Annotated in this window: 58 protein-coding genes (2 of these 58 running past the window's edge); 37 read left to right on the forward strand and 21 right to left on the reverse strand. The window is 64.6% G+C overall.

Annotation, left to right across the window (positions count from 1 at the left end; genetic code table 11):
• Nucleotides 1–93, forward strand: partial view of a M48 family metalloprotease gene (locus EDD25_RS12550; protein WP_134173578.1) — the end only. Its footprint begins 786 nt before the window's first position; only the last 93 of its 879 coding nucleotides appear in the window; the start codon falls outside the window, past its left edge; the stop codon is at nt 91–93.
• A gap of 150 nt (nt 94–243) precedes the next feature.
• Nucleotides 244–1533 carry a DUF222 domain-containing protein gene (locus tag EDD25_RS12555; RefSeq protein WP_166671293.1) on the forward strand — a complete coding sequence of 430 codons (1290 nt, stop codon included), beginning with the start codon at nt 244–246 and terminating at the stop codon, nt 1531–1533.
• Nucleotides 1534–1720: 187 nt separating this feature from the next.
• Here EDD25_RS12555 and EDD25_RS12560 read toward each other — a convergent pair whose 3' ends face one another.
• Nucleotides 1721–2926: a winged helix-turn-helix domain-containing protein gene (locus EDD25_RS12560; protein WP_134173581.1), complete on the reverse strand. Its 1206-nt coding sequence runs from the start codon at nt 2924–2926 to the stop codon at nt 1721–1723.
• Between the two features lie 157 nt (nt 2927–3083).
• On the opposite strand from EDD25_RS12560, the gene EDD25_RS12565 reads away from it, so the two are divergent.
• The 6 genes from EDD25_RS12565 to ilvA are packed head-to-tail and all read left to right on the forward strand — an operon-like array spanning nt 3084 to nt 9496.
• Nucleotides 3084–4208 (forward strand): ABC transporter substrate-binding protein, encoded by a 1125-nt coding sequence (locus EDD25_RS12565; protein ID WP_134173583.1) that lies wholly within the window; start codon nt 3084–3086, stop codon nt 4206–4208.
• Entirely contained in the window at nt 4180–5058 is an 879-nt protein-coding gene (locus tag EDD25_RS12570; protein WP_241986555.1) for an ABC transporter permease, read from the forward strand. The genes EDD25_RS12565 and EDD25_RS12570 overlap by 29 nt, the downstream gene beginning before the upstream one ends.
• A complete protein-coding gene (locus EDD25_RS12575) occupies nt 5055–5903 on the forward strand; it encodes an ABC transporter permease (RefSeq protein ID WP_134173585.1) in 849 nt (282 codons plus the stop codon). The genes EDD25_RS12570 and EDD25_RS12575 overlap by 4 nt, the downstream gene beginning before the upstream one ends.
• Nucleotides 5900–6991, forward strand: a complete 1092-nt coding sequence (locus EDD25_RS12580; protein WP_134173587.1) for an ABC transporter ATP-binding protein — start codon at nt 5900–5902, stop codon at nt 6989–6991. Before EDD25_RS12575 ends, EDD25_RS12580 begins: the two co-directional genes overlap by 4 nt.
• A gap of 4 nt (nt 6992–6995) precedes the next feature.
• Nucleotides 6996–8258: an AI-2E family transporter gene (locus EDD25_RS12585; RefSeq protein ID WP_241986554.1), complete on the forward strand. Its 1263-nt coding sequence runs from the start codon at nt 6996–6998 to the stop codon at nt 8256–8258.
• 2 nt (nt 8259–8260) lie between these two features.
• On the forward strand, nt 8261–9496 hold the full coding sequence (ilvA, locus tag EDD25_RS12590) for a threonine ammonia-lyase (RefSeq protein WP_134173588.1): 1236 nt from the start codon (nt 8261–8263) through the stop codon (nt 9494–9496).
• A gap of 94 nt (nt 9497–9590) precedes the next feature.
• Here ilvA and greA read toward each other — a convergent pair whose 3' ends face one another.
• Together greA and EDD25_RS12600 are read right to left on the reverse strand one after the other, a co-directional pair.
• On the reverse strand, nt 9591–10079 hold the full coding sequence (gene greA / locus EDD25_RS12595; protein ID WP_134173590.1) for a transcription elongation factor GreA: 489 nt from the start codon (nt 10077–10079) through the stop codon (nt 9591–9593).
• A gap of 104 nt (nt 10080–10183) precedes the next feature.
• On the reverse strand, nt 10184–10618 hold the full coding sequence (locus EDD25_RS12600) for a DUF4307 domain-containing protein (protein WP_166671294.1): 435 nt from the start codon (nt 10616–10618) through the stop codon (nt 10184–10186).
• Nucleotides 10619–10686: 68 nt separating this feature from the next.
• Here EDD25_RS12600 and mca point away from each other — a divergent pair, with 68 nt between their 5' ends.
• Entirely contained in the window at nt 10687–11553 is an 867-nt protein-coding gene (gene mca, locus EDD25_RS12605; protein WP_175183020.1) for a mycothiol conjugate amidase Mca, read from the forward strand.
• Complete coding sequence (locus EDD25_RS12610; protein ID WP_134173594.1) at nt 11550–11789, forward strand: hypothetical protein; 240 nt, start codon at nt 11550–11552, stop codon at nt 11787–11789. Before mca ends, EDD25_RS12610 begins: the two co-directional genes overlap by 4 nt.
• A 10-nt stretch (nt 11790–11799) precedes the next feature.
• On the opposite strand, the gene trhA is transcribed toward EDD25_RS12610, so the two are convergent.
• Nucleotides 11800–12501 carry a PAQR family membrane homeostasis protein TrhA gene (trhA, locus tag EDD25_RS12615; protein WP_134173596.1) on the reverse strand — a complete coding sequence of 234 codons (702 nt, stop codon included), beginning with the start codon at nt 12499–12501 and terminating at the stop codon, nt 11800–11802.
• A 68-nt stretch (nt 12502–12569) separates the two neighbouring features.
• Here trhA and EDD25_RS12620 point away from each other — a divergent pair, with 68 nt between their 5' ends.
• The 3 genes from EDD25_RS12620 (at nt 12570) to EDD25_RS12630 (ending at nt 16088) form a co-directional block, all read left to right on the forward strand.
• Nucleotides 12570–13355, forward strand: coding sequence for an isoprenyl transferase (locus EDD25_RS12620; protein ID WP_134173598.1), 786 nt, complete (start codon nt 12570–12572; stop codon nt 13353–13355).
• Between the two features lie 57 nt (nt 13356–13412).
• Complete coding sequence (locus EDD25_RS12625; RefSeq protein ID WP_134173600.1) at nt 13413–14534, forward strand: aminotransferase class V-fold PLP-dependent enzyme; 1122 nt, start codon at nt 13413–13415, stop codon at nt 14532–14534.
• 204 nt (nt 14535–14738) lie between these two features.
• Nucleotides 14739–16088, forward strand: a complete 1350-nt coding sequence (locus tag EDD25_RS12630; RefSeq protein WP_134173602.1) for an RNA 5'-3' helicase PhoH2 — start codon at nt 14739–14741, stop codon at nt 16086–16088.
• A gap of 64 nt (nt 16089–16152) precedes the next feature.
• Here EDD25_RS12630 and EDD25_RS12635 read toward each other — a convergent pair whose 3' ends face one another.
• The 5 genes from EDD25_RS12635 to xseA form a co-directional block, all read right to left on the reverse strand.
• Nucleotides 16153–17577, reverse strand: coding sequence for a class II fumarate hydratase (locus EDD25_RS12635; protein ID WP_134173604.1), 1425 nt, complete (start codon nt 17575–17577; stop codon nt 16153–16155).
• Nucleotides 17578–17660: 83 nt separating this feature from the next.
• A complete protein-coding gene (locus EDD25_RS12640; protein ID WP_134173606.1) occupies nt 17661–18299 on the reverse strand; it encodes a carbonic anhydrase in 639 nt (212 codons plus the stop codon).
• A gap of 17 nt (nt 18300–18316) precedes the next feature.
• Nucleotides 18317–18958, reverse strand: a complete 642-nt coding sequence (locus EDD25_RS12645) for a DUF4245 domain-containing protein (RefSeq protein ID WP_134173608.1) — start codon at nt 18956–18958, stop codon at nt 18317–18319.
• Nucleotides 18955–19218, reverse strand: a complete 264-nt coding sequence (locus EDD25_RS12650) for an exodeoxyribonuclease VII small subunit (protein WP_134173610.1) — start codon at nt 19216–19218, stop codon at nt 18955–18957. The genes EDD25_RS12645 and EDD25_RS12650 overlap by 4 nt, the downstream gene beginning before the upstream one ends.
• A gap of 1 nt (nt 19219) precedes the next feature.
• Complete coding sequence (gene xseA, locus EDD25_RS12655) at nt 19220–20518, reverse strand: exodeoxyribonuclease VII large subunit (protein ID WP_424948547.1); 1299 nt, start codon at nt 20516–20518, stop codon at nt 19220–19222.
• 88 nt (nt 20519–20606) lie between these two features.
• Between xseA and EDD25_RS12660 the strand changes: the two genes are divergently transcribed.
• Nucleotides 20607–21647 (forward strand): 4-hydroxy-3-methylbut-2-enyl diphosphate reductase, encoded by a 1041-nt coding sequence (locus EDD25_RS12660; protein WP_134175472.1) that lies wholly within the window; start codon nt 20607–20609, stop codon nt 21645–21647.
• 111 nt (nt 21648–21758) lie between these two features.
• Here EDD25_RS12660 and glpX read toward each other — a convergent pair whose 3' ends face one another.
• Entirely contained in the window at nt 21759–22691 is a 933-nt protein-coding gene (gene glpX / locus EDD25_RS12665; RefSeq protein WP_134175474.1) for a class II fructose-bisphosphatase, read from the reverse strand.
• Between the two features lie 194 nt (nt 22692–22885).
• On the opposite strand from glpX, the gene fbaA reads away from it, so the two are divergent.
• Entirely contained in the window at nt 22886–23911 is a 1026-nt protein-coding gene (gene fbaA, locus EDD25_RS12670; protein ID WP_134173614.1) for a class II fructose-bisphosphate aldolase, read from the forward strand.
• A 58-nt stretch (nt 23912–23969) separates the two neighbouring features.
• Nucleotides 23970–24551: a DUF6264 family protein gene (locus EDD25_RS12675; protein ID WP_134173616.1), complete on the forward strand. Its 582-nt coding sequence runs from the start codon at nt 23970–23972 to the stop codon at nt 24549–24551.
• Between the two features lie 41 nt (nt 24552–24592).
• On the opposite strand, the gene EDD25_RS12680 is transcribed toward EDD25_RS12675, so the two are convergent.
• A complete protein-coding gene (locus tag EDD25_RS12680) occupies nt 24593–25951 on the reverse strand; it encodes a DNA recombination protein RmuC (RefSeq protein WP_134173618.1) in 1359 nt (452 codons plus the stop codon).
• A gap of 74 nt (nt 25952–26025) precedes the next feature.
• Nucleotides 26026–26640, reverse strand: coding sequence for an exonuclease domain-containing protein (locus EDD25_RS12685; RefSeq protein WP_134173620.1), 615 nt, complete (start codon nt 26638–26640; stop codon nt 26026–26028).
• A gap of 64 nt (nt 26641–26704) precedes the next feature.
• On the opposite strand from EDD25_RS12685, the gene ychF reads away from it, so the two are divergent.
• Both ychF and EDD25_RS12695 read left to right on the forward strand, forming a co-directional pair.
• The gene (gene ychF, locus EDD25_RS12690) at nt 26705–27778 is read left to right on the forward strand and encodes a redox-regulated ATPase YchF (protein WP_134173622.1); all 1074 of its coding nucleotides are present in this window, start codon (nt 26705–26707) and stop codon (nt 27776–27778) included.
• Nucleotides 27779–27991: 213 nt separating this feature from the next.
• On the forward strand, nt 27992–28666 hold the full coding sequence (locus tag EDD25_RS12695) for an SDR family NAD(P)-dependent oxidoreductase (protein ID WP_134173624.1): 675 nt from the start codon (nt 27992–27994) through the stop codon (nt 28664–28666).
• A 318-nt stretch (nt 28667–28984) separates the two neighbouring features.
• On the opposite strand, the gene EDD25_RS12700 is transcribed toward EDD25_RS12695, so the two are convergent.
• Together EDD25_RS12700 and EDD25_RS12705 are read right to left on the reverse strand one after the other, a co-directional pair.
• A complete protein-coding gene (locus EDD25_RS12700; RefSeq protein WP_134173626.1) occupies nt 28985–29614 on the reverse strand; it encodes a hypothetical protein in 630 nt (209 codons plus the stop codon).
• 20 nt (nt 29615–29634) lie between these two features.
• Nucleotides 29635–30267, reverse strand: coding sequence for a PadR family transcriptional regulator (locus EDD25_RS12705; protein ID WP_134173628.1), 633 nt, complete (start codon nt 30265–30267; stop codon nt 29635–29637).
• Between the two features lie 110 nt (nt 30268–30377).
• Between EDD25_RS12705 and EDD25_RS12710 the strand changes: the two genes are divergently transcribed.
• The 4 genes from EDD25_RS12710 (at nt 30378) to EDD25_RS12725 (ending at nt 32817) form a co-directional block, all read left to right on the forward strand.
• Complete coding sequence (locus EDD25_RS12710; protein WP_134173630.1) at nt 30378–31145, forward strand: maleylpyruvate isomerase family mycothiol-dependent enzyme; 768 nt, start codon at nt 30378–30380, stop codon at nt 31143–31145.
• Nucleotides 31146–31265: 120 nt separating this feature from the next.
• Nucleotides 31266–31625, forward strand: a complete 360-nt coding sequence (locus EDD25_RS12715) for a cupin domain-containing protein (protein ID WP_134173632.1) — start codon at nt 31266–31268, stop codon at nt 31623–31625.
• 665 nt (nt 31626–32290) lie between these two features.
• Nucleotides 32291–32494 carry an antitoxin MazE family protein gene (locus EDD25_RS12720; RefSeq protein ID WP_134173634.1) on the forward strand — a complete coding sequence of 68 codons (204 nt, stop codon included), beginning with the start codon at nt 32291–32293 and terminating at the stop codon, nt 32492–32494.
• Complete coding sequence (locus tag EDD25_RS12725; protein WP_134173636.1) at nt 32491–32817, forward strand: type II toxin-antitoxin system PemK/MazF family toxin; 327 nt, start codon at nt 32491–32493, stop codon at nt 32815–32817. The genes EDD25_RS12720 and EDD25_RS12725 overlap by 4 nt, the downstream gene beginning before the upstream one ends.
• Before the next feature lie 20 nt (nt 32818–32837).
• Here EDD25_RS12725 and EDD25_RS12730 read toward each other — a convergent pair whose 3' ends face one another.
• Together EDD25_RS12730 and EDD25_RS12735 are read right to left on the reverse strand one after the other, a co-directional pair.
• Nucleotides 32838–33452, reverse strand: a complete 615-nt coding sequence (locus EDD25_RS12730) for a hypothetical protein (protein ID WP_134173638.1) — start codon at nt 33450–33452, stop codon at nt 32838–32840.
• A 742-nt stretch (nt 33453–34194) separates the two neighbouring features.
• Nucleotides 34195–34464 (reverse strand): carbonic anhydrase, encoded by a 270-nt coding sequence (locus tag EDD25_RS12735; RefSeq protein WP_208325246.1) that lies wholly within the window; start codon nt 34462–34464, stop codon nt 34195–34197.
• A gap of 258 nt (nt 34465–34722) precedes the next feature.
• Here EDD25_RS12735 and fadE16 point away from each other — a divergent pair, with 258 nt between their 5' ends.
• The 6 genes from fadE16 (at nt 34723) to EDD25_RS12765 (ending at nt 39307) form a co-directional block, all read left to right on the forward strand.
• Nucleotides 34723–35859: an Rv1679 family acyl-CoA dehydrogenase gene (gene fadE16, locus EDD25_RS12740; RefSeq protein WP_134173640.1), complete on the forward strand. Its 1137-nt coding sequence runs from the start codon at nt 34723–34725 to the stop codon at nt 35857–35859.
• A 7-nt stretch (nt 35860–35866) separates the two neighbouring features.
• The gene (locus tag EDD25_RS12745; RefSeq protein WP_134173641.1) at nt 35867–36691 is read left to right on the forward strand and encodes an Rv1680 family SBP-like protein; all 825 of its coding nucleotides are present in this window, start codon (nt 35867–35869) and stop codon (nt 36689–36691) included.
• Nucleotides 36692–36702: 11 nt separating this feature from the next.
• The gene (locus EDD25_RS12750) at nt 36703–37683 is read left to right on the forward strand and encodes an Rv1681 family radical SAM protein (RefSeq protein WP_208325247.1); all 981 of its coding nucleotides are present in this window, start codon (nt 36703–36705) and stop codon (nt 37681–37683) included.
• A gap of 43 nt (nt 37684–37726) precedes the next feature.
• On the forward strand, nt 37727–38260 hold the full coding sequence (locus EDD25_RS12755; RefSeq protein WP_198418900.1) for a DoxX family protein: 534 nt from the start codon (nt 37727–37729) through the stop codon (nt 38258–38260).
• Nucleotides 38257–38652, forward strand: coding sequence for an Rv1678 family membrane protein (locus EDD25_RS12760; protein ID WP_134173647.1), 396 nt, complete (start codon nt 38257–38259; stop codon nt 38650–38652). Before EDD25_RS12755 ends, EDD25_RS12760 begins: the two co-directional genes overlap by 4 nt.
• Before the next feature lie 85 nt (nt 38653–38737).
• Nucleotides 38738–39307, forward strand: a complete 570-nt coding sequence (locus tag EDD25_RS12765; RefSeq protein ID WP_134173649.1) for an HhH-GPD-type base excision DNA repair protein — start codon at nt 38738–38740, stop codon at nt 39305–39307.
• 108 nt (nt 39308–39415) lie between these two features.
• Here the strand turns inward: EDD25_RS12765 and EDD25_RS12770 are convergent, their stop codons facing one another.
• The 5 genes from EDD25_RS12770 to EDD25_RS12790 form a co-directional block, all read right to left on the reverse strand.
• Entirely contained in the window at nt 39416–40225 is an 810-nt protein-coding gene (locus EDD25_RS12770; protein WP_134173651.1) for a hypothetical protein, read from the reverse strand.
• A 97-nt stretch (nt 40226–40322) separates the two neighbouring features.
• Complete coding sequence (locus EDD25_RS12775; protein WP_134173653.1) at nt 40323–42668, reverse strand: hydantoinase B/oxoprolinase family protein; 2346 nt, start codon at nt 42666–42668, stop codon at nt 40323–40325.
• 64 nt (nt 42669–42732) lie between these two features.
• Complete coding sequence (locus tag EDD25_RS12780; protein WP_134173655.1) at nt 42733–44859, reverse strand: hydantoinase/oxoprolinase family protein; 2127 nt, start codon at nt 44857–44859, stop codon at nt 42733–42735.
• Nucleotides 44860–44861: 2 nt separating this feature from the next.
• On the reverse strand, nt 44862–45329 hold the full coding sequence (locus tag EDD25_RS12785; protein WP_134173657.1) for an acetone carboxylase subunit gamma: 468 nt from the start codon (nt 45327–45329) through the stop codon (nt 44862–44864).
• Nucleotides 45330–45373: 44 nt separating this feature from the next.
• Nucleotides 45374–47236, reverse strand: a complete 1863-nt coding sequence (locus EDD25_RS12790) for a hydantoinase/oxoprolinase family protein (protein WP_134173659.1) — start codon at nt 47234–47236, stop codon at nt 45374–45376.
• A 166-nt stretch (nt 47237–47402) separates the two neighbouring features.
• Here EDD25_RS12790 and EDD25_RS12795 point away from each other — a divergent pair, with 166 nt between their 5' ends.
• The 9 genes from EDD25_RS12795 to EDD25_RS12835 all read left to right on the forward strand — a co-directional run.
• Entirely contained in the window at nt 47403–49229 is a 1827-nt protein-coding gene (locus EDD25_RS12795) for a sigma-54-dependent Fis family transcriptional regulator (protein ID WP_134173661.1), read from the forward strand.
• A 138-nt stretch (nt 49230–49367) separates the two neighbouring features.
• The gene (locus tag EDD25_RS12800) at nt 49368–50051 is read left to right on the forward strand and encodes a GntR family transcriptional regulator (RefSeq protein ID WP_198418899.1); all 684 of its coding nucleotides are present in this window, start codon (nt 49368–49370) and stop codon (nt 50049–50051) included.
• Nucleotides 50052–50243: 192 nt separating this feature from the next.
• The gene (locus tag EDD25_RS12805) at nt 50244–50984 is read left to right on the forward strand and encodes an amino acid ABC transporter ATP-binding protein (protein ID WP_134175476.1); all 741 of its coding nucleotides are present in this window, start codon (nt 50244–50246) and stop codon (nt 50982–50984) included.
• A gap of 2 nt (nt 50985–50986) precedes the next feature.
• Complete coding sequence (locus EDD25_RS12810; protein WP_134173665.1) at nt 50987–51625, forward strand: amino acid ABC transporter permease; 639 nt, start codon at nt 50987–50989, stop codon at nt 51623–51625.
• Entirely contained in the window at nt 51622–52287 is a 666-nt protein-coding gene (locus EDD25_RS12815) for an amino acid ABC transporter permease (protein ID WP_134173667.1), read from the forward strand. Before EDD25_RS12810 ends, EDD25_RS12815 begins: the two co-directional genes overlap by 4 nt.
• A gap of 51 nt (nt 52288–52338) precedes the next feature.
• Nucleotides 52339–53184 (forward strand): substrate-binding periplasmic protein, encoded by an 846-nt coding sequence (locus EDD25_RS12820; RefSeq protein ID WP_134173669.1) that lies wholly within the window; start codon nt 52339–52341, stop codon nt 53182–53184.
• 121 nt (nt 53185–53305) lie between these two features.
• Complete coding sequence (locus tag EDD25_RS12825) at nt 53306–54205, forward strand: ornithine cyclodeaminase family protein (RefSeq protein WP_277871701.1); 900 nt, start codon at nt 53306–53308, stop codon at nt 54203–54205.
• On the forward strand, nt 54205–55260 hold the full coding sequence (locus tag EDD25_RS12830; RefSeq protein WP_198418898.1) for an NAD(P)/FAD-dependent oxidoreductase: 1056 nt from the start codon (nt 54205–54207) through the stop codon (nt 55258–55260). Before EDD25_RS12825 ends, EDD25_RS12830 begins: the two co-directional genes overlap by 1 nt.
• Nucleotides 55261–55338: 78 nt before the next feature.
• Nucleotides 55339–55763, forward strand: the 5' portion of a protein-coding gene (locus EDD25_RS12835; protein ID WP_134173673.1) for a DUF2461 domain-containing protein. Its footprint extends 289 nt past the window's final position; only the first 425 of its 714 coding nucleotides appear in the window; the start codon lies at nt 55339–55341; its stop codon lies off the right edge, out of view.

Genomic DNA, 55763 nt, shown 5'->3' on the forward strand with positions numbered 1-55763 from the left:
CTCAAACCCGGCATGATGAGCAAGCTCTTCGCAACGCACCCTCCGATTGCCGACCGCATCGAGCGTCTCTCGGCCATGGGTCGCAAGTTCTAGATCTACCAGGCATGGCGTTGGTGCCCTAAGCACTGACCCGGGTGCTGGCCGATGCGGTCCGGGGGTCCGTGTGATGCCGAGGCGATAGCGCAAGCGAGGGCGCTCATCGGCCGCCGTCTCAGTGTCGGTGGGTGGTGTCACACTTGTTTCATGACAACCACCATTGACGGTGTTTTCGTTGATCTGACCGGGTCATTGGCTCGGTCGGGTATATCCGCGGCGTCGTTCGCGGAGTTGTCCGACGACGAGTCGGAGAACACCCACCGGGCCATTGCCCAGCTCTCGCGCGAGGTCGCCAAGTACGTCGCACTGTCGGCCGCGAACGTCGCCTGCCGCTCCGACTGGGCGCTCGGCCGGGAGGGTCTCGCGCGCAAGAAGGGCTACGGCACCGCAGAGGACTACGTCCAGGCCCTGGGTGGCGGTGGCGGGAGCACCAAAGCGGACACCCGCCGCCTGATCGAGGCCGGCACGATGGCCGCCGAGGCCGAAACCGCCCGGGCCAGGCAGGAGCAGGCCGATACTCACGCCGTGGCACACCCGGAGTCGCCGCCGGTGGCCGTGTACACGCCGTGGTTCGCGCCGCTTGGCTCCGCCGTCACCGACGGAACCCTCAGCACCGACGCCGCCACGGCCATCCGCCGGGGCCTCGGCGAACCGGCGATCGGGGTGACGGAAGAGATGCTCGCCGACGCGGTCGTCGCCCTGATCGCCGAGTGCCGCACCGTGAACGCGGACCAGGCGGCGAAGGTGGCGCGGCAGTGCCGGGACTCCATTGATGCCGCCGGTGTCGCTTCCCGCGCCGACGCCATGCGAGCCCGTCAATACCTCCGGGTCTGGGACAAGCCCGACGGGATGCTGCACGGGAGCTTCGAACTGGATCCGGAGAACGGGTCGTATTTCAAGGACTTTCTGTTGCAGATCACCGGCCCGCGCCAAGGTGGGCCGCGGTTTGTGGAGAAGGGTGAGAAGGAGCGGGCCCAGCGCATCATCGCCGACCCGCGGTCAAACTCGTCGTCATTGAGGCCCCGGCACCGACACCGGCACCCGGGCAGAGCGCCTCGGGCCAACTGCTCCTGGCGAACGGGTTCGTCGAAGGCACTACCGATGCGGTACCGCCCGCCACGATCGATCGAATGGTGTGCAACTCCGGTTTCACACCGGTGTTATTCAGTCGAGACGGCACCGTGCTCGACGTCGGACGCGAGCAACGTCTCTTCACCCAGGCGCAACGCGCGGCACTCGCGCTCCGGGACGGCGGGTGCATGTGGCCGGACTGCCACCGACCACCCAGCTTTTCCGAAGCCCACCACCTGCACCGCTGGAACGCCGACGGGGGCCTCACCAATCTCGATGACGGCATCCTGCTCTGCGTTCGAGATCACCTCCGCCTCCACAATGACCGGTGGGAGATCACCCGCACCGGCACCGAGTTTTGGCTGATCCCACCGCCGACCGCCGACACCACCCGCACCCCCATCCGCCTGGTCAGCACATCAGCACTGAATCCACGGTCGCCACTCCGTCAACACGCCTGAACACGAGCGCAACGTCGCGGTAGTCGGTCGTGTCACCAACGGGACGGACGAGTACACCGAGCGCATCGCCTCGGCTCAGTTACCCGCAGCGGTTAGGAGCGCAGAGCGCGCGCCAGCGCGGGCGCGAGGGTCCCGCGGGGCACGACCACAATGTCGGACAGGTTCTGCCAGGCCGCGGCCTCCCGCAGAACCGGTGCCAGCCGTTCTGCGGTGTCGGCGGGGGCACCTGCTTCGCTCCAGGCCGCCTGCACGCGCAGCACACCGGCCTGTCGGTCGTTCTTGAGGTCGACCCGGCCGACGATGGCCTCGTCGAGCAGGATCGGCAGCGAGTAGTAGCCGAACACCCGCTTCGGCTCCGGGGTGTAGATCTCGATCCGGTAGTGAAAGTTGAACATGCGCAGGGCGCGCGCTCGTTCCCAGACCACAGGGTCGAACGGCGAGAGCACGGTCGCCGCCTGGATCCGGCGGGGGAGCCGTGCGTCCCGGTGCATCCACGCCGCGGCTGACTTCGTGCCCCACTCCGGTACGGTCACGGCCGTGAGGTCACCCGAATCCTCCAGCTCGCGGATGGCGTGCAGGGTCGGGGCTGCCTTGAGTCGAAAGTAGTCGGCGAGGTCTTTGGCGGTGCCGATGCCGTGCGCCCGGGCGGCCAGGCCGATGAGCTCTCGGTGCGCATCCGGTTTCGTCACCGTTCGGCCCAGCAGTTCGGGAGAGTACACCTGCTCCGGGAGCCCGTACACCCGCTCGAACCGGACACGACCCGCCGCAGCGACATCACCCCACCGAAAGAGGGTCTCGAGGCCGAGCTTCACGTCTGACCAGCCCCACCACGGGCCACTGCGCTTGTTGGCGTCGTGTTCCACCTCGCTCGCCCGCATCGGGCCGTTCGCGGCGAGGGCGGCGAGCAACCAGTTCAGCAGGGGCCGGTTGGCGGCCGCCCAGGAATCCGACGTTCGCGCGGCGAGCGAACGGTACTGCTCCATGCGCCAGCGAAACAGCGGCCAGGTGTCGAGCGGCAGATAGGACGCTTCGTGCGCCCAATACTCGGTGAGACGTGCACCCGGGCCCGTCGTGAGCCGGTCAAGCTGCGCCTTGTCGTAGTGACCGAGCCGACTGAACGCGGGCAGGTAGTGGCTGCGCTCGAACACGTTGACCGAGTCGATTTGCAGCAGGCCGAGGCGGTTCACGAGCGCGTGAAGCTGACGGATGCCCGGAGTCGTCGCCGTGGACCGCGCCCCGAACCCCTGCGCCGCGACGGCAACTCGTCGGGCGAGAGCCGCCGAAACCGTCTGCACCATCTTTCTCACACTAGCCGCAAGCGGCGTGTTACCCTGTGCTCGTCATTCATGCGGCGTTCACCGATCGTCCCCCCGAAAGAAATCTTGCCTTCGTACCCTCTGGGAGGTCGTTCGTGCACATCGCTGCGACCAGGCCCCTACCGGAGGAACATTGTCCATGAAACGCACGTTGACCGTCACGCTGGCCGCTGCGGCCGCTCTTACTCTTGTTCTCTCCGCCTGCTCGAACTCCCCGGCCCCCACTGCCAACGGTGTGGATGCAGCGACGGCCACGAGCCTGACCGCATTCGGAGATCTTGCGGGCCTCGAAGCCGCAGCCAACGCCGAGGGAACCCTCAACGTGATTGCGCTGCCGCGCGACTGGGCCAACTACGGAGCCATCCTCGATCGCTTCGCCGAGAAGTACCCGGACATCACCATCACCGAGGCCTCACCCGACGGTTCCAGCGCCGAAGAGATTCAGGCCGCCAAGAACCTCAAGGGCCAGGATACCGCCCCCGATGTCTTCGACCTCGGTCTCGCCGTCGCGGTCTCCAGCACGGACTTCTTCGCGCCCTACCAGGTGGCCACGTGGTCGGATATTCCCGACGCGCTCAAGGAAGCCAGCGGACTCTACACGGGTGACTATGGCGGATACATGGCCGTCGGATACGACCCCGATGCCGTGCCCGCTCCCGAGACGCTCTCCGATCTGCTCGGCAGCGACTACAAGGGCAAGGTCGCTATGAACGGCGACCCGACACAGGCGGGCGCTGCCTTCGCCGCCGTGGGCCTCGCCAGCGTGCAGAGTGGTGGGTCGGTCGACGACTTCCAGTCCGGAATCGATTTCTTCTCGGAGCTGAACCAGGCGGGCAACTTTCTGAAGGTTGACCCAACCCCGGCCACGATCGCGTCGGGGGAAACCCCGGTCGTCTTCGACTGGGACTACCTCAACGTGAGCTACGGCACGCAGCTTGAGGGGCAGCGCAACTGGAAGGTTGTCGTGTTCCCCGGAACCGGGTACGCCGGCTACTACAACCAGGCCATCAACAAGGATGCCCCGCACCCCGCCGCGGCGCGTCTGTGGCAGGAATTCCTGTACAGCGATGAGGGCCAGAACCTGTGGCTCGCTGGAGGAGCTCGCCCGGCCCGTGCCGACGCCATGCAGGCCGCCGGAACCATCGACACGGCTTTGTTCGATGCCCTTCCCCAGACGCCGGACACCACGGTCGTGCCGACCGAGGCGCAGTCTGCTGCGGCTGCGACCCTGCTCGGTGAAAAGTGGGCGGCAGCTGTCCAGTAAGTTCCGTGGAACGGCAGCAGCCCTCGGGCTGCTGCCGTTCGCGGTTTATGTGCTGCTCTTCCTCGCCGTTCCCACACTGATCGCCGTCGGTACGGGGTTCTTTGACAGTGATGGGGCGTTCACGCTTTCCACGATCGCCGCGCTTGGTGACCCCGTGGTGCTTTCCACGTTCGCCAGTTCCTTCTGGCTCTCGGCTCTCACCGCCATCGTTGGGGCAGTCGTGGGCGCTATCGCGTGTTATGCCCTGCTTGGCCTGAGACCCGATGGACCGGTGCGCGTCATGGTCGACTCGCTCAGCGGAGTGCTGGCCCAGTTCGGCGGCGTCATGCTCGCCTTTGCCTTCGTCGCCACCATCGGTATCCAGGGAATGATCACCGTGTACCTTCAGGACACGTTTGGGATCGACCTGTTCGCGAACGGGGTATGGCTGTACGAAACGCCCGGCCTGATTCTGCCCTACATCTACTTTCAGGTTCCGCTCATGATCATCACCTTCATGCCGGCCCTCCAGTCCCTCAAACCCCAGTGGGCCGAAGCGAATGCCACGCTCGGCGGGGGAACGCGAAGCTACTGGCTGAACATCGCTTTTCCGGTACTGGCACCGTCTTTTCTGGGCAGCCTGCTGCTGCTCTTCGCCAACGCCTTCTCGTCCTACGCGACCGCCGCGGCGCTCGTGAGCCAGGGGTCACAAATCGTACCGCTGCAGATTCGGGCAGCGCTGACGAGCGAGACCCTGCTCGGCCGGACGAATCTGGCCGGCGCCCTCGCGCTCGGCATGATCGTGGTCATGGCCATTGTCATGAGCGGCTATTCGATGTTGCAGTCCCGAGCGGCGAGGTGGCAGCGATGAACGGCGGCCTGCGCATGACGGGCGGGGTCGCGCACGCGCCGTCGAGGGCCACCCGCATGGTGATTCTCGGAGTCATCGGTTTGGTCTTTGCCGTGCCGATTGTGGCCATGGTCGAGTTCACCCTGCGCAAGGGCCTCGAAGGCGGCTATGACGCGGCGCGGTGGATCGCCCTGTTCCAGAATGGGTTCACGGGCGTCTACAAAACCGTTTTCGTTGGACTGAGCAACTCGGTCACCCTCGCCGTCGGCACGGTCGCCCTCGTTCTTCTTCTTCTGGTTCCCACCATGCTGCTGGTCCACATTCGGTTTCCCCAATTTCGTCGCGTGCTGGAGCTGGTGTGCATTCTGCCGATCAGCATCCCGGCGATCGTGCTCGTTGTGGGCCTCGCCCCCGTGTACGCGGTCATCGCCCGCATGTTCGGCAGCGGGGTGTGGACGCTCGCATTTGCCTACGGAATCACCGTGCTGCCCTTCGCCTACCGGGCCATCCAATCGAATCTGGATGGAGTTGACGTGAAGACTCTCAGTGAGGCGGCCCGCACGCTCGGGGCCGGCTGGGGCACCGTGCTCCTGAGAGTGCTCGTACCCAACCTGCGGCGGGGTATCCTTGCCGGTGCCTTCATCGCTGTCGCGGTGGTTCTCGGCGAATTCACGATCGCATCACTCCTGAACCGCATCAACCTTCAGACCGCGCTCGTCGTCGTCAGTAAGACTGATCCCTATACGGCCGTGATCCTGTCCCTGCTCGCGCTCAGCTTCGCGTTCCTGCTCCTTCTGCTGATTGGCCGCCTTGGGGCCTCACCCCGCCGGTCACGAAGTCCCCGTTCCTCGAAAGGCACCTTATGACCACCGCACCCTCCGCCTCCCGCGCGAACCAGGCGACGGTGCCCGGCACGGTCGTGGACTTCGTTGGCGTGGTGAAAAACTATGCCGGCAACCGGGCGCTTGCCGGCTTCGATCTCACGCTGCACGCCGGTGAATTTGTGGCTTTGCTCGGCCCGAGTGGCTGCGGCAAGACCACGGCGCTACGCGTGCTGGCCGGCCTCGAATCCGTCGATGACGGCAGCATCACGATCAATGGTGAGAACGTGTCACTGCTGCCGACGAGTCGGCGGGACATGGGAATGGTCTTTCAGTCCTATTCGCTCTTCCCTCACCTGAACGCCGGCCAGAACGTGGAATTCGGTCTGCGTATGCGCGGCATCAAACCCGCCGAACGACGGGCCCGGGCGCAGGCGGCCCTTGAGCTCGTGGGGCTGCACGAGCACGCCGGGCGCTTCGCCCACGAGCTCTCGGGTGGCCAGCAGCAGCGGGTGGCGCTGGCGAGGGCGCTCGTGACGGAGCCCCGCGTTCTGCTGCTCGATGAGCCGCTGTCGGCCCTCGACGCGAAGGTGCGAGTGCAGCTGCGTGAGGAGATCCGGCGGATCCAGTTGACTCTGGGCATCACAACCCTGTTCGTGACGCACGACCAGGACGAGGCCCTCGCGGTGGCCGACCGGGTTGCGGTCATGCGTTCCGGAACGATCGAGCAGGTGGGCACCCCTGAGGAGCTGTACAGCCGACCGGCGAGCCCGTTCATTGCTGACTTCGTGGGCCTGAGCAATAAAGTGGCCGGCACGGTTCACCGCGGCTTTGCCGAGGTCTTCGGCATTCGGCTCCCGCTCCTCGACCCCGCGCACCCCGACGGACCCGTGACCGTCTCCCTGCGCCCTGAAGACGTGGAATTTGCAGAGGCTGGCCTGGCCGGCCGCGTCGTGAGTTCGAGTTTTCTCGGAGCGCTCCGGCGCACGAGTGTGCGTCTTGATGAGGGAACGACCGTGTTCCTGCAGCATGCCGCCCGCATACGGCCTGTTGCAGGGGAGCGGGTTCTCCTCAGGTTGACCGGGGCTCCCGTGTCGGTCGAGGCTCAGGCGCCGCAGGCGGTCCTAGAATAATTGGGTGACGGAATCTTTGGGCAAATCGGGCACGGGTAGGCGCCTGGTCACGCGCGTGCGCGCAGAGCAGGATGCTCCGCCCCAGCCGGTGCAGGGGGCGCCCCACAACGGTGTCGACGAAAACATCCCGCCGGGGGTGCGGCTGGCCGGGGCCTGGTCGTGGCGCCTGCTCGTGATAGCTGCCGCGATCGCGGTGCTGATCTTCCTGATCATTCAGCTTCGGCTCATCGTCATCCCGCTCCTCGTGGCGGTCCTCGTCTCGGCTCTTCTCGTGCCCGTCGTCGCCTTCCTGGTACGGCACCGCTGGCCGAAGGGTCTCGCCGTCGCCGTGGCAATGACCGGCACGCTCGTGATCGTCGCCGGGTTGATAACCCTGGCCACCACCCAGATCGCCGAGGGGACAAGCGGCCTCAGTGCCCGGCTCAGCGAGTCGTACAACAATCTCAAAGGCTTCCTGTCGGCGGCGCCGTTCAATCTCAGCGAGACCGACATCAATAGTTACGTGCAGCAGGGATGGACGGCCCTGCAGAACGATAGCCAGGTCTTCATCAGCGGTGCGCTCTCGGTGGGAACCACCGTCGGACATCTGCTCACCGGCCTGCTGCTCGCACTTTTCAGCCTCCTGTTCATTCTGATCGATGGCAAGACGATTTGGGCGTGGATCGTTCGCCTCTTCCCCAAGCGCGCGCAGGTGGCCGTGAACGGTGCGGGTATCGCCGGCTGGACCACCCTCGGCAACTTCGCGAAGGTGCAGATTCTGGTGGCGTCCATCGACGCCGTTGGCATCGGGCTCGGCGCTGCTCTTCTGGGCGTTCCCCTGGCCGTGCCGATCGGCATTCTGGTCTTCCTCGGATCATTCATCCCGATCATCGGCGCGGTCGCGACCGGGTTCGTGGCCGTGTTCATCGCCTTGATTTTTAACAGCTGGGTGACCGCTCTGCTCATGCTCGGCGTCGTGCTTCTCGTGCAACAGGTCGAGGGGCACGTCTTGCAGCCGCTCATCATGGGAACAGCGGTCAAGGTTCATCCACTCGGCGTCGTGCTTGTCGTTGCAGCGGGGGCACTTCTTGCCGGCATTCCGGGGGCTCTCTTCGCCGTGCCGATCGCCGCCGTGCTCAACGTCATGACGTCATACCTGTCCGGCGGAACGTGGCGCGGCGGTACGGAAGCATCCGCGACCACCGCGAGTTCCATGCTCTGGCGCACCGTACCCCGGCGGCCCGGATACCGCCAGCGTTCGATTCAGATCAACCACGGAAAGCACTGAAAATGACAGAACTGACCATTGCCGGACCGAGTCTGGCCGAGTTTGAGGCCGCACGACTGGTTGTGTCCCGAGTGGCCGATGTGACCCCGATGGAGAGCTCACGCTACCTCGCGGACCTGCTCGGCGCGCCCGTATACCTCAAGTGTGAAAACCTGCAACGCACCGGGTCGTACAAGATCCGTGGCGCCTACAACAGGCTCTCCAAGCTCACGGCGGAAGAGCGATCGCACGGTGTCGTCGCTGCCTCGGCCGGCAACCACGCCCAGGGCGTTGCCTTCGCGGCGCGACAGCTCGGCATCAAGGCGACAATCTTCATGCCTGTCGGGGTGGCCCTGCCCAAGCTGCAGGCGACGCGGGCGTACGGCGCCGACGTTGTCCTGCGCGGCCACACCGTGACGGAGCCGCTCCTCGCCGCGGCTGAATTCGCGCGCGAGACGGGTGCCATTCTGATTCCGCCGTTTGACCACTCGGATGTCGTTGCCGGGCAGGGCACACTGGGACTCGAAATTCTTGATCAGGTTCCCGACCTGGAGACCGTGGTGATTCCCATCGGTGGTGGCGGTCTCATCTCCGGTGTTGCAAGCGCCCTGAAACTGACTGCTGCCCGCGACGGCCGTCGCATTCGGGTCATCGGTGTCCAGGCGGAGAACGCGGCCGCTTACCCGCCGTCTCTTGCGGCGGGCGAGCCCGTCGTGATCACCATCCTGCCGACGATCGCCGATGGTATCGCCGTGGCCAAGCCGGGCATTCTCAACTTCGAGATCATTCGCGATGTCGTCGACGAGGTCGTGACCGTGAGCGAGGACGACACCGCTCGGGCGCTGCTCGTGCTGCTGGAGCGCGCCAAACTTGTGGTTGAGCCCGCTGGAGCCGTCGCCGTGGCGGCCATTCTGGCCGGCAAGGTCACGTCCACCGGCCCGACCGTCGCCATTTTGTCCGGCGGCAACATCGACCCGCTCCTCATGCAGCGGGTCATCAGTCACGGGCTCGCGGCATCCGGGCGATACCTTACGCTTCGCATCATGCTCCCCGATCGCCCCGGTCAACTTGCGCGGGTTTCGGAATTGCTGGCGCAGGTGCACGCGAACGTCATCGAGGTGCTCCACACGCGCCACGGGGTGGGTCTGCAGCTCAGTGAGGTCGAGCTCGACGTGAGCGTGGAGACCCGCGGACCTGAGCACCGGGAACAGGTCGTCGAAGTTCTGCGCGAGGCGGGTTTTTCCCCGCAGATCGACTGACCATACGGGTACAGATGACACGTTCAATCAAAGAAAGCGGCCGTTCGAATCTGATCAGATTCGAACGGCCGCTTTTTCGTGCGTGGTTCCGGTGTTAGCCGTTGAAGGTTTCGACGTTGAAAATTTCAACGGCGATCTCCTTGCCGCTCGGGGTCGTGTAATTCGTCTTCCCGCCGACCGTGAGGCCCAGGATGGCAGCGCCGAGGGGGCTCTGCTCGCTGAACACGTCGAGATCGCTACTGCCGCCAATTTCGCGACTGCCGATGAGGAAACGGCTCGACTCGCCGGCAATGGTGGCCGTGATGACGGTTCCGGGAACAACAACGCCCGTGCTTTCGGGAGCATGTCCAACTTCGGCGTGGCGGAGCAGCACGGTGAGGGTGCGAATTCGCGCCTCCATCTTGCCCTGCTCCTCCTTCGCGGCGTGGTAGCCGGCGTTCTCCTTGAGATCGCCCTCTTCCCGCGCGGATTCGATCTTCTTCGCGATGTCGTCGCGCCCGACGGTGCTGAGGTCAGCCAGTTCCGTAGCCAGACGGTCGTGTGCTTCCTGAGTTAGCCAGGTGACCGTTGTGTCGGTAGTCACGGTTCATCTCCTTCATTGAGCTCGGCTGCACGTCGTCCAACCTTGAGTTGTGAGGTGCGCAGATGTAGTCGTCGCCCCAACTCAGTCAGGGCGAATATCCCATTTTAGGTCAGCCAACACTTGTAAATCAAACCCGTGTTGCTCAGGTCGGTTGTGCGCAGGACCTGCGTGAAGGAGCGCGTGTACAGCGGGGAGGGTGCCAGGTCGATGACCTTCCAACCCACCACCGTGAACGATTCATTGAGGGCCTGCACGGCGCAGCTCGCCGGGGAGTTGACCGGCATGGACACCTCAAACGTGACGCTCACGCTGTGGTCATCGATGATGGTATGGCGGGTATCGCGGGCTTCGATCTTCTCGGCGGCACCGTCGAGCCCGGTCCAGGCGACCCAGGCGGCGAGAACGACGGCGAAGACTGCGCCGAGTCCCCAGAGCAGTCTCTTGTCACGGGTGCGTGTGGCACGGGTTCGGCCATACCGATTCTCCAGGACGGAACTCTCTGGCTGCGCCGTGGCTGACGTTGCCGATTTAACGGACACTGGCGATTTCACACTCCCGGATCAACGATTAGGCTAGAACCTAAGGTTATCCGGCATTCCTGAGGAGTATGGTGACGCTACGACTTTTGGCAGTGCACGCGCATCCCGACGACGAGTCGAGCAAGGGCGCCGCAACGTACGCCCATTACACGAGCCTGGGCGCCGAAGTGCTCGTCGTGAGCTGCACCGGCGGTGAGCGCGGAAGCATCCTGAACTCGGCACTGGCCGACAGCGCCATGGCCGAACGCGACCTGCCCGGACTCCGTCGTCTGGAAATGCGCCAGGCGCAGCAACACCTGGGCGTGCAACACCGCTGGCTGGGCTTCGAGGACTCCGGTATGAACGACGATGGCTCTGTGCCAGCCAGCTCATTCGCCGGCATTCCAATCGAGTATGAAACCGAACCGCTCGTGAACATCATCCGGGAATTCCGGCCGCAGGTCCTCGTCACCTACGACGAAAAGGGCGGTTACCCGCACCCGGATCACATTCGTTGCCACGAGGTGTCGCTTGCCGCGTACCGAGCAGCCGCCGATCCTGACAGGTTCCCGGATTCGGGTGAGCCGTGGCAAATCGACAAGCTCTACTACGACCGCATTTTCAACCTTGAGCGCGTCGACGCGATGTACCTGAAACTCAGCGTTGCCGAACCGGACTCTCCGCTGCTCGAGCCGCTCGGTGCGGCACGGGAGTGGATGAAGGACTATCCCAAGCTGGCGACAACCCACGTACCGGTCGGGGAGTTCCTGGAAGCCAGGGATGCCGCCTTGCTGTCGCATGCGAGCCAGGTGTCACCGGAGAGCAGCTTCTTCTTCTGGCCCAACGACCTGGTTCGCAAGGCCTGGCCCTTTGAAGACTTCCAGCTCATTGAATCGAAAGTGGAAACCGTTATGCCTGAATCCGACCTCTTCGCCGGCGTGGAGATCACGACGTGAACCCTGTAGCGCTCCATTTGAGTTTTCTGCTCACAACCCACGCACCTATCGAGGTCGACCCCAACACGGTGACCCCCGGCGTCGTGGGCTTTTTCGCGATCGCACTCGTGGCCGTTGCCACTGTGCTGCTCGGCACCGACATGGTGCGCCGCATCCGTCGAACCACGTACCGGGAAGAGATCAGGGCGCGCCTTGCCGCCGAGGTGGCGGAGCGGGACGCGAACAAGCCCGAATAGCGGCCTCCCGCTAGGGGTACAGCGGGTGCGTGGCGATGACGGTGATGGCCGCGAAGTGGCACAGGAACGCCACAACCGTGAGCGTGTGAAAGATCTCGTGGAAGCCGAAGACACCCGGAATCGGGTTGGGCTTCTTGAGGGCGTAGATGACGGCCCCCACCGTGTAGCAGAGGCCTCCGACAAGGATGAGCGTCATCATGACGGCGTTGGCCGCGAAGAAGTCCGCGATGAAGATCAGTGCGCCGTAGCCCAGGAGCAGGTACAGCGGAACGTACAGCCAGCGCGGCGCATGGATCCAGAACACGCGGAAGGCGATACCCAGGATCGCACCGCTCCACACGATCGTGAGCAGGAGAGTGGATTTCTCAGGAGGCAGCGCCAAAACCGTGATCGGAGTGTACGAGCCGGCGATGAGGAGAAAAATGTTCGCGTGATCAATGCGTTTGAGAACGATCCGGGTGAGCGGCTTCCAATTGAAGCGGTGGTACAGCGCCGAATTGCCGAAGAGCAGCATGGAGCTGAGCACGAAAACGGCGGAACTCCACATGGCGGCGGGGCCCTCGGCGACAACCAGCAGAACGATGCCGGCAACAATTGTCACGGGGAACGTGCCGGCATGAATCCACCCCCGCCAGGTGGGTTTGACGTCTTCCGGATGAGCATCCGCAGCGTCGATGAGCGGCAGATTAGGGATGTCGTGCTCGAGTGCCATGCTGCCAGACTACGACAGGCTCCCCGGTCATTGCCGCGAATCCGCTCGGATAGGACTAGCGTGATTGTGTGCAGAAACGCCAGCCTCCCTCGTTCCGTGGACTTCTTTATCGGTTGTACCAACGTCGACTCCGGCGCGGGCTGACCCCTGACCTTATGCCTCGGCACGTTGCCATGATCATTGACGGGAACCGCCGCTGGGCGAGGCAGCTCGGGTTTGACTCGGCCGCCCATGGTCACCGCGCCGGCGCGGCGAAAATGCGCGAATTCCTCGAGTGGTGCGATGACCTCGGTATCTCCGTCGTCACCCTCTATCTGCTGTCGTCCGACAACCTCACACAGCGGCCGAGCGAGGAACTTGCCGACCTGATCGAGATCATCGCCGACCTCGCTGAGGAACTTTCCCACTACCGCGACTGGCGTGTTCAGCAGGTTGGGTCCCAGATGGGGCTGCCGGAGCCGCTCACGGCCGCCCTCAACGCCGCGCAGGCCCGTACCGCGGGCAAGAAGGGACTGCACATCAACCTCGCCGTCGGGTATGGGGGGCGCACCGAGATCACTGACGCGATGCGCAGCATTGTCGAGACGCACCACGCCCATGGCGGTACCCTCGAGGACCTCGCAGAGACGCTCACGCCTGAGCTGATCGGTCGGCACCTGTACACGTGCGGCCAGCCGGACCCCGACCTGGTGATTCGAACCTCGGGCGAACAGCGTCTGAGTGACTTCATGCTCTGGCAGAGCGCGCACAGCGAGTTCTATTTCGTGGAGGCCCTCGGACCTGACCTGCGCCAGGTCGATTTTCTGCGGGCGCTGCGTGACTTCGCGCGGCGTCACCGTCGTTTCGGCAGCTGATCGAGCTCGCTTCCGTAGCCGGCCCATTTCGGCGGGCCCTGATCGAAAGGTGCGCGCATGACCGCTCTCACTCGCTTCACTGATGGTTTCACCGAAGAGCCCGGATACCTGGACTATGCGCGCGTCGGCCCCGTCTCCGCCGTAGTCGCCGCAGAGATGCTGGGGCAGACCGAGGTGCTCGCCCGAGCCCGGTACGGAAGTCTCGACCATTTTTTTGACCAGGACAGGCTTGCTCGCGAAGCTGTTGCCCGCACGATTGGGTTTCGACCCGACCAGATAGCCCTGCAACCCCACACGACGTCGGGGCTCATGCACGCCATGTTCGGCCTCACCGGCGGTGTGCTGCTGTCACCTCGTGATTACCCCAGTTCTCCCTTCGCCGCGGTGCGTGCCGCCGAGGCGCTGCACGTGGTGTCCCCGGTCTGGCTCGAGACCCAGGGCAACCGGGTGACTCCCGGTATCATCAAGGCCCAGCTCACCCCCGCCATTGTCGCCGTATCCGTCTCACTCGTGGACTCACGTACCGGGCACCTTGTTGACCTCGAAGGCATCCGCCAGGTGATTGGTGACCGGTTGCTGTTCGTCGATGCCATCCAGGGTTTCGGCGTGGTCGACGCGCCGTTCGGACTGGCGGATGTTGTCGCCTCCGGCGGTCAGAAATGGACCAGGGCCGGGTGGGGGACCGGCTTTCTCGCGATGAGCGATCGTGCGGTTGATTCGTTGATGCCGGTGTTCTCCGGCTATGTGGGAACGGATGCGGAAGTTCCCTTTGACGACGTCACCCCGCCGAGTCGGGGGGCCCGGGCTTTTCGGGTGGGAAACGGTGACCCGATCGCCGAGGCGCGTTTCGCGGCTGCGCTCACGGAGATTGAGCCCGTCGGCGTGGCCGGCATCGGTGCCGCCGTTACCGAAAACGTGACGCAGGTCATCGACCTCGCCGATGAATTCGCCATTCCCGTTGTCTCCCCTCGTGACGAACGCGAACGGGCGGGCATCGTGGTTCTCGAGCCGCCGACCGAGCAACTGACCATGCTGCAGGCCAGTCTGAGCAACCACGGCGTGACCGTGACAGCGGGGGGCGGAACCATCCGACTCAGCGTGCATGCGGCCCTCCACATCGATACCCTGGACATGCTGCGCGGCGCGTTCACGTCGTATTCAACCGCCGCCACGTACTGATAATTCGTATGACCGGGCTGCCCAATATGTGAACGTATCATTGCGAATTGGCGTGGCGTATTCCCTTTCTGGTCGAAGAGCCGTACGGTCAGGTTCATCAGGTCTAAGGCCTGAACGAGACGGCCACCTGCACGGCTCGATTAATGCTCGTGGCCGCTCGCCAAGTTAAGATCGCGTCCTGGTACGCGCACGGTGGGAGTGGTCATGATCGCTAATCGAACCGAGTTCCAGTCTTCTGACCGAGTGGCAAACGCAGCCGAGCAATCCGAGCGCACGTACGTGCTGGATACCTCGGTTCTGCTCAGTGATCCGAAGGCGATCTTCCGTTTTGCCGAGCACGCCGTCGTGCTTCCCGTAGTTGTCATCTCCGAGCTTGAAGCCAAGCGCAATGATCCAGAGATCGGGTACTTCGCCAGGCAGGCCCTGCGCAATCTCGATGACCTGCGGCTGAAGCATGAACGGCTGGATTTTCCGATTCCGGTCGGAGAGGGCGGCACTCTTCGTGTTGAACTGAACCACTCGAACATGTCGATTCTTCCCTCCGGCCTGCAACTGGGTGACAACGACTCCCGCATCCTTGCCGTCGCCCTCAACCTTGCCAAGGAGGGTGTTTCCGTCACCGTGGTGTCCAAGGACCTGCCCCTGCGGGTCAAGGCCGCCTCGCTCGGCCTCGCCGCGGACGAATATCGTCACGAACTTGCGGTGGATTCCGGCTGGACCGGCATGGACGAAATCACGCTCGGTTCGAACCAGATCAGTGAACTGTATGAGAAAGAGTCGCTTCAGACTCGACTCGTGCAGGACATGCCGATCAACACAGGCCTGGTCATCCACTCGGATCGTGGCTCCGCGCTCGGACGGGTCATCGGCGGGGGCGAGCTGAAGCTCGTGCGCGGGGACCGCGAACTGTTCGGCCTGCATGGCCGTTCGGCCGAGCAACGCCTTGCCATCGACCTGCTCCTCGACCCGGAGATCGGAATTCTCTCGCTCGGCGGCCGCGCCGGCACGGGTAAGAGCGCCCTCGCCCTCTGTGCCGGACTGGAGGCCGTGCTGGAGCGGCAGCAGTACCGCAAGATCATGGTCTTCCGGCCGCTGTACGCGGTGGGCGGGCAGGAACTCGGGTTTCTGCCCGGTGACCAGAGCGAGAAGATGGGGCCCTGGGGCCAGGCCGTCTTCGATACCCTCGGAGCGCTCGTGTCAGAAAACGTTTTGGAAGAGGTGATGGAGCGGGGAATCCTCGAGGTGCTTCCGCTCACCCACATCCGTGGGCGCTCGCTGCATGACGCCTTCGTGATCGTCGACGAGGCTCAGTCTCTCGAGCGCAACGTACTGCTCACCGTACTGAGTCGCATCGGGCAGAATTCCCGCGTCGTTCTCACCCACGACGTTGCCCAGCGGGACAACCTGCGCGTGGGGCGTTTCGACGGCGTGGCATCAGTGATCGAGACGCTCAAGGGGCATCCGTTGTTCGCGCATATGACGCTGACGCGCTCGGAGCGCAGCGCCATCGCGGCGTTGGTGACCGAGATGCTTGAAGCCAACGAGGCGAAGTAACGCCGAATGCACTGTGCCGAGCCGCCCTCCAGGAGGGCGCCTCGGCACAGTTGTGAGACGGGTGTTACTTGGCCTGCGGTGGGCGGGTCATGCTGAGCACATCGAGGGCGCTGTCGAGCTGCTCGAGGGTGACCTCGCCGCGCTCGACGAAGCCCAGGGCGATGACGCTCTCGCGAACCGTGAGGCCGTCGGCGACGGCCTTTTTGGCGACCTTCGCGGCAGCCTCGTAGCCGATGACCCGGTTGAGCGGGGTCACGATCGAGGGGGACTTCTCAGCGAGGGCACGAGCGTGCTCGAGGTTGGCTTCGAGGCCATCGACCGTCTTGTCGGCCAGGACGCGCGTGGCGTTCGTGAGCAGGCGGATCGACTCGAGGAGAGCGGTGCCCATGACCGGGATCGCCACGTTGAGTTCGAACGAGCCGGACGCGCCGGACCAGGCGATCGTGGCGTCGTTGCCGATGACCCGCGAGCAGACCATGAGCACGGCCTCGGGGATGACCGGGTTGACCTTGCCCGGCATGATCGAGGAGCCGGGCTGGAGGTCGGGGATGCTGAGCTCGCCGAAGCCCGTGTTGGGGCCCGAGCCCATCCAACGCACGTCGTTGCAGATCTTGGTGAGGCTCACGGCGATGGTACGCAGGGCACCGGATGCGTCGACGAGGCCATCCCGGTTCGCCTGCGCTTCGAAGTGGTCGCATGCCTCCGTGATCGGAAGCTCGGTTTCGGTGACGAGGAGCTCGATGACCAGCTGCGGGAAACCGGCCGGGGTGTTGATGCCGGTGCCCACGGCGGTGCCACCGAGAGGAACCTCGGCGACGCGCGGGAGCGCGGTGCGAATGCGTTCGATGCCGAGGCGAACCTGGCGGGCATAGCCGCCGAACTCCTGGCCGAGCGTGACCGGGGTGGCGTCCATGAGGTGCGTACGGCCGGCCTTGACCGCGCCCTTCCACAGTTCAGCCTTGGCCTCGAGGGACACGGCGAGGTGATCGAGGGAGGGAATGAGCTCGTCGATGAGGGCGCTCGTGACCGCGATGTGCACGGAGGTGGGGAACACGTCGTTGGACGACTGGCTCGCGTTGACGTGGTCGTTCGGGTGAACGGGGCGGCCCAGGTTACGTGTCGCGAGGGTCGCAAGGACCTCGTTCATGTTCATATTCGATGACGTGCCGCTGCCGGTCTGGTAGACGTCGACAGGGAATTCGCTGTCGTAAACGCCGGTGGCGACCTCATCGGCCGCTGCGGCGATCGCGTCGGCGATGTCCTGGTCGAGAACACCGAGCTGGGCGTTGGCGAGGGCTGCGGACTTCTTGATTCGAGCGAGAGCCGCGATCTGCGCGGATTCGAGCGTCGAGCCGGAGATCGGGAAGTTCTCGACGGCACGCTGGGTCTGCGCGCCATAGAGCGCGTTCTGCGGAACGCGCACCTCGCCCATCGTGTCGTGTTCGATCCGGTAGTCGGCGTTTGCGGAGGTGTCCACCACTGTATGCATTACCTTTCGGTGCTGATTGAGTTTGGTGCTGTGCGCTTCGGTGCGCATGTCTTGGCGTCGGCCGTCGTGATCGACCTGGTCGATCAGATGACGCCGACGATGATGTGCGGGTCGGCATTGCCGACGAGCAGTCGGTAGTTTGCGCCGACGATAGCCAATGTACCTTCTGCAATGGCCGCGCTGATCACTTCCGAGCGCTCAAGCATCTCTGCGACCGTGTCGCGGAGGTGTTCCCGACCCACGACTCCGGCATCGATGCTCGCGGGATCGACGAACCCGGTAGCGGCGGGCGCGGCGACGCGGCGCACGGCCGGCACGATCTTCTCGATGATGCTGTGAATATGCGCTGGCAGCAGCGGGGCGTCCTCGGTCTGCGAATCGATCGCAGCGCTGACGGCTCCGCACTGGTCATGGCCGAGGACCACGATGAGGGGCACATTCAGGACCGCCACCGCGTATTCGAGCGAGCCGAGCACGGAATCGGAAATGATCTGGCCGGCGTTGCGCACGACAAACAGGTCGCCGAGTCCCTGGTCGAAGATGATCTCGGCCGCGAGCCGGGAATCGCTGCATCCGAACAGCGCCGCGTGCGGCGTCTGCCGCATCGACAGTTCGGCACGCCGATCGACGTCCTGACGGTGCCTGGGGTTTCCGGCCACGAAGCGTTCGTTTCCGTCGCGCATTTCTGCCCAGGCCGCGGGGGGTGTCAATCGATCCGGCATCGGCTCACTAATCTCACTCACTGATTGTTGGCGATGGAGGCGGCCAGGACGCGGGCCAAAACCTCGAACTCCGTCTCGGGGGCGGTGCCGATCAGCAGGTACGTGCTGGATCCCGCCGTGGTCACGAGGGCCTCGTCGAAATTACCGCGATCGGCCGTTGGAGCGGGGTTGCGGTACATGTCCCACGTGATGCCGTCGATCTGCACCGAATCGACGGGAGCCTGGGACAGCAGCTGCTGCGCGAGCCAGGTGGGGTTGGCGTCGATGGCCTGGCTGAATCCGATGAACTGCTTCTCGGGGGTGACGAGGCCGAGGTACCAGGACGAAACCGCGTCGGCCGTGCGCCATTCGGCGGCGTTGGTCGACCACCCCTCGGGGAGGACGGGAACGGCAAGCGGCTCGTCGACGCTCGGCTGCAGCTGCGTGGCCACCGCCGCGAAATCCACGGAGCGGTCCACCGGGTTGTCGTTTCGGGGCACGAGCATCACGATCAGGAGTACAGCGGCGACGGTGACGATGAGAGACAACACGAGGTTGTTGACCGTCTTCTGTGCCCGGTACTTGCGCGAGTTCTCCGCCTTGCGGTCAGCGGTCTCCTGCGGGGTCTCCGGGCGTCCGAGCTCGGCGACCACACGGGGTGCACGGCCGGGTTTGCTCACTTGATACCGTCACTCTGGCCGCCGTCGGCAGCTCCGAGCTGGCCGGCGCGGGCAGCGTCCAGGCGAGCCTTCGCACCGATCAGCCAGGCCTCGCACCGCTGCGCGAGCGCTTCGCCGCGCTCCCAGAGCGCGAGGGACTCTTCGAGGGTGTTCGACCCCTGCTCAAGCTGGTTGACGACGCGAATGAGTTCGTCGCGGGCCTGCTCATAGCTGAGTTCCTGGAAGCTGGTTTCTTGCGCCGGCTGGGTCATGGAATCCATTCTATTTCGTCGGTGCTGTGCTGGTGGACGTCTCGGCGCCGGTGGAGGTGGCCGTCAGGGTGCCCCTCGCCACGGTGATGCGCAGATTGAGACCGCTCGGTGCCTCGGCCGGCGCCTGCAGCACCGCGCCCCCGGGGACCTGCACGATCGCGTACCCGCGATCGAGGGTGCCCTGTGGGGAGAGTGCCCGCAGCCGGGAGCGCAGGTCAACAACGGCGGCCCCCGCCCGCTCCACAATGCGCTCCGCGAGCTCGGTGCCACGGGCCACGTAGCGGGTGAGGTCTTCCGACCGGGAACCGATGATCCACGCGGAGTCCGAGAGGACCGGGCGCGACCGCAGCTGTGACACGCGATCGATTTCCTGCGCGAGGATGCCGGTGAGCCGGGTGCTGAGGCGCGCGCGCGCCTGCTGAACGCGATTGAACTCATCCGTGACGTCGGGAACCACGCGCTTGGCGGCATCCGTTGGAGTGGAGGCGCGCATGTCGGCGACCTCGTCGAGAAGGGGACGGTCGGCTTCGTGACCGATGGCGCTCACGAGCGGGGTTGTGCACGCGGCCGCGGCGCGCACGACGCCCTCGTCGCTGAAGGCGAGCAGGTTCTGAAAGTCGCCACCGCCGCGGGCGACGATGATGACGTCGACTTCCGGGTCGGCGTCCAGGCGCGCGATGGCGGCCGCGACCTCCGCGGCCGCCCGGTCACCCTGCACGATGGCATGCGCCACGTGGAACGTGACGGCTGGCCAACGCAGCTGAGCGTTCCGGATGACGTCTTTCTCCGCGTCGGAATCCTTGCCGGTGACGAGGCCGATACAGTGCGGGAGGAAGGGCAGCGGCTTCTTGCGTGCGGCATCGAAGAGGCCCTCGCTCGCGAGTTGTTTGCGGAGTCGCTCGAGCCGTTCGAGCAGGTCGCCGAGGCCCACATGTCGGAGTTCGAACACCTGCATGGTGAGTGTGCCGCCCTTGACCCAATAGCTGGGCTTCACGAGGGCGACGACGCGGTCTCCCTGCTTGAAGTCGCCGGTGAGGCGCGAGCGCACCGACGACCAGATAGTGAAACTCACCGTGGCCTCGTCCGAGAGGTCTTTGAGCTTGCCGTAGACGTTGCCGCCGCTCGCACCCCACTGCGTGACCTCGCCCTCGACCCACACGGTGCCGAGGCGCTCGATGTAGCCGCGAATCTTGTTCGACAGCAGCGCGACCGGCCACGGGGCGTCGACGGTGGCGGGAGCGGTGCCGCCGGCCGCGACCGTTTGCGGTTGTGTCGTGCCTGGGTTGGTCGTCGTGCCCGGATTAGTCAATGCGGCTTCCTCCCACGGGGTGTCCAGTCGTCGCACGTAGACTGGTCGGGTGACCATCAGTACAGAGCAGCCCGTAATCGGCCTCGGCATGCCTCGGATTCCGAGCGCGCGCAACAGGCTCAAGGATACCCCCGTCGTCGGACACAAGCGGGTGCTGCTCGCCGCCCCGCGCGGTTACTGCGCCGGTGTCGACCGAGCCGTGATCGCCGTCGAGAAGGCACTTGAGCATTACGGCGCACCCGTGTATGTGCGCAAACAGATCGTGCACAACATTCACGTTGTCTCCGAGCTGGAGAACAAGGGCGCCATCTTCGTCGACGAGGTCGACGAGGTTCCCACCGGTGCTCATATCGTGTTCAGCGCGCACGGCGTGTCCCCGGCGGTTGTGAATGCCGCGGCCGCCAGAGGCCTGCAGGCCATCGATGCCACATGCCCGCTCGTCACCAAGGTGCACCGCGAGGCCGTGCGTTTCGCTCGCGACGATTTTCAGATCTTGCTCATCGGCCATGAGGGTCATGAAGAGGTTGAGGGCACCGCCGGTGAGGCCCCAGAGCACACGACGCTGGTCGGCAGTCCCGATGAAGCCGACACCGTTGAGGTGCATGACCCCGACAGGGTCGTCTGGCTCTCGCAGACCACCCTGAGCGTCGACGAAACCATGGAGACCGTGCGGCGACTGCGCGCGCGGTTCCCGAACCTGCAGGACCCCCCGAGCGACGACATCTGCTACGCCACGCAGAACCGCCAGGTCGCCATCAAGAAGGTCGCAACCGACTCCGACCTCGTCATCGTTGTGGGCTCCGCCAACTCGTCCAACTCCGTTCGTCTTGTGGAGGTGGCGCTGGAGTACGGTGCCAAGGCCGCCTATCGCGTGGATTTCGCGAGCGAGGTCAAACAGGAGTGGCTCGACGGCGTGTGCACCGTGGGCGTCACGAGCGGGGCATCCGTTCCGGAGGAACTGGTGGAAGAGCTGCTCGAGGCGCTGAGCGACGCCGGGTACACCGACGTGGAGCCGGTGAAGACGGCCCAGGAAGACCTGATCTTCTCTCTGCCGAAGGAACTGCGCAAAGACCTGTCGGGGCAAATGGATGCCCGTGCCATCGGTGGTCGGGCCGAACCCACTGAATAGGCCCCGGCCCCGCGCGCGTCGCGTGGAGCCCGGGCCGCGACGTGGGGGCGGCATAAAAAACGAGCCCGCCCGACCCCGAAACTCGGGTCGGACGGACTCGACTGGTGGTGCTTAGAGCCACTTCTCCGCGAGGTGCTCCGCGATCACGCGGCGGGCCGTGCCCGAACGCGAGCGCAAGACGATGCTCTCGGTGCGGATCATCGGGCCCTTGCGACGAACGCCGTCGACCAGGCCGCCATCGGTGACACCGGTGGCGACAAAGAACGTGTTGTTGCCGCTGACCATGTCATCAAGCTCCAACAGCTTGTCAACGTCGAGGCCGGCCGCGACACCGCGGGCGCGCTCCTCGTCGTCCGCGGGCGCCAGACGTCCCTGCATGTAGCCGCCGAGCGCCTTCAGGGCGCACGCCGTGGTGATTCCCTCTGGGCTGCCGCCGATGCCCACGCACATGTCGATGCGGGTCTCGTAGCGGGCCGCGTTGATTCCACCGGCGACATCGCCGTCGAGCATGAGCCGGGTTCCGGCTCCCGCGGTGCGAATCGCGTCGATGAGTCCGGCGTGACGAGGACGGTCGAGCACGGCAACGGTGATCTCGCCGACGGGCTTCTTGAGTGCCAGTGCGAGGTCGCGCAGGTTGTCGCCAATGGACTGGTCGAGGCTGACGACGCCTCGTCCGGCGCCACCGGTGACGATCTTGTCCATGTAGAAGATCGATGAGGCATCGAGCATGGTGCCACGGTCGGAAACCGCGATCACCGAGACGGCGTTCTGGCGGCCGGCAGCCGTGAGGCTCGTGCCGTCGATCGGGTCGACGGCAATGTCGCAGGCCGGGCCGCGGCCGTTGCCGACGCGTTCACCGTTGAAAAGCATGGGGGCTTCGTCTTTTTCGCCCTCACCGATCACGATGAGTCCGTCAAAGTTGACGGTGCCGAGAAAAACGCGCATGGCGTCGACGGCGGCCTTGTCGGCGGCGTTCTTATCGCCGCGGCCGATAAATGGCACCGCACGGATGGCTGCGGCTTCAGTTGCTCGCACGAGTTCCATGGCGAGGTTGCGGTCGGGGTGCTGATACAGGGTGGCGGTCTCAGTGCTGTTCACGGAAGGTCCTCCCGGACGTTGTTCGACATCGGTGGTGGCGGATGCACGGTGGATCGTGCAAAGAGTCCGCCCGCTGAGCTTATCGCGCCGCGGTCGTAGCTAGACTTGCCCCGAAACCCGCACACTTTCGAGGAGATGTTATGCCCATCGCAACCCCCGACCAGTACGAAGAGATGCTGGACAAAGCCAAGACCAAGGGATTCGCCTACCCGGCGTTCAATGTGTCTTCGTCGCAAACCATCAACGCAGTCCTTCAGGGCCTCACCGAAGCAGGCTCTGACGGCATCATCCAGGTCACCACTGGTGGCGCTGATTACTTCGCCGGCCACACGGCAAAGAACCGTGCATCGGGCGCCCTCGCCTTCGCACGCTTTGCTCACGAGGTCGCTGACAACTACCCGATCACCGTGGCGCTGCACACGGACCACTGCCCCAAGGGCGCCCTCGACGACTTCGTCATGCCGCTCATCGTGGCCTCCGAGGCCGAGGTGAAGGCCGGCGGCAACCCGATCTTCCAGTCGCACATGTGGGACGGTTCCGCCATCGCGCTCGACGACAACCTTGAGATCGCGACGGGCATGCTCAAGCGTATGCGCGGCATCAACGCCATTCTCGAAGTTGAGATCGGTGCTGTTGGCGGCGAAGAAGACGGTGTCAGCCACGACATCAACGAGAACCTGTACACGACCCTTGACGATGCCGTCAAGATGGTTGAGGCCCTCGGCTTCGGCGAACAGGGCCGCTACATGGCAGCCCTCACGTTCGGCAACGTGCACGGCGTGTACAAGCCGGGTAACGTCAAGCTGCGCCCGGAGCTGCTCCGCCAGATTCAGGACGGACTCGCCGCCAAGTACGGTCGCGATGCACTGCCCCTCGACCTCGTCTTCCACGGCGGTTCGGGTTCAACGGATGCCGAAATCGCCGAGGCCGTCGCGAACGGTGTCGTCAAGATGAACATTGATACCGATACGCAGTATGCCTTCACCCGCTCGATCGCCGACTACATGCTGAAGAACTACGACAGCGTCGTCAAGGTCGACGGCGAAGTGGGCAACAAAAAGGTCTACGATCCCCGGGCCTGGGGCAAGGTTGCTGAGTCGGCCATGGCCGCCCGAGTGGCGAAGTCGACCCAGCAGCTGGGTTCGGCGGGTCACTCGAACAGCTAGCCTTAAAGCACCACGTATTCAGTTACCTTCCGTCAGGGAAGGGGCAGGAAGGTTTCCCGTGCCTAGCGACAACACTTCGGACGACGACACCCGCGACCGGCGGCCCAAGCCCCAGTACGGGGAACTCGCTCCGGAGGGCTGGGTCTGGGAACCGCCGACAGACCCGTCCGTGAGCGAGGTGCCCCCCGTGGGTGCCCCGCTCGCCGGTCCGCCGCCGGCGGAGGCACCCACACAGCAGGGCGCGTCCACCGGCGTGGCGGCTCGCCAGGGGCAGGCCCCGTTGTGGGACCGTCCGGTGACGCTCGGGCTGCTGGTGCTCGGGTTGTTCGGAACGTTCCTGTCGATCTCGATCTTGAATTCGTTGCCGCAGGCGATCCAGATGGCGTACACCCAGGAGGGACTCGGCACCTACTCCGCCGCCGACAACGTCGACAGCATTCTGCTGGGCGGCGTCATCGCGCAGGTAATCCTGTGGGCGGTGACGGCCACAGGATCCATCCTGTTGCTGGTTCGCTCTCGCCGAGCGTTCTACGTTCCGCTCATCGGCGGCATCCTGTCGCTCGTGCTGATCTTCGTGTTCATGGGCGCCGTGCTCGCGGGCGACGCGACGCTGCTGGACTCCATCGCCGGCACGCGCTAGCCCAGCGGGGCCCGGCGTCGAAGAGCGCCGGTCGCGTGCGGTCAGGCCTGAACGTCGGAGGGTGCCTCGAAGGCGGTGCCGTCGACGTCTGCGGTCTCGAGCTCGGCCACGAATTCGTAGGCGGCGAGCTCGCGCGGTGACTCTTCGATGGCCATGAGTGGCGCGAGCACCTTGGACTCGTCGAGGGCGTTGAGTTTGCGCGCGGTGGGTAGTACCTGGCGCTCCATCGAACCGACGAAGCCGTTGTAGTCCTTGACCGTGCGTTCGATCGACCGTCCCAGCTTCTCGATATGAGCTGCGGTCGTCGCGAGCCGGGAGTAGAGCTCCCGGCTGAGGTCGAAGAGCACCTTGGCGTCCTGGGTGAGCACGTCCTGTTGCCAGCTGAACGCCACGGTCTTGAGCACTGACCAGAGCGTCACGGGGGAGGACAGGGCCACCCGCTTGCTGAAAGCGAATTCCATAATCGAGGGGTCAGCCTCAAGCGCCGATGAGACCAGTGATTCGCTCGGGATGAACGCGATCACCATTTCGGGCGAGGCATCGAGACCCCGCCAGTAGGCCTTGCTCCCGAGCGTCGTGATGTGATCGCGCACGGCCTTCACGTGCGCCTTCATGTGCACCTCGCGCTGCGCGCCCTCCACGCCGGTGGCCGCCCGGGAGATCTGGCTCGCTTCGAGGAAGGCGGTGAAGGGCACCTTGGCATCGACGGCGATGTTTTTGCCGCCTGGCAGGTGAATGACCATGTCGGGCCGCCCCGCACCGGCGTCTGAAGTGATGCTCGATTGCAGGTCAAAGTCCACCCGTTCGATCAGGCCCGCAGCCTCGACGACGCTGCGCAGCTGGGTCTCGCCCCACACCCCGCGTGTGCTGTTGGACCGCAACGCCGAGGCCAGGGTTTCCGCCGTGCTGCGCAGGCGTTCTTCTGATTCGGTGGCCGAGCGCAGCTGCTGGCTGAGTTCACCGTGCTGCAGGCTGCGCTGCGCCTCTAGCTCGGCGACCTTGTGCTGCATGTCCTGCAGGCTGGCCTTCACCGGGGCGAGCGCCTGCAGCACCTTGCTCTCCTCACGTTCGTGTTCCGTGCGGGTGGCGTCGTCCAGGTGCTGGCGCTCGATGAGTTCACGATACTGCTGCCTGGCCTCCGTGATCTGGGTTCTCAGTCCGTCTGCGGTGGCGTTCTGTGAGGCCAGTTCTTCGCGAAGCACCGCTTGCACTTCGGTTTCACGGGAGCGCGCCTCGGCGAGAGCAACCTGGTGGCGCGCCTCGATCACCTCGGGCGCATCGACGAGAGTGTCGGCACCTGTGGCCCGGGTGCGGCGGCGCTGCATGATGACAGCAGCAGCGAGGGCGCCGAGGGCCACGCCCACGAGGAGGCCAACAATGAGACTCAGCACGATTTCCATGATCAAAGTCTGCCAGCGACCACCGACATTGCCGGGGGATCACACCTGTGTTCCCCGTTAGCGTGACGTCATCATTAGTTCAGGGCCATCGGGCCGTGCGTGGAGGCATGCTGGCGGGTGGCGACGGGGCCGATGGCTCCCACCTTCACCCGGGTGATGTGGGCGAGCTGTTCGAGTGTGTCTGCCTCGTGCCGCTTCGCCGCATGCACGATAATCGCCGCGCACGCCTCGGCATCCGCCAGCGCATTGTGGTGTGCGAAATCTTCGTAACCGGCGGCCATCGCGGCCACCGGCAGGCGGTAGGAGTCGAGGTGGTAGGTGCGCCGCGCCACCTGCAGGCTGCACACGAAGTTGAAATCGGGAATCGTCTGCCCGGTGACCGTTGACGCGGTCTTGATGACGCCCAGGTCGAACCCAGCATTGTGGGCCACGAGGTGGTCACCACCGGCGAAGGCAACGAGCCGGGGGAGTTGCTGGGCCCAGGTATCGGCACCGACAACGTCCGACGGACGAATGCCGTGAATCTTGATGTTCCACTGCTGAAACACGTCGTGACCGGTCGGGGGCTTGATGAGCCAATAGTCCGAATCGACGACAACGCCGTCGTGCACCTTGACGAGACCCACGGAGCACGCCGAGGCACCCGACGAGTTGGCGGTTTCGAAGTCGATTGCGGTGAAGTTCAGCACCCGCTCATCGTCTCACGTACCCCTGACAGTGCACGGGGAGGCGCAGCCGGTAGAATCGTCTCTCGTGGCTCTTACTATTGCAATCGTCGGACTGCCCAATGTTGGCAAGTCAACCCTCTTCAACGCGCTCACCAAGAACAACGTGCTCGCGGCGAACTACCCGTTCGCCACGATCGAGCCGAACGTGGGAATCGTGAACCTCCCCGATTCCCGTCTCGCAGCGCTCGCAACGATTTACGGGAGCAAGGCGCTGCTGCCGGCCCCGGTGTCGTTCGTTGACATCGCCGGCATCGTGCGCGGAGCGAGTGAAGGGGAAGGGCTCGGCAACAAGTTCCTCGCCAACATTCGTGAAGCGGATGCGATTGCCCAGGTCATTCGCGGCTTCGCCGACCCCGACGTGGTGCACGTCGATGGTGCGGTCAACCCCGCGGGCGACATGGAGACCATCAACACCGAACTGATCCTCGCCGACCTGCAGACCCTCGAGAAGGCCGTGCTGCGTTACGAGAAAGAGGTCAAGGGTCGCAAGCTCGCACCGCTCGTGCTCGAGACGGCGCTCAAGGCCCAGGCCATTCTGGATGCCGGCCAGCCCCTCTCCTCCGCGAAGCTCGACGTCGAGCCCATCCGCGAGCTCGGCCTGCTCACCACCAAGCCGTTCATCTACGTGTTCAACGTGGACGAGGCCGTGCTGCAGGACGAGGAAAAGCTGGCGACCCTGGCTGCCCTCGTGGCCCCGGCCAACGCCGTATTTCTCGACGCCAAGCTCGAGTCTGAGCTCAGCGAGCTCGACGCCGACGATGCGGCCGAGATGCTTGCCTCCACGGGCCAGGCCGAGAGCGGACTCGACCAGCTCGCGCGCATCGGCTTTGATACCCTCGGGCTGCAGACGTACCTGACGGCGGGGCCGAAGGAAACCCGCGCCTGGACGATTCACAAGGGCTGGACCGCACCGCAGGCCGCCGGAGTGATTCACACGGACTTCCAGAAGGGCTTCATCAAGGCCGAGATCTTCTCGTTCGATGACCTCATAGAGGCCGGTTCGATCGCCGAGGCTCGCTCCAAGGGCAAGGCCCGCATCGAAGGTAAAGAGTACGTCATGCAGGACGGCGATGTCGTGGAGTTCCGCTTTAACGTGTAGCTCGTAGTCCCGGCCGCAACTGTTCCCGTTTCGGACAATTGTGGCCGGCGCGCGGGGCGCAGTTGTCCGTTCCGGCAACAGTCGCCCTGTATCCGACCAATTCATCACTCTGCCCCGGCAATATACGGGGTTGGGCTGGTGCGTGATCCCGAAGAACTGTCGACCAATCCGACCGCACTCTAAGCGCAACATCATCACTCGGAGGAAACCACCGTGCCTGTCATTGCCATCGTCGGAGCTGGACCGGGACTCGGAGCAGCAGTTGCGCGAAGGTTCGGGCGCGAGGGCTTCTCAATCGCCCTGATCTCGAGGAGCCAGTCGAAGCTGGACTCCATGACTGCGGAGCTCGCTGCTGCCGGCTTCACTGTGAGTGGTTACGCTGCGGATGTACGAATACCGGCGGCGCTGGAGGATGCTCTTGCGCGTGCCGAGGCAGAGCTGGGACCCATTAACGCGTTGCAGTACAGCCCCCTCCCGTCGCGTGAGTACCTGAAGCCGGTACTCGACATGACTCCGGAGTTGGCGTTGGAGGCCTTTCAGTTCTCGGCTCTTGGGCTTGTCCACGCGGCGCGAACGGTGCTGCCAGCGATGCGTCAGGCACATGGCGGCAGCATCATCCTGATCAACGGGGGAACGTCGGTGAAGGCCCGCGCCGGCGTCGCAGGCACATCCGTCGCATTCCCGGCGGAGAGCGCCTACGGCGAAATGCTCCACGATGCACTCAAGGATGAGGGCATCCGTGTCAGCCAGCTCGTGATTCCGGGAGGTATTCCTCAGCTTCAGCTTGCCAATGGCATCGACGGCATCGCCGATCGCATTTGGGACCTCCACGCCGTTGCCGGTCCCTTTCGAACGATGCTCATCCCGCTTGAGGACGGCAGGGAGTAGGGGGCACGACGCGGCTGGCAGCGACGATGCGGAGATAGCCAGAAGGGCGCGAAACGTGGCTGTGAATGGTTGCTCCGCGATGCCACTCGGTGAAGTTTAGATTCAACGTGCAATTTCGGAGCGCTTCTTTAGGCGTTGTCTCACGGTATCGACTCGGATGCCGTGAGTCGCGTCTAGTTCCGGTCGACTTCGACAGGCGCAACAGCCGAACTGGACCGCAACCGTCGAAGTCGATGCGCGCTCGTTGCGGATGCCGCGTCGCATTGAAGAGGTCACCGGAGGTGGGTCAGCGTCACCTTTTCAGTGCGTGGTGAGGCTTCAGGCGCCCCAGTCCGCCGAGGGCACCCAGAATTCTGTGATCGGCCCGAGCGGGTCAGGTGCGTCGAGCCGGACCGAATACGTGCGGTCCGAATTCCCTCTCGCTGCCTCGCAGGGTGGAAGCGAAACGTGACCGACTCCGATGTGGAGCTCGACGGGTTCGCCCGCAGGCTCGCCCCCCGGAGCGCTTCTCCACGAGGTGTCGGGATAACGTGCCGCAATTTCGGCGGCGTTGTCGCCGACTGCAATTCCATCAACCGTGCTGATCCGGACACCGTTCACTGCATCGGCTGCCACTGAGAACGAGGAATTCGGGCAGTTCAGTTTCTCCCCACCCACCACTGGATCGTAGTTGAGCAGGGCGAAATCGCCCCAGGCGTGCGTGATTCCCCGGTGTTTGTCGTCCTCGCCCCACGTGCTTTCGGTCGGCGCGCTTCCCAGCACCAGCGACAGCGCGGAAACCAGTTTGTCCGGCGGCTGGAAATAGTCGAACGTGGACTGGGAGATGATTCCAGAGCTGGTCTTCGGTGCAGGAGCGCGCGACCTCGTCAGGCTCGACGTCGGTGCCCTCGGCCCGGGGGCCGCCGCAACGGTGACCCACACTTGGTGCCGGGCAGTCCGGATACACACGCTCGGGTCCCTTGGCCCACCTACGGGATCACTGGTGAGTGATCTTCAGCGAGGAACCGTGTGAGGGTCTCGGTCCGTGGGGTCATTCCGAGGTCTTTGGTGGTTGGCCATTCATCGATTTCGGCTCGCGCGAACTCGATCCACCGCTCGATGGTCTTGAACATGTCGATTTGGAAGGTGGCGAAGAGCACGGAGAGGTGTGTCCGTTGTGGGAACGGGTGGCCGCCGTCGAGGTAGGAGCCCATGAGCTCGACAATGGCCTGGTGGTGAGCGCCGATGTCGTCCTCGAACTCGTCAAGGGCTCTGAGCGCGTCTTCGCGTGAGCCGTGGTCGGCGAAGAGGAGCCTCAACAAGGCCTCTACCTCGAAACGGGGCGGCTCGGTGCGTGTGGTCGTCCACTCGTTGAGAGCTTGGCGGCCTTCTCCGGTGATTGTGTAAACGTTGCGGGTTCGGTTGCCGCTGTCCTCTTGGTGGACCGTGGCGTATCCGAGTTCGACGAGTTTCTTGGGTTCGGAGTAGAGGAGTCGCTCCGACCTGGGCCAGGCGTAGCGAAGGCTTCGTTGGGCTTGGCGGGTGAGTTCGTAGCCGGTCCAGGGTTTGAGATGCAGGAGGGCGAGGACTGCATATGAGGACGGAGTCAATCTTGGCGGCATGCGTTGACTCTACTGCAGTATGCAGTAGAATGTGCCGCATATCGCAGTAGTCCGGTTTGACCCGAACGGTCCCTCAACGGCCACCGAATGCCTGTGGATGGGAAAACAACATGGAAACCGACCGGCACATCGCCGCTCTCGAGCTGGAAGCTCAACTCTTCGCTGGCGCCGCTCGGCGCACCGATCTGGATGCGCCGGTCTCTTCCTGTCCAGGGTGGGACATGCGTGGCCTCGTCCGGCACCTCGCCGAAATCCACCTCTGGGCTGCCGCGCAGGTGGCGAACCGCGCTGCGAAGATGTGGGTCGATGACCTCTCCGAGTTGTCGGCCTATTGGCCTGATCTCGCAGTCTTCTGGCCCAGCGACACCGAGTTGATCGACTGGTACCTCAAGACCAACGTCAACTTGGTTCGTGAGCTCACGTCAGCTCCAATCGACCTCGAGTGTCGTACTTTCCTGCCCGCACCTTCCCCGCTCGCGATGTGGGCTCGACGCCAAGCCCACGAGACCGCGGTCCACCGCTTCGACGCCGAACACGCTGGCCAGACCCAGGCGAGCTTCGATCCCGAGTTCGCCGCCGATGGAATCGACGAGATACTCAGCGCCTTCGCTCCCCGAGGTAGCACGTTCTCGATCGAAAGTACCGGAACGATGGCGGTTCACACGAACGACACCGACGCTCGGTGGTACGTCACGATGGCCCCGAATGGAATCACCACCACTGGAGAAGAGCGTCCCTCCGACGTGACTCTCATCGGCTCGGCATCGGACCTGTACCTGGCCCTGTGGAACCGAGGCGACGATTCCACGATCGAGGTCGTAGGCAACCAAGACCTCCTCGACAGCTGGCACCACGGCCACCGGGTCCGCTGGTCGTGAGCAACCCCCAGAAGAGAGAGGACCGATGAGGACGCCGCGTCCGCCGCGGAACACCAAGCGAATTACCGAGTTGAGTCCATAGACACCACGACAACTGTAGAGCCGCAAGGAGCGACGAAAATGAAAAGCAAAGTCAAAGACCTCCCGATCGCCCACGACGCCACCGGCGAGATGATCCGAGGGACGGACTGGGGTGGGATGACCAGCGCGTACATGGAGTACCCGGCCGGCCTGGACTTCGGGCCGCTGCTCGAGGGTCTGGAGCGGGATCATTGTCAATGCCCGCACTGGGGGTTCCTCATCGAAGGCAGAATCCGCGTGAACTACGAGGACGGCACTGAAGAAGCCGTAGGTCCCGGCGAGATCTACTACTGGCCTTCAGGCCACACCATTGTCGTCGAGGAAGCGGTCAGGATGGTCGAGTTCAGCCCTCACGACCAGATGTCGCAAGTGCTCACCCACGTCGTTGGCAAGCTGTAGGAAGGGCACGTGGAGATCCCCAACACATCACGGCCCTCGCACACGAGGGGCCCTCCGCAGTCCGAGCTGCGCCAGTTCTGGAGCGCACGCCGAATGGGATTGTGAAGAGCGCGGTGCGAGCCACGGTTCACGGCAGAACAGCCCCCAAGCTCCCGAGCGTGCAGATGGCGCTCGCGGAGGTGGACCCTCGAGTTGCGACCTGGTGGTCCAAGGCGTCCGAATGCCTTGTCGAGGCGGAAGATTCGCTAACTTCGAACTCGCCGACAAGTGAACGGGCACGCGCGTGGGCCGATGAGATCGACCGGGCTTTCACACGTGCTGAAGCCCGCTGGCCGCCGCGATCACGAAGGATGTCGAGCTTGATCGGATCTTTGCCTTCGTCGCCGACGTTGTCTCACGTCTGGATAACCTCCGCATCTCGATGATCGGACTTGTCGACGAGCCCATCGGTGAAGGAGGCATAGACGCATGGCTAGAGGCTGTGCGCGCTCGGGGCTACGATCGGACGGCAGGTCATGGATGCCGCATGACCCGGCGATTAGATCGAGCGGCAGTGCGATTCTGAGGTTGCTTTGTGCCGGAATGTGGTGGAATTTAGATTCAATGTCTAGTTCTGCGTGTGCACGCCTCTAGCGCGCCACGAGTGTTACATGTAACATTATTGCATGGCGGTACGGGACAGAGTCAGTGCGCATCGGGACCGGATGCGAGAGCAGGGCTTCCGTCTGGTTCAGGTGTGGGTCCCCGACGTGCGTTCTGAGTCTTTCGCGCTAGAAGCGCATCGGGAGTCTGTCGCGGTAGCTCTTGCCGACCACGCCAACGATGACCAGTCCTTTGTCGAAGCCGTCTCGGCTCCGTGGGAGGAATGATCAGAGGCGAGATTTGGTCCGTCGCAGGAGGCATTTACGCGTCAAAACCGCGACCGGCAGTCGTGCTGCAGGATGATCGCTTCGACGGCACAGAATCTGTCACTGTGTGTCCGTTGACATCCACCCGCGTGTCCGCTCCGCTTCTGCGGATGCCAATCCCCGCCGATACGCTCAACGGACTCGACGAAGCCAGCTTCGTGATGGTCGACAAAATCACCACGGTGCGTCGAGCAAGCCTTGGGCAGAAGATCGGCAGGATGTCCTCGTCCCAGCTTGTCGATCTGGAGCGCCTTATCATGGTGTTTCTCGGACTGGCCGATTGAGCTGAGGAGGCGCGCGGTCTTCAGTCTCCGGAGCTCACGGGCAGAAGGTCCGACTCTTTCCTGATCGTCACCGTGTCGAGCCGGGGGTCATTGATGAGCGCACGGTAGATCGGCTCCGCACCGGCGATAATCACTGAGTCGGGGTAGAGGTTGGTGCCCCAGGCGAAGTGCCCCAGGTCGTCGTGGGCGAACTCGGGGATTCGGTCGGCTGTCGCTTCATGGAGCATCTGTCGAATCGTGAGGTCACAGCGGACGAAGTCATGTCCAAAATGATGAACAGTCGGACCGCCTGGGTCAGCGGGGACAGCGGCATATCCCTCCCAGCACAAACAGTGCAGGACCGTGTCGGGCGAGGCCCGGAGCATGAGTGCGTCCTTCAAGGCGCGTGCGGTCAGCGGGTCGAGACGTCCGCGCGCGGGCACAGGGGCGGGCTCGACTGCCCCATGGGACTCCCTATGCCGATTCCACAGTTCGAACCACTCCGTGGAGCCGGCCAGCTCGATTCCGTCCTCCAGATACGAGGACCACCGGCGCGCCCGATCGTTGGTATCGATGAGCGGAAGGAACAATCGCAGCATGGGAAGACTGGCATATCGATCCGGAACGAGAGTGCGCGCTAGCGTAATGTCGCTCATTCTGGCTCGGCCTCCTTGTGGGGCCCACGATGAATCGACGCAATTTCACGGGCCGTGGCTGAAGGATACCGTGCTGCAGAGGTCGTGACTGTGCGCTGGCGAACCGACTCCTGTCGTCACGTTGCTTAGTGACGAAACGTGGTGGAGTTCCGCTTCAACGTATAGGTCGGTCGACACTGCTACGCGACGAGACTGTCAGGCGGCGGCGAGTACGAAACCCCTCGCCCCACCTTTCAGCCGTGCTCGGCTGAGTAGTCGCCTTCGGCAGTCGGATGATGCGACTCGGACGTCAATCATGGAGTAGGACACCAGGGTGGGGTTGCCGAGCGTGCCGTCGATTGTGCACCGGGCGATGATCCCGGGTTCTGCGAGACATAGTCCCACTGCGCCACTGCGCCACTGCGGCGCACGCGGTCCAGGCTTCGAGGCCGGTCATCGGGTCGTCGAGGGTTTGTCGCATGGGAGCCGCCGTGGCGTTCGCTGCGGGGGCGCTCGGGGTCGCAGTGACAGCTACTGTCGGGCCCGGGTGGGTGCCGCTTGCGGCGCGGCGCTGCATCCGAAGACAAGGGCCGCGGCGGCGAAGCCCAGTGCACTGGCGATCAACCGAGAACGAGTCCTCCTGTGCGGTGCGGAACGCCATTCCGCCGGTGCAACATCGTTCATCGCGCCCGTCGCTCAGGCGTCCGACTGTCGTTTCGTCATGCATCGAAGCCTATCGCCGGCGGGCAACGGGAAGGCCCCGTTAGGCGGAGGCGGGCTCCAGTGCCTCCGTGAGTCGGCCCGTCGCCACGTCGAAAACGAAGCCGCGTAAGGAGTCCCGGAACGGAACGAACGGGCTCGCCCTGATGCGCCTAATCGACTGCAGCACGTCGACGGCCGGATCGGTGAAAGATTCCGTGGCCCAGGACGGCCGTATTCCGGTGTCGGCCGTGACGGATTCCTTGAATTCGTCATCGGTGAACGTCATGATCTTCGTGTGGTCAGGGGCGTCCGGGGCTTGCGACTCTGCCACGCGATCGTGCCGGTGACAATATGATCCGTCACGCATCGTCCCAGAGCCGCGTGGCTATGACGGTCGCGATGACCGTTACGGCAGCGGATGTTTACGGCATCACCCTGGAAACGGTCGAGGGAATCCAGTGATGCCGATGAGTGTCGGGGAAACCGGGAAAATCATCCCTTTGACCTGACACCTCGATAGAGGATACTGGCTGGGTCGGCACTGCGACAGTGGTGGCGAGACGCTTCAGCAACGATGCTAGGAGACCGCATGACCATTACGCAGACGACGACGCTCGACGAGGCTGTCGCGCAGGTGACGGCAGTGGCCGCCGCTCACGCCGAACAGGTCGATACCAACGGCGCCTTCCCGATCGATGCAGTCGAGGCGCTGCGCACGAGCGGGCTGCTCGGGCTGGTGATCAGCAAGGATGCCGGGGGCATGGGCGCCGGTCCAGCCGAGTTCATCGAGGTGGTCGGCTCCATCGCGGCGGCTTGCGGGTCGACCGCGATGATCTACCTGATGCACGTCGCCGCGGCGGTGACAGTGGCATCCGCCCCTCCCACCGCGATGCCGGACCTCCTGTCGCGGATGGCGTCGGGCGAGGTACTCGGCACCCTCGCCTTCAGTGAAAAAGGGTCGCGCTCGCACTTCTGGGCTCCCGTGTCGGAATCCGTCGCCGACGGCGACGACCTGCGCTTCACCGCAGATAAGAGCTGGGTGACCTCGGCCGGCTACGCCGACGTCTATGTGATGTCGTCCAAGAGCGCAGTCGACCCCGAGACCGTCGACATGTACGCGATCCCCTCTGCCACACCGGGGCTGGAGATCGCCGGTCCGTGGAGCGGGATGGGGCTGCGCGGCAACGCGTCAAGCCCGATGTCGGTGGCCGTGACGATTCCGTCCGGCTATCGCATCGGCGAGGCGGGCAGCGGGTTCGGCACGATGATGGCCACTGTGCTGCCGTGGTTCAACCTGGGCAACTCGGCGGTGTCGCTCGGGCTCTCGCGGGCGGCGGTGGATGCGGCGACGACCCACGTGACCGGTGCCCGGTTGCAGCATCTGGATCAGGCGCTATCCGCGTTGCCGACAATCCGTGCTCAGGTGGCGAAAATGAGCATTGCGCTCGCCGCCCAGCGCGCCTACCTGGCACAGGCGGCGGAACGGGTGGCGAGCCCCGCCGAGGACACGGGGCTGTTCGTGCTCGGGGTGAAGGCCTCGACGAACGACGCCGCGCTGACGATTACCGAATCGGCGATGCGGGTCTGCGGTGGGGCGGCCTTCTCGAAGCATCTTCCGATCGAGCGGGCCTTCCGGGATGCGCGTGCCGGCTCGGTCATGGCACCAACGGCCGACGTGCTCTACGACTTCTACGGCAAGGCCCTCACCGGCCTTCCGCTGTTCTGAGCGCCGCATGTCTCAGCTCAGCGGAGCCCCTCTCCTCGTCGGAGCGGTCGCCTACACACCGAACGTCGTTCCCATCTGGGAGGGCATCCGCGACTACTTTGATGAACCCGATACGGCCATGGATTTCGTGCTGTTCTCCAACTATGGCCGCCTGGTCGACGCTCTGCGGGCCGGAATGATCGACATCGCCTGGAATACCAACCTTGCTTACGCGCGCGCCGTGATGCAGACCGATGGGCACGTGCGGGCGCTCGCGATGCGCGACACCGACGCCGCGTTTTCGACGGTGTTCGTGGCGGCGGCGGGAAGCGGCTGGTCCGGCCCCGGCGATATCGCGACCCGGCGGCTGGCACTCGGGTCGGCGGACTCGGCGCACGCCGCTATCCTGCCCGTGCACTACCTGCGTGCGGCCGGGGTGGACGTGGACCACATGCAGCTGCGGCGTTTTGACAGCGACATCGGCAAGCATGGTGACACCGGGCGCAGTGAGCTGGACGCGATCGACGCGGTTCTTGCCGGTGATGCCGATGTCGCCGCCATCGGCATCACGGTCTGGGAGAACATCGGCCGCGGTGAGCTGATGCCCGGGATGCTCGAACAGGTCTGGCAAACCGAGACCTACTCGCACTGCATGTTCACCACCCTCGACACTCTTCCCGAGTCGGTGAGCGCTCCGTGGGTGGCGAAGCTGCTCGCCATGGACTGGGAGGTGCCCGCGCACCGGCGCATCCTCGAATTGGAGGGGCTCACCAAATGGGTCGAGCCACACCTCGACGGCTACGCCGGCCTGTTCGAGGCGATCGCGGAGCAGGGCGTTGATTCCCGATGGTAGTCATGGCGCTGATGCGCATCGTCGAACAGCTGGCCGAGGGAGACACGGCCGAGTTCAAGGTGGCGTCGGCGAGCGAACTGGACCTCGTGCGTCGGTGGTGCGCCAAGACCGGCAATACGGTGGTCAGCACCGTGATGGTGGAGAAGGACACCGGCCACGTCACCGTGGGCCGCGGACGACCGCGCGACCCGGCCTCGATGATCCCCGCGGACCGGATGCCCGGAGCCCGACTCTGGTTGTACACCAACTTTCACTGCAACCTGGCCTGCGATTACTGCTGTGTCGCGTCCTCGCCGAGGACCGATCCGCGACTGCTGGGCATTGAGACCATCGAGACCCTTGTCGCCGAAGCCGCAGCGTGGGGCGTGCGCGAGCTGTATCTCACCGGCGGCGAGCCGTTCCTGTTGCCCGACATCGATGCGATCGTGCGGGCGTGCGTCGACCGGCTGCCGACCACGCTGTTGACCAACGGGATGCTGTTCCGTGGCCAGGGACTGCGCAAGCTGCAGGCAATGCCGCGCACGGGCTTCGCTCTGCAGATCAGCGTGGACTCGCCGACTGCCGAGGTACACGACTCACACCGCGGCGCCGGGAGCTGGAAGCGGGCGCTCGCCGGCATCCGGGTTGCACTCGACGAGGGCTTCACCGTGCGGGTCGCCGCGACCATCTCGGCGCACGACGACCCGGCCCTGGACGAGCTGCACACCCTGTTCGACGGGCTCGGGATCCCGCGGGCCGACCAGGTTATCCGCCCGATCGCGCACCAGGGGGTCGCCGACGAAGGGGTCGCGTTCTCGCGGGAGTCGCTCATCCCCGAGGTGACCGTGACCGCTGAGGGCATCTACTGGCATCCGGTCGCGGCACTCGACGAGGACGCCCTCGTCAGCCGACAGATCCTGCCGCTCGCCCCCTCCCTCGACCGGGTGAGTGACCTCTTTGCCCAACAGTGGTCGTCGTCGACGGCCGCGTCAGCCATGTTCGCCTGCGCCTGAACGGGAATGGAATGAGAACGCCATGACAGGGACCAGAACACCAGTGACCGCCAGTGAGGTGGAGGTCAACGCGATCGCGACCGGCCGGTCCACGCGCGCGGTGCTCGCGGCCGTGCGGATCGCGGTGGGGCTGATGTGGCTGCAGAACGTGAACTGGAAACGCCCGCCCGACTTCGGGCAGGCCGCGCAAAACGGGCTATACCAGTACACCGCCTACGCCGTGGATCACCCGGTGCTGGCCCCCTTCAGCTGGCTGGTGCAAAACGTCATCTTCCCGAACTTCGCGCTCTTCGGCTGGGGGGTGCTCCTCGCCGAGTTCTGCCTCGGCGCGTTCCTGCTGGTCGGACTGCTGACGCGCTTCTGGGCAATCGTCGGCATCCTGCAGACGATCGCGATCACGCTCTCGGTGCTGAACGCGCCAGCGGAGTGGCAGTGGAGCTACTATCTGATGTTCGCCGCCCAATTCGTAATCCTGGCTACCGCCGCCGGACGCGTCGCGGGGGTCGACGGGCTGCTTCGCCCTCGCTGGTCGCTCCGCTCGGGCAGGCCGGCCCGGATCGCGATGGCGCTGTCATGAACGCCGCCATCGGCACCGCGCTCACACGGGCTCCCCGCGCCCTGAGCTGGCGCGCCCGCGGCCTGCTCGTCGCCGGTTTCACGGCGCTCAGTTCGCTGTTCGCGCTGCTGCACTACACGCCGCTGCAGTTCGTGTCGGTCAACCTGGTGCAAGGGATTCTGCTTGTCGGTCTGGCGGCGCTGGCCGCGGTGGGCTGCGCGCTGCGGGTGCCGGTGCTGCTTCTCGCTTCCGGCACGATCTTGATCGTCGCCGGCCTGGTGCGGCTCGTAACCTACGGGCAGACGATCGGTATCATCTCCGGGTCGGTCAACGCCGCCGCGCTGATGGTCGGGCTCGGCACCGCGTTTGTCGCAATCTGGAGCACCTCGCGGCCGATGCCTGCGACACAGTGATGTGCGCAGGCTCACGCCAGTTCCGCGTGAGGCGCAGCTCGACCGCCTTCCTCGGCACGTGCTGGGCGGGTGGCAGAATGGGGCCATGACACTGCACCTCACCGGCGATCCGGCCGCCGATTCCCTGCTCAGCGAGGATCCGTTCGCCCTTCTACTGGGCATGCTGCTCGACCAGCAGATCGCCATGGAGGTCGCCTTCAGTGGGCCTGCCAAGATTCACGATCGAATCGGCACTCTGGACCCCGCGACGATCGCGAGCTTTGACCCGGATGCCTTCGTGGAGGTCTTCCGCGTGTCCCCGGCGGTCCACCGGTATCCCGGCTCCATGGCGGGCCGCGTGCAGGCGGTCGCCGACGTCATCGTGCGGGACTGGGACGGCGACACGACCGCCCTGTGGACGCGCGGGGACCCTGACGGTGCCGAGATCCTGCGCCGGCTGAGGGCGCTGCCGGGCTTTGGCGAACAGAAGGCGAAGATCTTCCTGGCCCTGCTGGGCAAGCGCCTCGGGATCACCGCGGCCGGGTGGCGCGAGGTGGCCGGTGCCTACGGTGAGGACGGAAGCTTTCGCTCCGTTGCCGACATCGTGGACGCGGAATCACTGGGCCGCGTTCGAGAGACGAAGCGAGCGGCGAAGGCCGCAGCCAAGAAGCAGTAGGCGACCGCACTGCTTCCTGACGGACAACGAGCCCAACCCGCGAAAACCCTGTCCACCGGTAACCCGACGACTGGTACGTGTTGCTGGGGAACCCGCCGTGGTGCCGGATCAGGTCAACGCCAGAATTCGCGTGAGCACCTCCTCCGGGACCGCCCCGGACGGGATCTCGCCGAGCAGAAAGTCGCCGTCCGGTAGCACCTGATCGTTATCAAGCCAGAAGCCGGGTCGGATGATGGCGCCCGAAGCGGATGCCCCGTGCACGTCTATTCCGCACGAGGTGCGCAGGGCCAGCGTCCACTGGTAGTGCTCTGTGACGTTGGCAATGGGCGAGTACGTCTCCAGGGGCACCAAGGTCGTGTCTGGCGCGCCCGGCAGCGTGCGGTCGTCGAGCAGCACGCCCGCCAGGGGCAGGGCCGCGAAGCTGCGGAGCCAATCGGCCACGTACATCGAGGCGTTTTCACCGTTGTCGGCGTCGAGACCGGAGACATCTGTCGTGCCGGAAAAGTGGTGTGTGCGGGCCAGCCACTGCATCGGTGAGGGAATCTGCAGCACAATGGGCGCACGTTGGGTCTTGCTGAACGTGGTGGCGAATTCCGTCACCTGGGAGAGCAGGGCGGAGTCGGCCAGCAGCGTGCGCAGGGCGTAGCCGGTTCGGGACTTGGCGCTCATAGCCGATTGGAGATCGAGGTTCCCTTTCAGGTGATGGTCGTACAAACGGTCGAGGCTGAGCAGGGCGACGTCGGACTTCACCAGCGCCTGCGCCTGCCCGAAGAAGTTGGAGTAGGCCATCGGTTCAAGCCAGGGCACCGGTCTGCCTTGCAGTAGCACGGCCTGGGCATAGTCATGGCTGTCCAGCAGCACGGCGCGCGTGCGTCCCGACGGCGGCTGGTCAATGACGCTGGTCAGCGAGGTGGTCACGGTGTCTCCTTGATCGACGAAAGCTGAGGGCCGGGGAGCACGCCACCGTATTTCGTCGATGGCGTGCTCCCCGGCTGGTGGGGGATTGGCGGGCCGGTCAGGACTTGTGCTCGACCACCTCGCCATATTTCTCTTCAAGCTCGCGTACGCGGGCCTCGAGCTTGCTGATCTTCAGCACCCGGCGGTCGGGAACCATGATGAGCGGCAGATCCTCGATCTTGCCCTTGATTCGCTCGGGCTCGAGTCCGCCCCAGTGAGTGGCGAGCAGTTCCTCGTCGTTGTCCTGGCCCCAGGACCCGAAGTAGAGCAGGTCCGTCGGCGGCTCTTCCTTCACGAATTCCTTCACGAATTCCTTGTAGGGCGTGCCGCGGCTGATGCGAGCCTGACGCATCTCGGCCCGAAGCTCGATGGTGGCCTGCTCGTGCACCACGTAGGTCTCGGGTTCCCAGACCACGCCATACATCGTCGTGGCCGTGTGGGCCGAGATGCGGTCGAGTTCGAGGTCGGTCACCACGAGCTCTGGGTCGCGTTCGAGGACATCACCGTAGCCACCGCCCGCGCCCTGGGCGATCATGTACAGCTCGCCCTCCTTGGCCACGTCGAACTGCAGTCCCATGTGCGCGGACTGGTAGTCGCCGCCCTCAAAGGGCTGCTCATTCATGACGCGTTCCATGGACAGGTCGAACTGTGACGGATCCTTCTGGATGATGTCGTAGATGTTGATGCCCTTGACCGTCGCAAGCGGGTACACGGGGCAGCCGTAGCCTCCGAACATGCCGGGAACCGACGAAAACTTCGAGCCGCTGGTGACGGTCATGAACCCCCAGCTCGGAGTCCCGCGCGAGGCGACGATCATCTCGTAGCCCATGCCGCCGCGGAACTTGCCAAAGCCCTGGTTGTCCCGCACCAAGCGCTTGCTCACCAGCTGCAGGAACGGAACCTCCTCTTCCATGACCTCCTGCTCGCCGATGTCAGCCATGGCGCAGAACAGCGGGGCCACGGCGTTTTCACCGTCGCGGAACGCCTTCGCGCCGCCGCCCATGCCGTTGAGGTCGGCGCACAGGTTGCCCACCTGTTCGCCGTTCTGTGTCGTGCCGCCCCAGAGGAAGTCGTTGATCTGATTGAACCAGGGGGCAACGACGTTCGAGTACTTCTGGGGAGAGGAGAACTGCATCTTCGCGAAGGCCGTTTGAAGGGCCGAAAAGCCGCGGAAGGATGCCTGCAACGACTGGCCGACCGGAGCGTCGTAGCCCGCATCTGCCCAGCTGTGTTCCTCGGTGATGATCTCGATCGGTGACAGCGCGCCAGTGCTGCGCGGCAGGTCGGGCCACCAGTACGACAGGATCGCCTGGGCCATGAAGGACTTCGTCGATGCGAGCGGAGAGTTGATGGCCCGGTTCAGGATCTCCGGGCCGGTGCCGGTGAGATCCACAATCATGCGTTCGCCCTTGATGGTGATCTTGCAGGCGAACTTGATCAGGATGTTCTCTTTGAGGGTGGAGTCCATGAACTGGTTGAACGTGACTGTGCCGTCCGGCAGCTCACCGATGCGCCGGCGCACCTCGGTCTCCACGTCTTCCACGGTCACCCGCAGCGAGGCCACGAACGTCTCCTGGCCGACCTCATCGATCAGGCGGTCGACGGTGTCCATGATGCGCTTGACGGCGCCCATCTTCACCTTGATGTCGGCGAGCATGAGCTTCGGGTCGCGGGTGGAGTGCTGCAGGAAGGTGAGCAGGTCGCGGCGCAGGTGCCCCTTCTCCACGATCTTGATCGGTGAGGCGCGCAGCCCGTCATCGAATGGCGTCTCAGAGCCGGACGGCATGCCGCCGGGCTCGCAGGCGCCATTCTCGCCTTCGTGGATGGTGGCGCCCACCCAGGCGATGATGATCCCGCCGCGGATGACGGGTACGAGCATCGACTGGTCAGTGTTGTGCACCATGCCGAAACGGGAATCGTTGTGGAAGAAGCCGTCGCCCTCGTTGATGCCGACGGTGGGCTCGTCCTTCCAGTTCTTCATGATGTACCGGATGGGGTGGTGCAGCACGGCGGAGAAGGCGATGACACCGCGGTTGGAGAGATACGTCACATCGCCCTCTGCCGTGTACACGGCGCAGGACAGGTCTGCCCATTTGGCTCCGGGGGCGGCGCCCATGCTCTCGCACATTTCGAAGGCCTCGTCCAGGGCGCCGGCGAGGCGCTTGCGAATACGGTCGATCTCGAGCGGGTCAATGCCCTGGCTGATGCATTCCTCTTCATAGGCCGTGCGGGGCATGATCTCGTGGTGGCGCATGATGGCCGGGTCCGGTCCGAGGAAGAGTGTCGTCTCGTCCATGAACTTGTCGACCCACTGCTGTTCCTGGTTGGTGAGTTCCTGGGGGTTGGTCTTGCTGGTGTCTCCGTCGTTGCCGGCCGGGACGAATACGTCTGTTGTCAGTGTCATTGTTCTCAAGCTCCTTTGCTTGCGTGTTCTGGAAACGTGGTGACGGTCGGAAGGGTTGCTGTTCCTAATCGCTGAGCAACCACACGGCCCCCTGCACGGTCGGCTCGAGGCGCCAGCCCGGCTCAACGAGGTATGTAGTGTTCTCGGTCGTGACGATTGCCGGTCCGTGGATGACGAACGAGTGCTTCAACGCGTCGGCGTCATACACGGGAGTGTCGACGGCTCCGTTGATGCTCGTGAAGTGCACCTGGCGGCGCGTCACGGGAACGGGCTTCGTCTTCTCTCCGCCGACCTGAATCGACTCGAACTCAATGACTTCGCCCTCAATGAACGATGCCACTCGAATCGTTTGCACACGGATGCCCGCCTCGGGTGCCTGGGTGCCCTCGCCGTAGCGCTCACCGAAGATCTCGGAGAAGGTCCTGATGAGGTGCAGCACGTCGGCGACGCCGTTGACCCGGTTGATGTCGAATGCCACGGCGGTCGTGACGAGCTGATTTCCGTACCGCATGTCCATCTCAAGGCGGTAGCGTACGTCGGCCCGGTCGTAACCCTGACGAACGAGATCCTCGGCGCCCTTCTCCTCAAGCTCCGCGATGTAGCCGTTCAGTGCGTCGTACTGGTTGTACAGACTGCGCTTGATGGCCTCGTAGAGCACCACGTAGGCGCTGCGCTCGTGGATGTGGAGCGGTTGCATGTTGCCGGCGCCGAGCGCCGAGAACACCGAGGCGAACGGCGGGAACAGGATACGGCTGATGCCGGCGCTCGCCGCGATCCCGCACGCGTGCAGGGGACCATTGCCGCCGTAGGCGAGCATCGTGTAGTCCTCGATCAGGCCGCCGCGCGAACGCAGCTCCTTCTCGATGCCGATCGCCATTTGCTCGTCCACGGTCTTCTTGATGACCTTGGCGACTTCAACCGCATCGAGGTCCAGCTCGTCGGAAAGCGTCTCATCGATGACGTACAGCGAACGTTTCTTATTGAGCTTGATGTGGCCGTTCGCGTAGTTGTCGGGGTCGAGGTATCCGAGAACGAGGTCGGCGTCGGTGACCGTGGGCTGCAAACCACCGCGGTCGTAGCAGGCCGGACCCGGGTCGGAACCGGCGGACTCCGGGCCGATCTGAATAGCGTGGTGGATGCGGTTGTAGGTTGCGATCGACCCGCCACCGGCTCCGAGCGTGTTGAGGTGGATCATCGGCGCCGACACCATCCAGCGTCCGATCGTGGGCTGGAAGTCGTAGTGCCGCACGCCGCCCTCCGGGACAAGCCCGATGTCGAACGAGGTACCGCCCATGTCCATCGAGACAACGTCGCCGAGGCCGGTGGACTCCGACAGGTGCTGGGCCGCGCCGACGCCGGCGATCGGTCCGGAATGAATCGTCTGCAGGGCATCCGTTGAGTTGGGCTGGGCCATGCCGCCCGAGTTGTGAATCACCAGCATGGGCTTCTCGTAGCCGGAGTCCCGAAGGTTATTGGAGAGCTGGTTGAGTGCGTAGAACATGGTCTCGTGCAGGAACGCATCGACGATCGTTGCCATGGCCCGCACATACTCACCCTTGCGCCCAGACACCTGGCTGCTGAGGAGCACCGGGATCGACCCGAGTTCGTGCGGGGGGTACTCGTCGAGGATGATCTCGAGAATGCGGTCCTCGTGCACCGAATTCTCGGTGGCATTGGTGAGGGCGATCACGATCGCCTCGGCGCCGTTGTTCACGAGCTCTCGCACCTGGGTGCGCACGTCGTCGTACATGATCGGTACAAGCACCTCGCCCACCGAGTCGATGCGCTCCTTCACCGAGCGGATGAGCCGGCGGGGAACGAGCGGCTCTGGTCGTTGGGCATCGGGCATGTCGCCCTGCTTGACGCCGTCGAGTCCTTCGCCGTAACCGCGTCCTCGAGACAGCGGGATCGTGTCTTCGAAGCCGTGGGTGACGATTGCGGCCACGCGGGGGCCCTTGCCCTCGATGAGCGCGTTCGTGCCGAGCGTCGTCGCGTAGCGCACCGAGTCGACTTCCTTGAGCGCGGTTTCGCGGGAGATTCCCGCGCGGTCACAGGCGCGGTCGAGGGCCTCGTTGAATCCGAGGGCCAGGTTGTGGTGCGTCGTGAGCGCCTTCGACTCGATGTAGACGTCGTCCCAGACGAAGAAGCAGTCGCTGAACGTGCCGCCGATGTCGACAGATATTCGCTTCATGGTCAGTTCGCTCCCATGGTGTCGGTGGTGCGTGGGCCGTGCGAGTGGCCGCCGACGGAGTCGAATCGGGCGCTCAGGTCGGTGACAGCGTTCTCGCCGGGGCCATAGTTGACGACCTCTTCCGGGTTGCCACCGTGGGCCTCCCACTTTTCGCGCAGGGAATCGATGTCCCAGAGCATGTCGACGGTGGGAGGGTGTCCCGGCGGGAGGTACTCGGCCTCGATCTGGGTGCCGCAGGTGGGGCAGTAGAACTCCAGGATGCGGCAGAACGTGGGGTCGGGGGAGAACGTGAATTCGTACTTCTCCGGGTCGATGACCGGCGGGTGGATCTCCCGGGGGTCCCGGTCGTAGACCAGGGTTCCCTCTTTGTAGTTGCCGCGGGCGTCGCCGAAATCGTGGGCGCAGACGCGGCAGATCCAGCGTTCGGTGTCGAGATCAATAAAGAGGTATTCCGTCATGGGAACGCGCATTGTGTTTTACCTTCCTTGGTAAACGCAGGTGTGTAATGCGGGGATTAAGAGTGGATGTTGTCGGTCAGCAACAGGTCACCGGCGTTGGAGACCGTGAGGTTCCAGCCGAGGGGAACGCGGGCGGTGAAGAAGGGACCTTCCACGATGGCTGGTCCGGATGCCGCGGCGCCCGGCTGCTGCTCGTCGAGCTGGTACACCGACACCGTGTCGACCTGCGAGGCGGAGGACCGCACCTGGCGGGTTCCGTTGACCACGGCCGGCGTCGTTGCGGCGGGGGAGCCGCCCTCAAGGACCGGGTGCGGCAGACGGAAGATGGCCTTGAGCGAGAGGATCTCACTGCCATCTTCGAGCAGATCAGTCCACTCGAGTTCGCAGTCGTCGATATCGTGCCCCTCCTGGAACATGTCCCGGGACGCATCGAGAAGCATCGCGGCCTTCGCCGTCTCGATCTCCGCCGGCGTGAACCCGGTGACGTCGATCTCGTACGACTGGGCGATGTCCGAGAAACTGATTCCGTAGGCGGAGAACACAGCCGCCAGGCGGGGTACGAGCACGTGGCTCACGCCCACGCTGCGGGCCGCGGCGCACGCACTCATGGGGCCACCGCCACCGAAGGCGGCGATGGTGGTCTCCGGGCCCGGCTTGAGCAGCTTGGCGAAGGCCTCGGCGAGCTGGCTGGAGTACGTTGCCTCCATGCGGATGAGTGCCTCCTCCAGGGTGATGCCGAGGGGGACGGCCACCGTTTTGGTGATCACGGCACGGGACCGTTCGGCGTCCAGCGCCAACTCGCCGTTCAAGTACGTCTCGGGGTCGAGCACGCCGAGCAGCAGGTTGACATCGGTGATGGTGGCCTGGGTGCCGCCGAAACCGAAACAGGCCGGTCCGGGAGCCGCGCCGACACTCTCGGGGCCCACGGTGATCACGCCGTCGTGCACGGTGATGATGGAGCTTCCGCCGACGCCGAACGAGTGCACGTTGCTCATCTCGTACGAGATACCGACGCCCTGGATCGAACCGCGACGGTCCACGGAGATGGTGGAATCCTCGACAGATCCGACGTCGGTGGTGGTGCCGCCGACATCGATCATGAGCACGTTCTTCAGGCCGTAGGCCTCGGCGAGTGCGCGGGTGCCTTCGAGGCCGCCTCTCGGCCCAGAGGAATAGGTCTTGAGTGCCACCGACTTGGCGACCCGCGAAGAGGCACCGTCGTTGCGGTAGATCAGCAGGGGGTTCTTCACCTTGTAGGCGCGCAGGCGGTGCTCGGCGCTGTAGAGAAAACGCTCAACCGTGGGGTGCAGGAAGGAGTTGAGGATGCCCGACCAGATCTGTCGTGAGCGGTTCGTGTCGGATGCGAACTCCCGCGAGAACAGGATAGGAACCGAGCCGAGCAGGTGCCGGGGAAAGTTCTTGAGCATGGTGCGCTTGTACAGGTGCTCGCGCTCGAGGCTCGTGGCCGCGACGACGAGACGCTCAGCGCCGGCCGTCGTGAGTCGGTTGATCTCGGACACCAGGTCCCTCGCGAGTTGCTCGGGGGCCTCGTCGGCCGCAACCACGGCAATTCGATTGCCGATGAGGTCATCGAAGAGACCGAGCTTCTCCTCCGCGCCGCGAAGTGTCGCAGCGAGGTTCTGGTCGTCGGTGATGAGGCCGATGAGCGGCCCCTTGCGCTCGACGAGTGCGTTGGTGCCCTGCGTCGATGAGTAGCGGATGTGCCGGGTGGAGTGAAGCAGGTCGGCGAGGTTGGGTTCGTCGAACAGCTGGGTCGAGGCCTTTGTCATGGCGTCGAAGAGGCATTGAGAGAGGTCGACCGGGGTTGTGAGAGTTTTCGTGAACGTGAAATCCGTTCCGCTTCCCACCACGATGTCGGTGAGTGTTCCGCCATTGTCGATGTTGATCAAACGTTCCATGAGCGCTCCTTTGCGTTGGTGTGGAATGGCCGGGGCCCTCGTGGGGGCCACAAACACCAGCGTGCCGCACCTGTGAAGAGGCGGCGTGTCCCACATTGGGACACCGTCCGTATAGCGCTGCCGTTGGTTCAGGGGGCATGCTTATAGAGTCCACAAAGGAGTAGATATGCCCGAAACGGCCGCTCGGCGACGACGGATTGCGGCTGCCCGCGCCGATTTTCTGCGATTCGATGGCACGGGGGCACACGCGCGCACCGCGCCGGTACCCGACGTGGTCGCGGGGATCGTGGCCGCATCATGGCAGCGGTCATTCTCGGCCGGAGTCAACGCCGCCACCGCGCAGGCGGTCTTTCACGATGACCTCGACCTCACGAGTCGACTCATGCGTTGCTCCAAACCCGTGATCGCCCGGCTCAGCGACGACATGGCCCAGATGCCGCTGAGTATCGTACTCACCGATGCCCGGGCGAGAATTCTGAGCCGCTCGGAAACCAACAGGACGATCGGCACCCTGCTCGACCAGGTGTCCCTTGCCCCCGGGTTCAACTATGCCGAGGGCGTCGTGGGCACGAACGGAATCGGTACCGTGCTGGAGTCCGGCCAATCCCTGTACATCGTGGGCCCGGAGCATTTCAACGAGAATCTTCAGTCGTTCGCCTGCGCCGGCAGCCCGATCCGGGACCCGCTCACCGGGCGAGTGGAGGGCGTGCTCGACATCAGTTGCCTGAGCGAGGACTCAAGCCCCCTCATGCGTTCCGTCGTGCAATCGGCCGCGCACGAAATCGAGCGGAACCTTCTCGTTGACCGCAGCCAGCGCCAGCAGGCTCTCTTCGAGGCCTACGTTCGAGCGGATGCCCGCACGCGTGGTGCCGTCATGGCCGTCGGTGGCACCATGGTCATGGGAAATGCCATTGCCCAGAGCCTTTTCGAGCCGGCCGAACAATGGGCGATCCACGAACACGCCCGTTACCTGCTCACCCGCCGGGGCCAGCCCATTGACCAGATCGAGCTGACCAGCGGGAAGGTCGTGAATCTCCGCGGCACACGGGTAGGGACAGGCGATAATCTGGCCGGAATCGTGCTGCTCGTTGATATTGAGAGCGAGGCGGCGCGGGTGCCGTTCGTGCTCCCGGCGGCGGCCACTGGTGCGATCACGCCGGTCGCCGGTCCGATCGCCCCGGCCGATGACGTTGACCGTTCGCTGCTCGCCAAACGCACCTATACCGGCATCGTCGATGCGCTGCAGCAGCGCCGGAGTCTAATCGTGGGGGGTGAGGCGGGGAGCGGCAAGCTCTCCGTGCTGGTCGACCTTTTCCATCGTGTCGTTCCGACCGGGCGAACCAGGGTCTACGCGTCGACCGGGCTGAGCGTTCCCGCGCCGTCCGAGGACCTGCCGTCCGGCACCGAGCCCATGCTGTTCGTGTTCACGAACATTGACCAGCTGACGGAACCGGCCGTCGACGACCTCGATCGTTTCCTCGTTCTGTTGGCGGCGAGCGAGCGTCCACTCAGCATCGCGGCGACGATGAGCGGAACGGATCTCGACCCGGCGCTGCCGTTCACCCGCCTGCTGGCGAGGTTCGAGGCATCCGTGACGGTGGCCCCGCTCCGCCACCGACTCGACGACCTTCCCGTCATCGCCACCCGCGTGCTCGCCAATCTCGCCGGTCCGCGGCATGTGAGTCTCAGCCCGGGGGCCATGCGCGTACTCTCTCGCTACACGTGGCCACGAAATATTCGCCAACTAGAAGAAGCACTTGAGGCGGCTCTTCTCAAACGGCCCGTCGGCGAGATCCAGCCGGAAGACCTTCCCGGCTACTGCCACACCGGGGCCAGGCGGCTGCTCTCGCCCATGGAGGCGGGCGAGCGCGACCTTATTATCAGGGCCCTTCGCGATGCCGACGGCAACCGGGTACGCACCGCGGAAGCACTCGGAATCGCCCGGTCGTCCCTGTATCGCAAGCTGAAGACCTTTGGCATCGATGCGGCCTGATCATCAGGACAGTCCGGGTGGTTCGTCGTCGAGCGGCTGCGCTCGTTGTGGTGCATCACCCACCCGTCGTGTGGGGAGACGGGGTAACTTTTCGGTGCTGAGCGTCGGATTGTCGGTGTATGAGACATCATGGTGACCATGACGTTTTCGCTCGACGCCCAACCGGGGCTGCAGGTCCTGGCCCAGCCGGCCAGCCTGCGGGCACGCGTGACCGACGCCCTCCGGGAGTCGCTCATCGCCGGAAAAATGCAGCCGGGTCGAATCTACTCGGCTCCGAACCTGGCGGACATGCTCGGGGTATCGGCCACCCCGGTGCGCGAGGCCATGATCGACCTGGCCCGGGAGGGGCTCGTGGAGGCGGTTCGCAACAAGGGATTCTTGGTCAATCAGCTGCTCGACCGGGATCTCGACGACCTCACCGAGCTGCGGGCGCTGATCGAGGTGCCCACGATCGGCAAGGTCGCCGCCCTGATTACGCCGGAACAGGTGGCGGCGCTGCGCCCGCTGGCTCGGCAACTCAACAGCACCGCGATTTCCGGCGATATTCGCGAGTTCATTCGCGCGGACAGCGCGTTTCACCTGCAGATTCTGGCCGTGGCCGGCAACCACCAGCTTGTGGAAGAGGTGCGACGCCTGCGCAACCTGTCACGCCTCTACGGCCTCGGACCGTTGGCAGAGTCCGGCGAGCTGATCGCCACCGCTCAAGAACATACCGAGCTGCTCGACCTGCTCGAAGTCCGCGACGCCGTGGGCGCAAAAATACTGATGGAACGCCATTTCGGCCACATCAGGGGCGTGTGGGCCGGACTCGAAGAAATCTGATCCCCCCCCGAACGGGGCGCTTGATTCAGCACTTCGGGCAGGAGTCGGAGTGTCTCGGTTTGATAACCAATACCGCCTCGCGTTGCTGTTTGCAATGTGAAATTGTACCGTTTAGCTCAAGCAGCGGCCAGAAGATGGTCGCTTTCGCAAGATCAAGGGAGATGTGTGCCTGAATCGAATCTGCCTAAGCAGATGGTGAGCCTCAGGGGTGTCTCCAAGAGCTACGGTGACAAAGTCGTCTTCAGCGATATCGACCTCGATGTCGCCGTGGGTGAAGTCACGGCCATCATCGGTCCCAGTGGCGCCGGCAAGAGCACACTGTTGCGCTGCATCAACCTGCTGGAACTCCCCGACAAGGGCGAGATCACCATCGGGGACAAGACCATCAAGGCCGGGTCCACTGCCACCAACAAAGAAGGTGAGCAACTGCGCCGCAAGGCCGGCATGGTTTTTCAGCACTTCAACCTCTTCCCGCACATGAATGTGCTGCGCAACGTCTCGTTTGCCCAGGAACGGGTACTCAAGCGCAGCCGCAAGGAGGCCGAGGAACGATCCCGGCTGCTCCTCGACCGTGTCGGGCTGGCTGATTTCGCCGACGCCTACCCGGCCCGCTGCTCCGGCGGCCAGCAGCAGCGCATCGCCATCGCCCGCGCCTTGGCGATGGACCCCGAGGTGATGCTGTTCGATGAGCCGACCTCAGCGCTTGACCCCGAGGTCGGCCTCGAAGTACTCGCGGTCATGCGGGAACTCGCCGACGAGGGCATGACCATGATCGTGGTGACCCACGAGACCAATTTCGCCAAGGATGTGTCGGACAACCTCATCGTGATGGCCGACGGCAAGATCATCGAACAGGGCGACCCCGGCAAGATTCTCTCTCATCCCGAACACGAGCGCACCAAGCTGTTCCTGCGCGCCGTGCTGGGTCGGTAGGCGTGCAACACCTGCAAGCAGTGCTCCTCGGCGTGCCGATGACCCTGCTGATCACGGTCGCCGCCGTCTCAATTGGAGCGGTGCTCGGGGTACCCCTCGTCGTCGGCCTCAGGGCCAAAAACTTCGTGGTGCGGATTGTCTCGCGCGGGCTCGTCGATTTGATCCGGGGCATCCCCGCGATCGTGTGGCTGTTCATCATCTACTTCGGCGTGAGTATCGGAGCCTTCCGCTTCAATTCCACGATGGCCGCGATCGTGGGCCTCGGCCTCATCTCCGCGGCCTACTTTGCCGAAATCTACCGCGGAGGCATCTCCGCGGTCGACATGGGCCAGTGGGAGGCCGGAAACGCCCTCGGTGTCAATCGCTGGACCACATTCGGCCATATCATCGGCCCGCAGGCCTTCCGGGTATCGGTTCCGTCGATGACGAGCTACGCCATCAGCCTGCTGAAAGACTCGTCGATCGCCTCCACCATCGGCGTCACGGAAATCGTTTTCTTCACGACCCAGGACGCGCGGTCCAATGCCGGCGGCCTCACCGTGTATCTGCTCGCCGCCGCCATCTACCTCGCTCTGAGCGTTCCGCTGGCACTGCTGGCGCGGCGTCTTGACGCCAGCCTGAGAAAGAAGGTATCTCGATGAGTGTCATCGCGGACTGGATTGAGTGGTTTCCCGCTCTGGCCAATGGCCTGTGGCTCAGCGTGCGCATCACCGCTGTCAGCCTGATCGTGGGGCTGCCGGTTGGCCTGGGACTGGCCGTGATGGCCGCAAGCCAAAACCGGGTTGCGCGCACCATTTCGGTCGTGATCGTCGAAATCGGGCGCGGCGCACCGGCCCTGGTCGTACTGCAGCTTTTCTACTTCGGTCTGCCCAGCGTGGGTATCACCCTCACGTCATTCGTGGCGGCCTGTTCAGCCCTGGCGCTGACCACGGCGGCATTCACGAGTGAGATTCTGCGCGCCGGGCTGCAAGCCGTTCCCCCGGGTGAGGTCGAAGCCTGCAAGACGCTCGGCGTTTCCCCGCGGGATACCTTGCGTTTCGTTGTGATCCCGCAAGGTCTGCGGATCGCCCTGCCCGCACTGATGGGATTCAGCATCCTCATCTTCCAGGCCACCTCGCTCACCTTCACCATCGCGGTGCCCGAGCTCCTGAGCCAGGCATACTCGATCGGCTCCACCACGTTCAACTACCTCAGCGTGCTTGTTCTTGCCGGCCTGCTGTATGCCGTGATCACCATTCCGGCATCCTGGCTGGTGGTGAGCACCGAGAAAAGAATGTCCCGGCATCTCAGCTATGCGCGGTGACCCCATTACTTACCCCAGCACCAAATCAACAGCATGCATTAGGAGATTCACATGAACAACTTAGGTCGTAGTTTTGCCGGAGTCGCACTCGTGACCGGACTTGTCGCCACCCTCGCAGCATGCAGCGCCGCCGAGCCCACAAACGTCGCCGACGATTGCACCCCTGATTACGTCTTTTCCACCATCGAGTCCGGCACGCTCACCGTGGGACTGACCGAAATTCCGCCGTTCAGCTACACCGACAATGGCGACGCGACCGGCGTGGACGTGGACATCGTCTCGGCCTTCGCCGACGCCAACTGTCTCACCGTGGACTACGTTCCCGTCACGTACAGCGCCGCGGTCCCCGCTGTCGAGAGCAAGCGCATCGACCTCACCATCGGCGACTGGTACCGCACGGCGGCTCGCTCCGAAATTGTGAACTTCACGGCCCCGAACTACCTCGACGAATTCAGCGTCATCTCGGAGACCGGCATCACCACGGTCGAAGGTCTGGTCGGGCAGAAGGTCGGAACGGTCGAGGGCTACCTCTGGGTCGATGACCTGCGCACCCTGCTCGATTCTGACCTGCAGGTCTACCCGTCGAGTGTGGAGCTGAAGCAGGACATCGAAGCCGGACGCATCAACGTGGGCGTGGATGCCTTCGGCACGTCGCTCTACAACTTCGGTGACACGGACTACCAGGTAACCACCGTGGCCCCCGACGAGCGCGTTCTCGCCACCGTTGAGGCTGCCCAGACCGGCTTCCCGTACACCCAGGACAACACCGACATGGGCATCGCCCTCGACGCCACGATCGAGGACCTGCACGCCTCGGGCGGCATGGTCGACATCCTGGAAGCCCACGGCCTGCCGGCATCCGCTGAAAAGGTCGGCGAGCCGCGCCTGATCGAGTAGTGACGCGGCAGTAATGCCGCTTCAGCAATACCGTATTCAGTAATACCGCCACACCGGAGAACGGAAGAAAACTATCTCATCGACAACACCCGCACCGATCGCACTTATCACCCCTGATCAGGTGCACGAGGGCCTGTCGATGAAGAATGCCGTTCTCGCCCTGGCGACGGCGTTGCGTGCCGGGCTCGACCCGCACGCAACGCCGGCCCGTGGCAACATTCCACTTGACCGCGGAAGCTTTCTCATCATGCCGGGAGAGTTCGGCGACTATGCGGGCGTGAAGATCCTCACCGTCGCTCCCGATAACCCGGCCGTGAACCTGCCGCGCATTCAGGGAAACTACTTACTGTTCGAGTCGAAAACGCTGCGCCCCGTCGCGCTGATCGACGGCATCGCCCTCACCCTGCTGCGCACTCCGGCCGTTTCGGCCCTCGCGGTCGACCTGCTGGCCGCCACGGATGCCTCCACCCTGCTTGTCTTCGGGACCGGCCCCCAGACCCTCTACCACGTTCGTGCCGTGGCGGCCGTGCGAGAACTCACTCGGGTCACGATCGTCGGACGCTCCGCCGAACGGACCGAGGAGCTCGTCGCGACGCTGCGGGCCGAAGGCTTCACCGCCTCGGCCGGATCGGCCGATGATGTTGCCGATGCGCAGATCGTGGTGTGCTGCACGAGCGCCAGCGAACCGCTCTTTGACGGCGCCCTGGTGCGCGACGACGCGGTCGTCGTGGCGATGGGTTCGCACGATCCGGCCTCCCGCGAGACCGATGACACGCTGGCCGCGCGCAGCCGGGTCTATGTGGAAGACATCGACACGGCGCTCCGCGAAGGCGGCGACGTGGTCGTCGGCATCGAGCACGGCTGCATCGACCCGGCGGACCTGGTCACCCTGTCGCAGCTGGCCTGCAATGGTGCCGACCCGCGCACCGGCCCTGCCCTGTTCAAGAGCGTCGGCATGGGCTGGCAAGACCTGATCATCGCCAGCGCGCTGCACGCCCACCGCGACGCCGCCCACCAATAGTGCCGGATTCGAAGAGCGCGAGCTCACGGGGCCCGGTCGACTTCGAGCGGGCCGACGACGCCGGACCGACCGTGACCGTCATCGGCGGCGGCGTGATCGGGCTCACGTGCGCCCTGCAGCTGGCCCGGTCGGGGTACGCGGTGACGGTCGTCGCCGCGGAAGCGTCGGAGGACACCTGCTCGGCGGTGTCCGCTGCGCTCTGGCTGCCCTTTGAGGCCGCCCCGAAGGCAGCGGTCATCGGCTGGTCTCGTGAGTCGTTCGGGTACTTCGCGGCGTTGTCGCTTGATTCCGACTCCGGGGTCACCATGAACGAGGGCATTGCGCTGTACCGCAGCGAACCGCACCAGGATTGGTGGACCGCGGCCTTGGAAGACTCCCGCGATGCCCGCCCGGACGAGTTGCTCGGCGGGGCGGCGGCGGGAACCGTGTGCACCATGCCGTTCGTGAAGATGCCCCTCTACCTGCCCTGGCTGCAGGAGCAGTGCCGCGCCGCCGGCATCCGTTTCGTGCGGGAGCGCGTGCAGACGCTGCACGGGTTCGCCCCCGACAGCGACTGCATCGTGGTCGCGGCCGGTCTGGGGTCAGCCGAGCTGATGGCTGACGAGGAGATGACGCCCATTCGTGGGCAGGTCGTTCGACTGAGCAATCCGGGCCTCACCGACTGGATCCTCGACGACGAGAACCCGCACGGAATGCTGTACATTTTTCCCCGCGGGGAGGATGTGATTTGCGGTGGAACCACCGAGTCCGGGTCCTGGAACACCGAGGAGGACCCCGCGACCACGGAGGCCATTCTTCGGCGCGCCCGCGCGCTTGTTCCCGCCCTCGAAGATGCCGAGGTGCTGAACGCCAAGGTGGGCCTGCGCCCATTTCGATCCGCAACGCGTGTGGAGACCGCACAGCAGGCCGGGCGAACGGTAGTCACCTGTTACGGCCACGGCGGCGCCGGCGTCACGATGAGCTGGGGCTGCGCCGATGAGGTGGTGCGTTTGGTTCGTGCAGAGGCAGGCCCGCCTGCCGGGGGATATCCGGCGAAGCCTATTTACACCCCGTAGATCGACGGTTACCCGCCCGTGTCGCTGAGCGGGCGGCCACACATACGCGTGCCCTATTGGGTGTAAGTTTTTGACCAAATGGTCACCAACCCGAATGTGCATTTTTCCGCTTCCGCCCTCGACTTTCTTGACGAGCTTGAACACCACAATGATCGGGAGTGGTTCGCCGAGAACAAGCCGACATACGAGCGTGAGCTGAAATCCCGGATGCTTGAGGTGGCTGAAGCGGTCAACGACACGCTGGCCGAATTTGCTCCCGATCACCTGCGAGCGCCGAGTAAGGCCATGCTGCGCATCTACCGCGATGTGCGCTTCGCCAAGGATAAGAGCCCCTACAAGACGCACGTAGCCGCCCACTGGCCGCGACAGGGCGTCGAGGGCAGCGCCGGGTTCTTTCTGCAGGTGGGGGCGCGGTCGCTCATGATCGCCGGCGGCGCATGGGGTCCCCGGCCGGATCAGCTTGCAGCCATCCGCCGGCACATCCTCGACCACGAGCAGGCGGT

This window comes from Cryobacterium psychrophilum (assembly GCF_004365915.1).
GTDB lineage: Bacteria > Actinomycetota > Actinomycetes > Actinomycetales > Microbacteriaceae > Cryobacterium > Cryobacterium psychrophilum.

Excerpts from the sequence above, each read along its gene's own strand:
- EDD25_RS12555 (WP_166671293.1), top strand. The coding sequence starts at position 244 with ATGACAACCACCATTGACGGTGTTTTCGTTGATCTGACCGGGTCATTG.
- EDD25_RS12560 (WP_134173581.1), bottom strand. The coding sequence starts at position 2,926 with ATGGTGCAGACGGTTTCGGCGGCTCTCGCCCGACGAGTTGCCGTCGCG.
- EDD25_RS12565 (WP_134173583.1), top strand. The coding sequence starts at position 3,084 with ATGAAACGCACGTTGACCGTCACGCTGGCCGCTGCGGCCGCTCTTACT.
- EDD25_RS12575 (WP_134173585.1), top strand. The coding sequence starts at position 5,055 with ATGAACGGCGGCCTGCGCATGACGGGCGGGGTCGCGCACGCGCCGTCG.
- EDD25_RS12580 (WP_134173587.1), top strand. The coding sequence starts at position 5,900 with ATGACCACCGCACCCTCCGCCTCCCGCGCGAACCAGGCGACGGTGCCC.
- ilvA (WP_134173588.1), top strand. The coding sequence starts at position 8,261 with ATGACAGAACTGACCATTGCCGGACCGAGTCTGGCCGAGTTTGAGGCC.
- mca (WP_175183020.1), top strand. The coding sequence starts at position 10,687 with ATGGTGACGCTACGACTTTTGGCAGTGCACGCGCATCCCGACGACGAG.
- trhA (WP_134173596.1), bottom strand. The coding sequence starts at position 12,501 with ATGGCACTCGAGCACGACATCCCTAATCTGCCGCTCATCGACGCTGCG.
- EDD25_RS12625 (WP_134173600.1), top strand. The coding sequence starts at position 13,413 with ATGACCGCTCTCACTCGCTTCACTGATGGTTTCACCGAAGAGCCCGGA.
- EDD25_RS12630 (WP_134173602.1), top strand. The coding sequence starts at position 14,739 with ATGATCGCTAATCGAACCGAGTTCCAGTCTTCTGACCGAGTGGCAAAC.
- EDD25_RS12635 (WP_134173604.1), bottom strand. The coding sequence starts at position 17,577 with ATGCATACAGTGGTGGACACCTCCGCAAACGCCGACTACCGGATCGAA.
- EDD25_RS12640 (WP_134173606.1), bottom strand. The coding sequence starts at position 18,299 with ATGCCGGATCGATTGACACCCCCCGCGGCCTGGGCAGAAATGCGCGAC.
- EDD25_RS12650 (WP_134173610.1), bottom strand. The coding sequence starts at position 19,218 with ATGGATTCCATGACCCAGCCGGCGCAAGAAACCAGCTTCCAGGAACTC.
- EDD25_RS12660 (WP_134175472.1), top strand. The coding sequence starts at position 20,607 with ATGCCTCGGATTCCGAGCGCGCGCAACAGGCTCAAGGATACCCCCGTC.
- glpX (WP_134175474.1), bottom strand. The coding sequence starts at position 22,691 with ATGGAACTCGTGCGAGCAACTGAAGCCGCAGCCATCCGTGCGGTGCCA.
- fbaA (WP_134173614.1), top strand. The coding sequence starts at position 22,886 with ATGCCCATCGCAACCCCCGACCAGTACGAAGAGATGCTGGACAAAGCC.
- EDD25_RS12680 (WP_134173618.1), bottom strand. The coding sequence starts at position 25,951 with ATGGAAATCGTGCTGAGTCTCATTGTTGGCCTCCTCGTGGGCGTGGCC.
- EDD25_RS12705 (WP_134173628.1), bottom strand. The coding sequence starts at position 30,267 with ATGCCGCCAAGATTGACTCCGTCCTCATATGCAGTCCTCGCCCTCCTG.
- EDD25_RS12710 (WP_134173630.1), top strand. The coding sequence starts at position 30,378 with ATGGAAACCGACCGGCACATCGCCGCTCTCGAGCTGGAAGCTCAACTC.
- EDD25_RS12715 (WP_134173632.1), top strand. The coding sequence starts at position 31,266 with ATGAAAAGCAAAGTCAAAGACCTCCCGATCGCCCACGACGCCACCGGC.
- EDD25_RS12720 (WP_134173634.1), top strand. The coding sequence starts at position 32,291 with ATGGCGGTACGGGACAGAGTCAGTGCGCATCGGGACCGGATGCGAGAG.
- EDD25_RS12725 (WP_134173636.1), top strand. The coding sequence starts at position 32,491 with ATGATCAGAGGCGAGATTTGGTCCGTCGCAGGAGGCATTTACGCGTCA.
- EDD25_RS12730 (WP_134173638.1), bottom strand. The coding sequence starts at position 33,452 with ATGAGCGACATTACGCTAGCGCGCACTCTCGTTCCGGATCGATATGCC.
- fadE16 (WP_134173640.1), top strand. The coding sequence starts at position 34,723 with ATGACCATTACGCAGACGACGACGCTCGACGAGGCTGTCGCGCAGGTG.
- EDD25_RS12745 (WP_134173641.1), top strand. The coding sequence starts at position 35,867 with ATGTCTCAGCTCAGCGGAGCCCCTCTCCTCGTCGGAGCGGTCGCCTAC.
- EDD25_RS12750 (WP_208325247.1), top strand. The coding sequence starts at position 36,703 with ATGCGCATCGTCGAACAGCTGGCCGAGGGAGACACGGCCGAGTTCAAG.
- EDD25_RS12760 (WP_134173647.1), top strand. The coding sequence starts at position 38,257 with ATGAACGCCGCCATCGGCACCGCGCTCACACGGGCTCCCCGCGCCCTG.
- EDD25_RS12765 (WP_134173649.1), top strand. The coding sequence starts at position 38,738 with ATGACACTGCACCTCACCGGCGATCCGGCCGCCGATTCCCTGCTCAGC.
- EDD25_RS12775 (WP_134173653.1), bottom strand. The coding sequence starts at position 42,668 with ATGACACTGACAACAGACGTATTCGTCCCGGCCGGCAACGACGGAGAC.
- EDD25_RS12780 (WP_134173655.1), bottom strand. The coding sequence starts at position 44,859 with ATGAAGCGAATATCTGTCGACATCGGCGGCACGTTCAGCGACTGCTTC.
- EDD25_RS12785 (WP_134173657.1), bottom strand. The coding sequence starts at position 45,329 with ATGCGCGTTCCCATGACGGAATACCTCTTTATTGATCTCGACACCGAA.
- EDD25_RS12790 (WP_134173659.1), bottom strand. The coding sequence starts at position 47,236 with ATGGAACGTTTGATCAACATCGACAATGGCGGAACACTCACCGACATC.
- EDD25_RS12795 (WP_134173661.1), top strand. The coding sequence starts at position 47,403 with ATGCCCGAAACGGCCGCTCGGCGACGACGGATTGCGGCTGCCCGCGCC.
- EDD25_RS12800 (WP_198418899.1), top strand. The coding sequence starts at position 49,368 with ATGACGTTTTCGCTCGACGCCCAACCGGGGCTGCAGGTCCTGGCCCAG.
- EDD25_RS12805 (WP_134175476.1), top strand. The coding sequence starts at position 50,244 with ATGGTGAGCCTCAGGGGTGTCTCCAAGAGCTACGGTGACAAAGTCGTC.
- EDD25_RS12815 (WP_134173667.1), top strand. The coding sequence starts at position 51,622 with ATGAGTGTCATCGCGGACTGGATTGAGTGGTTTCCCGCTCTGGCCAAT.
- EDD25_RS12820 (WP_134173669.1), top strand. The coding sequence starts at position 52,339 with ATGAACAACTTAGGTCGTAGTTTTGCCGGAGTCGCACTCGTGACCGGA.